Raw genomic sequence first — 57,274 nt, 5'->3', positions numbered from 1 at the left:
GGCACTCCCGGCTGACGATGGAGATCAGGTTCTCCGCGATGGCCTTGGGCGTCAGCGGAGCGTCGCCGGGGACGTAGGCGATGCCCAGGCCGCCGCCGAGGTCCAGCTCGGACAGGGTGACGCCGAGTTCGCCGTGGATCCGGGCGAGGAACTCGGTGACCCGGCGGGCCGCCACCTCGAAGCCGGCGGTGTCGAAGATCTGCGAGCCGATGTGCGAGTGCAGCCCGACCAGTTCGATGTGCGGGGAGTCGATGAGCCGGCGCACCGCGCGGTCGGCGGCGCCGGTGCTCAGCGCCAGGCCGAACTTCTGGTCGTCGTGCGCGGTGGCGACGAACTCGTGGGTGTGCGCCTCCACGCCGGTGGTGACCCGCACCAGCACCGACGGCTTCAGGCCGCGCTCGGCGGCCAGCCGCTCCAGCCGGTCGATCTCGTCGAAGGAGTCCACCACGATCCGGCCCACCCCGGCCTCCAGGGCGCGGACCAGTTCGGCCTCGGACTTGTTGTTGCCGTGCATGCCGAGGTCGGCGGCGGGGAAGCCGGCGGCCAGCGCGACGGTGAGCTCGCCGCCGCTGCACACGTCGAGCTTGAGGCCCTCCTCGTGCACCCACTTGGCGACGGCCTTGGTGAGCAGCGCCTTGCCGGCGTAGTAGACGTCGGCGCCGATGTCGCCGAAGGCCTCCCTGTAGTCCCGGGCGCGGCGACGGAACTCCGCCTCGTCCAGCACGAACAGCGGGGTGCCGTACTCGGCCGCCAGGGTGTCGGCGCCGACGCCGCCGATGGTGAGCTCGCCGCCGACGCGCTGCGCGCTGCCCGGCCACACCCGGGGGTCGAGCTCGTGGATGTCCTCGGGCGGCGCCGGCGGGTGGTCCTCGGGGAGGACGTCGGCGTGGCGCGGACCTGCGGGGTGGGCGTAACGGCTCATGGGCTGCGGCTCTCGGCTGTTCGTTCGTCGGACGGCGGGTCGGCGGCGGCCGCCGGGCGGGGCCGGTCGCCTACGGCCTTGTGGGCGCGGACGCACCGAGCAGGGCGAGGCCCGCCCCGAGCACCCCGGACGCGGCGGAGCACAGCGCGACCGCGTCGGCCGCGGGGCCTCGCACCGCATCGCGGGACCGCGCCCATCCATGGTAGGAAGCGGCCAGTCCCTCCAGGTATCTGACCAGCATATGCGGTTGCCCACGCCGCTCGGCCGCCGAGACCGCGCCGGGGCCGTCGAACAGGGCCCCGACCAGGTCGGCGGCGGGACCGCCGAGCGGGGCGCGCCAGTCCGGGCCGGGGGCGGGCGGGGTTCCGGTGCGGGCCCGCTCGGCCTGCTCGGCCCAGCCGCGGGCGGCGACCGCGTGGGCGTGCGCGTAGCGGACGGCGAAGGCGGGGTTGTCCCATGTGTACCGGGCCCAGGCGCCGGGGGCCTCGGGTGCGGGCTCGGCCGGCAGGCCCGGGCCGGTGACCTCGCCGGGGCGGGGCCTCTCCGAGGCGGCCCGGCAGAACGCGATCCGCGCCGCGGACTCGCCGACCGCGGCCAGCAGCCGGGCGGCCTCCCCGGCGGCGGGCGGCCGGTCGGCGGCGGGTTCGCGCCAGTCCGCCTCGGCGGGGCGGGGCGGGGCGGGTTCGGGCCGGGGGCCGGGCGCCCCCTCGGTGGCCCGCGCGGCCAGCGCGATGCGGCGCCGGGCGTCCTCGCGCGCGAGCGCGCGGGCGCGCCCGAGGGAAGGGGCGGCGGCCAGGTCGGAGCGGGCCCAGCCGTCCTCGTCCTCGGCGGGCAGCGCGTGCCGGGCGCCGCCGGTGAGGTAGGCGGCGCCGTTCCAGGCGGCGGGGACCAGGGCGGCGAGGGCGTCGGGGCGGGGTTCGAGGGCGACCATGCCGCGGCCCGGCGCCTCGGCCGCGGCGACCTCGGGGAGGGCGCGCAGGGCGGCGGCGATCCGGGCGGCGGCCGCGTCGGCGCCGCCGGGGGCCCCGGCCCGCAGCGCGACGGCGGAGGCGAACCTTCCGGGGCGGCCGGGGAGGCGGCGCGGGTCGGTCCAGGGCAGTGCGGCGGGGTCGGCGCCCAGCGCCTCGGCGGCGGCCGCCCGGAGCAGCGCGTCGATCCCCCAGGGCGTGGCGGCCCGGGGCGCGGCGGCGGAGAGGGGCATCAGGCCAGCCCGGCCAGCTCGCGCACGGTCCCGATGAGCTCGGTCGGGTCGAAGGGCTTGGTCAGGTAGGCGTCCGCGCCGACCTCCTCGCCGCGGCGCAGGTCCTCGCTCTGCGCCCGGGCGGTGATGAGCACGACCTTGGCGCCCCGGGTCTCCTCGCTCTCCCGGAGCCGCGTCGCGGTCACCCACCCGTCCAGCCGGGGCATCATCACGTCCAGCGTGATCACGTCGGGCCGCACCTCGGCGGCCCGCTCCAGGCAGTCCCGCCCGTCCACGGCCGTATGCACCTCGAACCCCTCGAGCTGCAGGTTCACCGCGATGAGCTGCCTGATCACCTCGTTGTCGTCGACCACCAGCACCCGCGCCAATGCTTCACCCACGGCCGTGAGACTAACGCGGCGCCCCGCCTCCCCGCCGGGGTTCCCCCGATCCGGCCCGGGAAAGACGGACGATCCACCCTCCGGACCCTGTTAGAGTAGTGATCACAGCGAGCCCCCTTAGCTCAGGGGATAGAGCAACGGCCTCCGGAGCCGTGTGCGCAGGTTCGAATCCTGCAGGGGGCACATTCGCGACCTTCCCGGGTCGCACAATGACCAGCGGTGATGCTTCGGCACCCGCTGGTTTTCCTTTTCCCGCGCTCCCCCGTACCGGCCTCCGCCGGCGCGAAGGCGGACGCGCCGGAAGAGTCCTCGGAATCCCCCCGCGCCCGGGCTCCCCGGCCGCCGTCCCGCACCGGAGACCCCTGCGCCGGGGGCGGTTCCGCCGAGTCGGCACCCCGGGACGAAAAGGCTCACCCCCGGGGATCACGGAGAACGGCCGCGCGGATTCACCGCTTCCCCGGATTTCCCGGAAAACCACCTGCGACCTGCATGTTCAAACCGAGGTCGAAGTCGTTACCCACCGCCGGACACCTCGGCTAGCATCACCGGCGCCCCTTAAATCAGAGGAGAACCGGAAATGCCGTCCAAAGGGAAATTCGCTTCCGCCCTCATCGGAGCGGCGGCGACGCTCGCCCTCTTCGTCCCCGCCCCCGCAGCCGCCGACGAGGCGGCGGCCGACAGCGTGGCCGCGGCCGGAGCCACCTGCAAGGGCGGCTTCAGGAAGTCGATCGCAGGGGAGGGGTACCTGAAGTACGGCGTCTGCACGAAGACCATCAACGGAACCAAGCACCAGATGGTGGAGGGTGTCGTCGTCGACACCAGGTCCAACAACATCTATCTCCGTGCCACCGTGGGATTCAGCAGGTCCACGGCGGAATACTATTACTACGCGGGCTCCAAGAACGGGCAGTCGAGCTTCGAGACCCCGTGGAAGCCGGGATCGGCCGAGGTCAGCCTGAGGTCCTTCAAGGACTAGTGAGACGCCCGGGGCCCTGACCACGGCCCGGCTCCGACCCGGCCGCCGGCCCCAGCCCCTCCCCGCCGGCCCATGACCGGATCCGACACCTGGGTCGCAGGCCCCAGGGAGCACGCTCCCGGTGGAAAATACATCGGGTATGCACGACGGAGGCCCCCAGCCCGCACACTGGGGGCCTCCCGCTGTCCAGGAGTCCCTAGATGCCGTCCTTCTTCAGGGCTTCCAGGAAAGCGCACCGCTCACGGTCCGGGACGGACGAGTACCCGGCGCTGCGGTTCCGGGTGTCGCGGACGAAGGTCGTGGCCCCCTCGGCGCAGTTCTCCTGCTTGCCGGAGCTGTAGCTACTCTTATGGAACTTGCGATGGGGAATATCAGGCATCTCGCATCTTCTACGTGACCGCGTTCAGCCGTTCCTGAAAGAACACGCGAGAGTCGTCCACGCTGAGGGCCGACGACTGCCCGTGCTCTCCATCCCCCTTATGCGGGATGGAAACATTCTTTCTCTGAGAACCGGCCCCACCGCGACCAACGGGTCACCTTCAAAACGGTCGACAGAAGGAGGCCCCGGTGAACAGGCACGGCAACGAAGACATCCCCCACGACGACGGCCAGGACCCCGGCAAGTGACCGCCCCCGGCGCGGCCGGCGCTCCCGGGCAAGGGCCGTTCGACCACGTGCTCTCCACCGTCGCCGCGCGCCGCATCCCACCCGCTTGGATGGCGCAGACCCGGCCGGGCGGTCCAGCGCGGCGCCCCACGGAGCAAAGGCTCAAACCGGCGGCGACGGCAAAGGAATGGGCGGGGCCGGGCTCCTCACCCGGGCGCGGCGCCCCACGGGGCCGGGGTTCAAGCAGGCAGCGACGGCAGGCAGGGGGACCGGCCGGTCGGTCCGGCGCGGCGCCCCGCAGAGCGAAGGCCAAGACGGGCAGCGAAGGCGGGAATGGGCGGGGCGGCGCCGGCGGCGGGGCGGCCCGCCCGCGCCCGCCAGGGGCCTTATCCCCTATGCCGGGTTCGCGGCGGGGGCGGGCGAGCCCTGCACACCGCGGGAGCACCCCGATTACATCTACCAGCGAGTAGTAAGCCCCGAAGCCCCCATTACCCCCTCGGTGGTTACCCAGAGTGGCCAAAGCGAGGCCTCCCGGGGAGTAAAAGCGACATCTCGCCCCCCGCGCCGCCCCTACCCTGGTTCCGGCCCCCTGCTTCCCGGCCTTCCGGGCGGCTCGAACCCCCGATCACCGGCCCGATCAGGGCCATCCGGGCCTCTCGGGGGCTGATCCGGCCCGGGATGCGCGCCCAGGAATCACCGGAGTGCTCTCGCGGTGCGCAGGGCACCCCACCCAACCATCACCCTGCGTATTTACCCAGGTCAGAGAGGGGCAGTGGTTTCCGGAGCGGCCGGCCACGCCGCCCGGGCGACGCGGGCGCGGCGAACCCGCCGCCCCCTGCCCTCCCCGACCACCCCACCTGCTCTGCCGCACCCGACCGACCGGCCGGTGCCCCTCCCCGCCGTCGCCGCCTGCTTGAACCTCCGCCCCGTGGGGCGCCGCGCCCGGGCGACCACCCTCGCCCCGCCCCTACCGGCGCCGTCGCCGCCCGTCTGAACCTTCGCTCTGTGGGGCGCCGCACCCGACCGACCGGCCGGTGCCCCTCCCCGCCGTCGCCGCCCGCTTGAACCTTCACTCCGCGAGGCGCCGCGCCCGGCCGGAGCGCCCGGTTCCGCCCCTACCTCCGCCGTCGCCGCCTGCTCGCCGGTCGGCCTGGCGACATGCGAGCCCTCGCCGGGAAGTCGCCGGGAGAGGAGAAACGCCTCGCGGAGACCGCGTGAGACTTCGCTCTTCGGAGCCGGCGACGGTCGGTGAAGCAGGAAGAGGGTCGGCGAGAGGAACGCTGAGATTCGATCAACGGCAATGAACCGGAGAGGCCGGCCATGGGGCCGTCGCCCTCTCCGCCCGCCGCATACCGTCAGTGCGGCGAAGATCACACCGGGTCCGCGGCCCCCCGCAGAGCCTCGGGGGCCGGAACGCCGGACACCGCGGCCCGGCGGGGGCGGGTGGGCCGGGGCACCTCCTCTGCCTCGAGGAACGGACGGTGGGAATGGGGAGGAACCACTGTTCTTCCCGGCCTCCTGAAGGGGTGGCGGACGCCCGCCGCCCCCTCGGATCCGTCCTCTTTCTTCCAGGGGGCGGGAAATGCCCCGGTATCCCGTTCCCCCTTCCTCCGGGTCGGGTGGTATTCGTCCCGGGATCGCCCCGCTCGCGTTCCGAAAACCCCTGCCGCACAGGAGATGACGAAACGTGAGCGCATGCCGTAAGGTGCGCACGAACGGTGACGAACGGGCCATGTGGCGCCCGACCGCCGCCGTCCCGGTCTGCGGTCGTTCATCGACCTGCGGTTTTCGGCGGGCCGGGGTGCGCTTCGCGGCGCACCCGGCCGCGGAGCCAGCCTGTTCTCCCGCTTCCAGGGCTCCACTGTGCCTTCAACGCCTCCAAAGCCGGACGCTAGGAACGTGAATCTATGTCGGAAGCAGTACCCGCGGCGGAACGCGGCGGACGGTGGGCCGGTCTCTGGGCGGTTCTCGCCGCGGCGGCCGCGGTGGTCGTCGTCGGCGGACTGTGGAGCTGGGCGGTGCTCGCCCTCCCCCAGGCCGGCCGGGTGCCGGTGGCGGTGGCCGCCGGGCTGACCACCGCCCTGCTCGGCGCCGCCGTCTACATCGCGGTCCGGCGCACCGGCGAGGCGCTCCTCGCCGAGGACGAGGCGCACCGCGCCTGGGAGCGGCTGCACGAGGCCGCATCCCGGCTGGACGCCGCCCGCGCCGAGCTCGCCTCGCTCGCCGACGAGGTGCTTCCGGCCGCGGTGGCCCGGCTCCGCGAGGGGGCGACCGCCGACACGGTGCTCGCCGAGGCCCCGCGGCCGGCCGAGGAGGCGCACGGGCGGCTGCTCCGGCTCCTCGTCCAGGAGATCTCCCAGGGCGAGCGGCAGCGCGCCGCGGCCACCGCGGCCTGCGCGAACGCGGCGGGCCGGGTGCAGGCGCTGGCCACCCTCACCCTGGCCGAGCTGCGCGAGATCGAGAACGCCTGCCCCGAGGACATGCTCGGCGACGTGATGCAGGTGGACCACAACACCGCGCAGATCGGCCGGCTCGCGGACAGCATCGCGGTGCTCACCGGCGCGCGCACCGGCCGGCGCTGGACCAAGCCGATCCGGATGGAGAGCATCCTGCGCGGCGCGATGGGCCGGATCAGCTCCTACAAGCGGATCCGGGTGCACTCCGCCAGCCGCTCGGCGATCGCCGGGTACGCCGCCGAGGACGTGATGCACGCGCTCGCCGAGCTGATGGACAACGGGACGCGCTTCTCCGCCCCCTCCGAAGAGGTGCACGTCTACGTCGAGGACCTGAACAACGGCGCGGTGATCACCGTGGAGGACAGCGGCCTGGGCATGAAGCCGCAGGCGCTGGCCCGCGCCGAGCGCGCGGTGTCGCGCACCGAGCCGTTCGACCTGACCCGGCTGCCCGGCACCCGGCTGGGCCTGGCCGTGGTCGGCCGGCTGGCCCGCAAGCACCGGCTGGACGTGTACTTCCGGCCGTCCTCGCGCGGCGGGATCGGCGTGGTGCTGCGCATCCCCAACCACCTGATCGGCCCGGCCGAGGTCGACCCGCTGCCGGCGCCCACCGCCCGGCCGCTCGGCACCGCCCCCGGCGGTACGCCCGGCACCGCGCTCGCGGACCGGCCCGCCGCCCGGACCGCCTCCGCTCCCCCGCCCGCCGCCAGGCACGCGAAGCCCGCCACCCCGCAGGCCCCTCCGGCGCCCGCCGCCACGGGGCCGGTGCCACAGGCCCCCGCCGCGGAGCCGCCCGCGCCCAAGCCCGCCGTGCCGCAGGCGCCCCCGGAGCCCGCGCCGGAGGCCGCCGAGCCGGCGCCCCTGCGCCGCCCGCTGCCGAAGCGGCCGCGCGGCGGCACCCTCCGGTCCGCTCCCGCGCCCCAGCCCGCCCGGGAGCCGGAGGCCGGCCGCCCCCGCCCCGGCATGGGGCAGCGGTTCAGCGCCTTCCGCCAGGGGCGGACCGACCCCTCCGGCGACTGAGCCCGCCGATCCCCCCGCCGTACCGGACGACCAGATTGGAGCGGGGGGCCGCCCCGGCCCCCGAACCCCGATGGACACCACTGATTCGAACCTCGAATGGCTCCTCCAGGGCCTGGTGGACGACACCCCGGGCGCACGGCACGCGCTAGTGCTCTCCCGGGACGGCCTCAAGCTCTGCCACACCTCCGCCCTCGCCGTCGACCAGGCCGACCAGCTGGCCGCGATCGCCGCCGGGGTCCAGGCGCTCGCCCACGGCGCGTCGGTGGAGTTCGGCGACGGCTCCGGCGGGGTGCGCAACTCGATGACCGAGTTCCACGGCGGCATCCTGTTCATCGTGGACGCGGGCGAGGGCGCGCACCTGGCGCTGATCGCCGCGGAGGACTCCGACGTGGGCCTGATCGGGCACAACATGGAGGGGCTGATCGAGCAGATCGGCGCCTTCCTGACCGCCGCCCCGCGCAGCTCCGCCCCGACGGCATGAGGCGGATCATCGACGGCGAGGACCCGGACCGGCTCTACACCGTCACCGGCGGGCGCAGCCGCGCCGGCGAGGCGGGGCTGGACCTGGTCACTCTGCTCGTGAGCGAGTCCGACCCGGTCCCCGGCATGCAGTCCGAGCACGTGCGGATCCTGCGCATCTGCCACCGCCCGACGTCGGTGGTGGAGCTCTCCGCCGAGCTGGAGCTGCCGGTGAGCGTGGTGCGGATCCTGCTGACCGACCTGCTCGACACCGGCCGGGTCTCCGCCCGGCACCCGTCCTCCGCCGGCGCCGCGGTGCACACCCCCGACTCCGAATTCCTGAAGAAGGTGCTCGTTGGACTCGCCAAGCTCTGAGCGCACACCGCTGGCGGCCACCGCGGCGGACGGCGCCAAGATCGTCATCGTCGGCGGCTTCGGAGTGGGCAAGACGACCATGGTCCGCTCCGTCAGCGAGATCCGGCCGCTGAGCACCGAGGAGGTGATGACCCAGGCCGGCGTCGGCATCGACAGCACCGGCGGGGTGCAGGACAAGAGCACCACCACGGTCGCCTTCGACTTCGGCCGGATCAGCTTGGACGAGCGGCTGGTGCTCTACCTGTTCGGTGCGCCCGGCCAGGAGCGGTTCTGGTTCCTGTGGGACCGGTTGTTCGCCGGGACGCTCGGCGCGGTGGTGCTGGTGGACGCCCGGCGCATCGAGGACTCCTGGTACGCCATCGACCGGCTGGAGCACAACCGCGTCCCGTTCATCGTGGCGCTCAACCGGTTCGAGGCGCCCGCGCACACCCACGACGAGGTCCGCGAGGCGCTCTCGCTCGGCCCGGACGTCCCGGTGGTCGACTGCGACGTCCGCGAGCGGCCCTCCGCCAAGGAGGTCCTGATCTCGCTCGTGGACCACCTCTACACGCTGACCGCCGCCCGGGAGGCCGCATCGTGACCGCTGACGCCCCCTCCGCCGAGGAGCGGGTCCCGTTCCACGGGGCCCTGTTCGAGCAGGACCCCTCCGCGCTCTACGCCGAGATGCGCCGGCTGCACGGCCCGGTGGTCCCGGTGCTGCTCGACGGCGACCTGCCGGCCTGGCTGGTCACCGGGTACCGGGAGGTGCACCAGGTCACCGGGGACGACGAGCTGTTCGCCCGGGACACCCGGCGGTGGAACCAGTGGGAGCACGTGCCCGAGGACTGGCCGCTGCTGCCCTACGTGATGCACAACCCGTCGGTGATGTTCACCGAGGGCGACGAGCACCGGCGGCGCGCCGGGGCGATCGGCGACGCGCTCTCCTCGGTCGACCAGTTCGACCTGCGGCTGCACTGCGAGCGGATCGCCGACCGGCTGGTCGACGGGTTCGCCGGCAGCGGCGAGGCCGAGCTGATGGCCCAGTTCGCCCAGCAGATCCCGCTGCTGGCGGTGGCCAAGATGTTCGGCATGTCCGAGGCGGAGGCGCCGCAGCTGGTCCGGGACGTGGCGATCTCGCTGGACGTGGGCCCGGACGCGATCCCGGCCTACATGCGGGTGCAGGAGTCGATGGGCCGGCTGGTCGCCGAGAAGCACCGCAACCCCGGCTCCGACGTCCCCTCCCACCTGCTCTCCCACCCGTCGGGGCTGGCCGACGAGGAGGTGGTGCAGGACCTGCTGGTGGTCACCGCGGCGGCGCAGCAGCCCACCGCCAACTGGATCGGCAACTCGATCCGGCTGATGCTCACCGACGACCGGTTCTCGATGACGCTGACCGGCGGCCGGGGCAGCGTCGGCCAGGCGCTCAACGAGGTGCTCTGGCACGACACCCCGACGCAGAACTTCATCGGCCGGTTCGCGGTGCGCGACACGCTGCTCGCCGGGCGGCGGATCCGCGCCGGCGACATGCTGGTGCTGGGGCTGGCCGCGGCCAACGCCGACCCGCACGGCAGCCTCTCGCTCGACTCGGACCTGATGGGCAACCGGGCCCACATGTCGTTCGGGCACGGCGAGCACGGCTGCCCGTTCCCCGCCCCGGAGGTCGCCGAGATCATCGCCGGCGCCACCATCGAGGTGCTGCTGGACCGGCTGCCGGACCTGGCCCTGTCGGTGCCGGCCGAGTCGCTGGTCTGGCGCCCGTCGCTGTGGATGCGGGGCCTGGAGGCGCTGCCGGTGGCGTTCACCCCGGCCTACGTCTCCGGCGTCTGAGCCGGACCGATCCCTACCCCCGTTGATCTTGGACTTATCGACCGGTCCGGGACCGCTCACCGGCACAGGCCTGCAGACCGGGACCGGTCGATAAGTCCAAGATCAACGGGGAGTGGGGACCTCAGTCCGCCGGGGTGAACCGGACCGGGAGCGACTCCGGGCCGCGGGTGAACACGCCCTGCTCGGCCGGGGCCGCGCCGTCGGCGATCCGCACCTCCGGCATGGCGTCCAGGAGCCGGTCCACGCCGATCTCGACCTCGGCCTTGGCCAGCAGCGCGCCCACGCAGAAGTGCCGGCCCAGCGCGAACGACAGGTGGTCGGCGGCGGCGGAGAACGCGGTGCGGGTCGGCAGGTCCTCGCGCAGGACGTTGAAGGAGTCCGGGTCGGAGAACCGGCGCGGGTCCCGGTTGGCCGCCCCGATCAGGCAGGTCAGCGTGGACCCGGCGGGCACGGTGCCGGTGCTGAGCTCGACGTCCTCCGAGGGCTGGCGCATGATCATGTGCACCGGCGGGCTGTACCGCAGCGTCTCGGCGAAGGCCTGCGGGATGAGGCTCCGGTCGGCGCGGACCGCCTCCAGCTGCTCGGGGTGCTCCAGCAGGTTCTTGAAGATGCTCGCGATGGCCTTGTCGGTGGTCTCCCCGCCGGCGGCGAGCAGCAGGCTGCAGAAGGCCTTGATGTCCTCGTCGCTCATCGCGGTGCCGTCGACCTCCGCCGTGCACAGCGCGGAGAGCAGGTCGTCGCCGGGGGCGGCGCGGCGCTCCCGGATGATCGGCAGCATGTAGGCGGCCAGTTCCTCCCGGGTGCGCAGTCCGGCCTCGGCGACCTCCGGGTCCTGGGAGAGGTTGCCCAGGAAGGCGATGATCGCGGTGTACCAGGTCTGGAACCGGCCCTGGTCGGCCCTGTCCAGGCCGAGCATGTCCACGATGACGTTGATCGGGAAGTGCCGGGCGAAGTCGTGCACCAGGTCGGCCGAGCCCTTGTCGCGGAACCCGTCGATGAGCTCGCGCGCGTTCCGCTCGATCACCGGCAGGAACTTCTCCTCCAGCTCCTTGCCGCGGAAGGCGGGGGCGACCAGGGCCCGGCGCACCGCGTGCTCGCGCCCGCTCATCTGCAGGATGGTGCGCCCGTGCACCGGCTCCAGCTGCCAGACGTAGTTCTCCGTGGTGAAGACGGGGTCCTTGAAGGCGCGGGCGACGTCTTCGTACCTGGAGACGATGTGGCTCCGGGTGGCCTCGTGCCAGAAGAGCGGGGCCTCCTCCAGCATGATCCGGTAGGCGGAGTAGGGGTCCGCCGCGAACTCGGGGGAGAGGATGTCCGGGACGTTTCGGACGGTTGCCATCGAACTCCTTCAATCGCTGACAATTCGCAACGCTAACGACTGGGCCCCCGGCAAGGAAGAGGCCGGACGTCCCCGCCTGCGGAGGCCCTGGCATGCGGGTTCCGGGCCGTCCGATCCGGGGGTTCCAGACCGGTTTCCGGACGGCCGACCCGCCGATCCCGGCCGCCACCGGAAGCCCTGGGGCCCCGCCGGCACCGGGCGTATGTTGTGCACGGCACACGGCGGGGGCGCCCCCGCCGTCCCCCGAGCGGAAGGGACCCCCGTCCAGATGGCCGAGTTCAGCACCAGACCCGAACTGCGCGGCACCTTCGGGATGGCCGCCTCCACGCACTGGATCGCCAGTGCCGTGGGCATGGGCGTACTGGAGCGCGGCGGCAACGCGTTCGACGCCGCGGTGGCGATGGGCTTCACCCTCCAGGTGGTGGAGCCGCACCTGAACGGCCCCGGCGGCGAGGTGCCGATCATCCTCAAACCCGCGGGCGGGGAGCCGGTGGTGCTGTGCGGCCAGGGCCCGGCGCCGGCCGCCGCCTCCCCGGAGGCGTTCGCCGGGATGGACCGGATCCCCGGCAGCGGGGTGCTGCCGGCCACGGTCCCCGGCGCCTTCGACGCCTGGCTGCTGCTCGCCCGCGACCACGGCACGCTGCCGCTGCGCGACCTGCTGGAGCCGGCGATCGGCTACGCCGGCGGCGGCTACCCGGTGCTGCCGCAGATCGCCGCCAAGGTCGCCGAGGTGCGGGAGGTCTTCACCGGGCCGTGGCCCTCCTCCGCCGCGCTCTGGCTGCCCGGCGGCCGGGTGCCGGAGGCCGGGAGCATGCACCGCAACCCGGCGCTGGCCGGCACCTACCGGCGGCTGGTCGAGGAGGCCGAGGCGGCCGGCGGCGGCCGGGAGGCGGTCATCGACGCGGCGCGCCGGGTGTGGCGCGAGGGGTTCGTCGCCGAGGCGATCGCCGCGTTCTGCTCCCGCCCGGTCCCCTCCGGCACCGGCGAGCCGCAGCGGGCCCTGCTCACCGCCGACGACCTGGCCGGCTGGTCCGCCGGGTACGAGGAGACGGTGCGGGCCGACTACGCCGGGCTGACCGTGCACAAGACCGGGCCGTGGGGGCAGGGGCCGGTCTTCCTGCAGCAGCTGCGGCTGGCCGAGGCGCTGGGCACCGGCGACGCCGACGTGCTCTCCGCGGACTTCGCGCACCTGGTGACCGAGGCGGCGAAGCTGGCCTTCGCCGACCGGGACGCGCACTACGCCGACCCGCGCTTCGCCGACGTGCCGCTGGAGGCCCTGCTCTCGCCCGGCTACGCCGCCGAGCGCGCCGCGCTGGTCGGCGCCGAGGCCTCGCTGGAGCTGCGCCCCGGCGCCCCGGGCGGCCGTGCCCCGTTCATCCCCGAGGCCGCCGAGGCCGGCACCTCGCCCGGCGCCGACCGGACCGGCGGCGAGCCGACCGTGGACCGCACCGGGACGCAGCGCGGCGACACCTGCCACCTGGACGTGGTGGACGCCGCGGGCAACATGGTCGCGGCGACCCCCAGCGGCGGCTGGCTGGCCAGCTCGCCGGTGATCCCCGAGCTCGGCTTCCCGCTGGGCACCCGCGGGCAGATGTTCTGGCTGGACCCGCGCTCGCCGGGGGTGGTCGCCCCGGGCAAGCGGCCGCGCACCACGCTCACCCCCACCCTGGTCACCCGGGGCGGGGAGGGCGTGATGGCGCTCGGCACCCCCGGCGGCGACCAGCAGGACCAGTGGTCGCTCACCTTCTTCCTCCGCCTGGTGCACGGCGGGATGGACCTGCAGCGGGCGATCGACGCGCCGATGTTCCACACCAACGCGCTGGTCGGGTCGTTCTTCCCGCGCGAGATCTCCCCCGGCGAGCTGGTCGTGGAGGAGCGGATCGGCGAGCGGGCCATCGCCGAGCTGCGCCGGCGCGGGCACCGGGTGGTGGTCTCCGACCCGTGGTCGCTGGGCCGGCTCTCCGCGGTGGCCCGCGACCCGGAGACCGGGGTGCTGCGGGCCGGCGCCAACCCGCGCGGCATGCAGGGGTACGCGGTCGGCCGCTGACCGCCCTTCCCGCAGGCGTTGATCTTGACGTTGCGGGGGTGACAGAGCGCCCTGATACCCCGCAACGTCAAGATCATCGGGAGGAGAGGGCGGGGCGCCGAGGCAAAGCCGCGGGAAAACCTCGGCGGGGCGCGGCGGTCCGGCTCCCCCGAGCCGGGCCGCCGCTCCTAACGTGGCGCCATGGCGCGGGAACGGATCGCAGACCAGCTGGTTCAGGTGCTCCGCGAGGCCGGGGCGCGGCGGATCTACGGGGTGGTGGGCGACAGCCTCAACCCGGTGGTCGACGCCGTGCGGCGCAGCGGCGACCTGGAGTGGGTGTACGTCCGCAACGAGGAGGCCGGGGCGTTCGCCGCGGCGGCCGAGGCCCAGCTCACCGGGGGGCTCGCGGTGTGCGCGGGCTCCTGCGGGCCGGGCAACACCCACCTGGTGCAGGGGCTCTACGACGCGCGGCGAAGCGGCGCCCCGGTCCTGGCGCTGGCCTCGCAGATCCCCTCCCGGCAGCTCGGCACCGGGTACTTCCAGGAGACCCGCCCGGAGGCGCTGTTCGCCGAGGCCGCGGACTTCACCGCGGAGATCGGGCAGGCCGCCCGGATGCCGCGGCTGGCCCGGATCGCGGTGCAGCACGCGCTGGGCGGGCCCGGGGTGTCGGTGCTGGTGCTCCCGGGCGACGTGGCGGCCGCCTCGGCGGAGGAACCGACCGGGCACGCCGTGCCGTGCGTCGGCCCGGCCACCGTCCACCCCGACCCGGCGGCAGTGCACGACCTGGCCCGGCTGCTCAACGGGGCGGAGAAGGTCGCGCTGTTCTGCGGCGCGGGCGTGCGCGGGGCCCGGGACCAGGTGCTGTCGCTGGCCGACGCGCTGAACGCCCCGGTCGGCCACAGCCTGCGCGGCAAGGAGTGGATCCAGTACGGCAACCCGTTCGACGTGGGCATGATCGGGCTGCTCGGCTACGGGGCCTGCCACGACGCGCTGCACCAGGCCGACCTGGTGCTGATGCTCGGCTGCGACTTCCCCTACGACGAGTTCCTGCCGGGCAGGTCGACCGTGCAGGTGGACCGGGAGGCCCGCCGGCTGGGCCGGCGCACCCCGCTGGAACTGGCGGTGCACGGCGACGTCGGCGCCACCCTGGAGGCGGTGCTGCCGCTGCTGGACCGGCCGCACCCGGAGGACTTCCTCTTCGACATGCTGCGCCGGCACGAGCGCGCGCTGTCCCGGGTGGTGGAGGCCTACACCCACGACATCGAGCACCACCGGCCGATCCACCCGGAGTACGCGGCCCGGCTGCTGGACGAGGAGGCCCCCGAGGACGCGGTGTTCACCGTGGACACCGGGATGAACAACGTGTGGGCGGCGCGGTACCTGACGCCGAACGGGCGGCGCCGCATCATCGGCTCGTTCACCCACGGCAGCATGGCCAACGCGCTGCCGCACGCGATCGGCGCGGCGTTCGCCGGCGGCGGCCGCCGGGTGATCTCGCTCTCCGGCGACGGCGGGCTGAGCATGCTGCTCGGCGAGCTGATCACGGTGCGCCAGAACGACCTGCCGGTGACCGTCGTGGTCTTCAACAACTCCTCGCTCGGCATGGTCAAGCTGGAGATGATGGTGGACGGGCTGCCCGCCTTCGGCACCGACCACCCGCCGGTGGACTACGCGGCGGTGGCCCGCGCGGTGGGGCTGCCCGCGGTGCGGGTGGAGGACCCGGGGGCGGTGCGCGGCGCGCTCGCCGACGCGCTCGCCGCGGACGGGCCCGCCCTGGTCGAGCTGGTCACCGACTCCAACGCGCTGTCCATCCCGGCGCGGATCAAGGCCGACCAGGTCAAGGGGTTCGCGCTGTCGGCCGGCCGGAGCGTGCTGGAGGGCGGCGTGGGCTCCATGATCGAGCTGGCCCGGTCCAACCTGCGCAACATCCCCCGGCCCTGACGGGCCCGCCCCCTTGTCCCGGCGGGGTGCGACAGGGCAGCGTGGCCCCATGAACCTCGACATGGTGGTGGAGATCCCGCAGGGGTCGCGGAACAAGTACGAGATGGACCACCGGACCGGGCGGATCCGGCTCGACCGCACCCTGTTCACCTCGACGCAGTACCCGGCCGACTACGGGTTCTTCCCCGGCACGATGGCCGAGGACGGCGACCCGCTGGACGCCATGGTCGCGCTGGAGCAGCCGTCCTTCCCCGGCTGCGTGGTCCGGGTCCGCCCGGTGGCGGTGTTCTGGATGCGCGACGAGAAGGGCCCGGACGCCAAGGTGCTGTGCATGCCGGCCGGCGACCCGCGCGTGGAGCACATCCGTGACCTGCGCGACCTGCCGGAGTTCCAGCGCCAGGAGATCAACCACTTCTTCGAGATCTACAAGCGGCTGGAGCCCGGGAAGAGCTCGGAGGTCCGCGGCTGGCAGGACCGCGCGGCGGCCCTGGAGGCCATCGAGGACGCCCGCCGCCGCGCCTCCGCCGGAGCCGCCCACCGCTCCTGACCCGGACCGGCCCCGCCCCCGATGACCTCGACGCTGCGGTCCTGTCAGAGCGGGCGCTCTCCGGTTTCCGTTGCGGCACCACTGCGACACCGCTGCAACACCGCACACCAGAGGGCAGGAAGGGACCGGCTGGTCGGTCAGGCGCGGCGCCCCACGGAGTGCAGGTTCAAGCGGGCGGCGACGGCAGCGGCGGGGACGGGGCGCAGGCCTCACCCGGGTACGGCACCCCACGGTGCCAGGGCTCGAACCGGCGGCGAGAGCAGGAGGGGCGGGGACAGGAGGGGCGGGGACAGGAGGGGCGGGGGCATCGGGAGTCGCCCGGGTGCGGCGCCCCACGGAGCGAAGGTTCAAGCCGGCGGCGACGGCAGCGGCGGGGACGGGGCGCAGGCCTCACCCGGGTACGGCACCCCACGGAGCCAGGGCTCGAACCGGCGGCGAGAGCAGGAGGGGCGGGCGCGCCCTGCGCACCTCCGCGGCACCCCGATGCCATCTACCAGCGAGTAGTAAGCCCCCAGAGCCCCGACTATCCCCTGTCGATTACACAGAGTGGCCAAGTGAGGCCTCCCGGGAGAACAAAAGCGACATCTCGCCCCCACTCCTGCTCTTCCCGGGCTCCGGTCGCCTGCCTTCCGGCCTTGCGGGCGGCTCGAACCCCCGATCACCGACCCGATCAGCCCCGTTCGGGCTCTTGGAGGGCCCATCAGGGCCGGGATGCGCGCCCAGGAATCACCGGGGTGCTCTCGCGGTGTGCAGGGCGCCCCAGCCCGCCATCACCCTGCGTATTCACTCAGGTCAGAGAGGTGCGGCGGTTTCAGAGGCGGTCGGCCCCGGCGCCCGGGCGACGCGGGAACGGCGAACCCGCCGCCCCGGCCGGCCCCACCCGCTCTGCCGCGCCCGACCGACCAGCCGGTCCCCCTCCCAGCCGTCGCCGCCCGCTTGAACCTGCACTCCGCGAGACGCCGCACCCGACCGACCAGCCGGTCCCCCACCGCCGCCGTCGCCGCCCGCTTGAACCCTCACCCCGTGGGGCACCTCCCGTTCTTCGCCCCTCCCCGAGTTCCTCGTTTTCCTCGTTTTGCTCTTTTTCCTCGTTCTCCTCGTTGCAACGACCACTTGACGACAAGCGCTCTGGCGGGGCCGCGACGTCAAGGTCATCGGATCACCGGGGGCGGGGCGGGGAGCCGGTCAGAGGCGGCGGCCCTCCCAGAGCCGGCGGGTCTCCGCGCCGGGGTCCTCCACCAGGGCGGACTCCGGGGAGTCGAACCGCCAGACCGGGCGGCGCTCCTGGTTCCACGGCTCCCAGCCCGGTTCGCCGGTGCGGGCGAAGCGGAGCCAGGCCGAGCGGAGCCGCTCGCCCAGCTCCTCCGGCGGGTCCTCGCCGACCAGGGCGGGGGCGGTGTCCAGGGTGCCGAAGAGGAACGGCACCTCCACCGCGTGGCAGGCGCCCAGCCGCCCGCCGGCGACCGGGGAGCGCCAGCCGAACTCGTAGGCGAACACCCGGACGCCCACCCTGGCCCGCGCCTCCAGCACCCGGTAGGCCGGGATCCGGAAGACCGCGTCGCCGTAGAGCGCGGTCAGCGCGTCCCCGGCCCGGCCGCCGTGCTCCGCCGCGTACACCGCGGCCGCCTTGGCGTCCAGCCCGAACCCGGCCGCGCCCGCGGCGACGTGCCGGTCGGAGGTCGCGCCGTTCCCGCCGCCGGGCACCGGCAGGACCCGGAACTCCTCGGCGGTGGTCCCGACCATGAGGTCGGCGCCGGCCCCCTCGCCCGCGCGCAGCCCGTCGATGGGGCGCCGGGTGACCAGACCGCCGTCGACCACGGGGGCGAACGGCAGCGTCCCGGGCACGGCCAGCCGCTCGCCCCAGACCGCCGGGTCGGCGCCGGCCGCGAACTCGGCGCTGATGGAGGACTGCGCGGCCAGCACCCGGTCCGGGGCGGCCTCGGCGAGCGCCTCGGGGGTGGGCGCGGCCGCGCCGGCGCGGCGGGCCAGCTCCGCGGCGACGGCGCGGGCGTCCTCCACCGGGTGCACGTGGTGCCCGGCCCCGGACTGGGCGACGGCCCGGACGAACAGGCCCCGGGCTCGCGGCAGCGAGAGCAGGGTGATCACGCTCATCGCCCCCGCGGACTGCCCGAAGACGGTCACCCGGTGCGGGTTGCCGCCGAACCGGGCGATGTTGTCCCGGACCCATTCCAGGGCGTGGATCTGGTCGAGCAGGCCGAGGTTGGCGGTGCCCCCGTCGAGCAGGGCGAAGCCCTCGGCGCCGAGCCGGTAGTTGGCGGTGACCAGCACGGCGCCGGAGCGGGCCAGGGCGGAGCCGTCGTAGAGCGGGTGCGAGCCGGATCCGGTGGCGAAGCCGCCGCCGTGCAGCCAGACCAGGACCGGGAGCCCGGCCGGGCCGGGGTCGGGCGTCCACACGTTGAGGTTGAGGCAGTCGTCGCCGGGGACCCGGTGGTCGGGGAGGATGCGGGGGCCGGGCTCCGGCGGGGGTACCGGGGCGGTGGGGCCGGGGCGGGTGGCGTCCCGGGGCTCGTCCCAGGGGGCGGGGTGCCGGGGCGGCCGGAAGCGGAGCGCTCCCACAGGGGGCGCGGCATAGGGCACGCCCTTGAAGGCGGCCACCCCGTCCCGCAGGGAGCCGCGCACGGGCCCGGCATCGGTGTCCACCACGGGCTGCATGGCCGCTCCCTCTTCGTCCCCGGCTACCGGTCCTCCCCGTCCTACGGAGCCGCGGAACCGGTGTCAATAGGGCGGTCGGCCCCCCGCTGACCGGCTCCGGACAAGACCGCTCGGTATGCTCCGGGGAGCGGAGCCGGGGGCCGCCCGGTTCCCGATCCCGCCCTGAGCGAACGGAGCCCCCCATGCCGGAGAAGAGCGGCGGAGCCGTCTCCGCGGAACTGGCCCGCACCGCCTGGTCCGTCCTGGAACCACTGCACGCCCTGGTCTACTTCACCCCCGAGGCGGAGCCCGGATACGCCGAGATCGGCCTGGAGACCGGGAACGGTGCCGCCTACTTCGCCTCCCGCTCGGCGCCGATGGGCGCGGTGGGGCCGGGCCCGGTCGCCGCCGCGTTCTACAACTTCAACCCGGAGCTGGTCGCCTCGGTGCTGCCGGAGGTGTGGGGCACCGCGCCGCCGGAGAAGGTGGTCCGGGCCCGGTTCGGGATCGCCGACCGGGCGCTGGCCGCGGCGCTCGGCCCGGACCTGCTCGGCTCCCCCGGCCTGGCGGAGGCCGCGGAGCTGGCCCGCACCGCCGTGCTCGGCGCCGCGGGGCACCGGCACGGCCGCCCGCTCTACGCCGGCCACGCGGACCTGGACTGGCCGGAGGGCGGCGCGCACCTGGCGCTGTGGCACGCCGCGACGCTGATCCGCGAGTTCCGCGGGGACGGCCACGTCGCGCTGCTGGCGCAGGCCGGGATCGGCCCGGTGGAGGCCCTGGTGACGCATGTGGCGGCCGGCCCGTACAAGGCGCCCGTGCTGCGGAAGACGCGGTGGTGGAGCGAGCGGGACTGGGCCGGCGCGGTGGACCGGCTGGCCGACCGCGGCCTGGTGGCGCCCGGCGGCGACCCCGAGTCCCCGGTCTTCACCGACGCGGGCCGGGAGCTCCGCGAGGAGCTGGAGCGGCGGACCGACGAGCTCTCGGTCCCCGCCTTCACCGCCCTCGGCGCCGAGGCCACCGCCCGCCTGGCCGAACTCGCCGCCCCGCTCCGCGACGCCGTCCTGGCCGCCGGAGTACTCCCGGGCACCCGCAAACGCTGACCCGGCCCGGAGATCCCCGGCGATCCGCGCCCGGCCCCGGCCGGGGGCCGGAACGGGCACTGCGAAGCGCTCCGGACCTGCTCTCCCCGGCGGAGTACGGCGGCCGGTGGGCGGCGCGCTGGACCGCGCCGGTCGCCGTCGGGCAGGCCGGCGGGCCGGACGCGGATGGCGCGCCTGTTCCGGCCGGGCTCCGCCGCGGGCTCCCCGCGCCGGGAGCGAAGACCGTCGCCGTCGCCACCGGCCGGAAGAGCACCGGACCGACCAGGGCTCCGCCCTCCCGCCGGCCCCGCCCCCGGGGCCGCCTTCCGGCCGTCGGGACCGCCGGACCACCGGCGGAGTCCGCCCCGGAGGCGGACCGGCCGCGCCCGCGGTTCCCGTTTCCCGCCGTGGGCACCGGCGCCCCGGGAAGGCCGCGCGGCCGCGCCCCGGGGACCCGGCAGAGGCCGGGCAGCGGGCTCACGGCTCCCATTTCCAGCCGTAGAAGTCGGCGCCGCCGGGGAGGGAGAGCATCCCCGCGGCCGCCGCCGCGGCTCCGCCGGCCAGGAGGACGATCAGGCCCGCGCCGATGCAGAGCACCACCGGGCTGCCCAGGTTGAGCGTCCAGCCGACGCCCATGGCGCGCTCCGGGACCAGCACCGCCGGGTCCTCCCGGTTGGCGTAGACCAGCCCGCCCAGCCGCCAGAACCGGTCGTCGTCCCGCTGCACCAGGCCGGTCTCGGCCTCCGGGACCTCGGCCCGCAGCCGGCGTCCGCCCTGGCCGAGCAGCATCGGGACGGCCGAGCAGAGCGCCACCGCGACCAGGCCGGGGGCCAGGGCCGCCACCACCAGCGGGCCGTCGGTCATCCGCCCGGTCCAGGTCAGCGCGGCCACCCCGGCCAGGCAGAGCACCGCGCCGAAGACCGCGCCGGCCGTGCACCGGCCGGCGATCACCAGGAACCGCCGGTAACGCTCGGCGTCCCGCTTCGGCGAGGCCGCGTCGATGTCCGGCCGGGAGCGCAGCGCCGCCGCGAACGCGGCGGGGACCAGGACCGCCGCGGCGATCTGGCCGAACACCGCGGCGAACGCGCTGAACGGGGTGGTCTCGACGGTGCGCACCAGCCGCTCGCCGCCCTGGTGCTCCACCGCGACGGTCAGCTCGGCGGGGAGGTCCGGGTAGAGCAGCAGCCCGGCGGTGAGGGTCGCCGCGACCAGCGCCCAGGAGGGGAGCAGCAGCGCCCACGGCGACCGGACCGGGTCGGTGCGCAGCCCGGTGTCGACGGCGACGGCCTGGGTCAGTCCGCGGTACCAGTCGCCCTCCCGCTTCGCGGCGGCCACCGCGCGGTGCCCGCGCACCCGGAGCGCGAGGTGGCCGGCGACCCCGGCGGCGGCGACCGCTCCCATCGCGGCGGTCGGGCCGGCGGCCGGGAGGGCCGCCGCGCCGAGCGCGAGCAGCACCGCTCCGAGCAGCAGCGTCGCGGTCCGGTAGCCGCGCCGGGCCGCCAGTACCGCGGGGTCGCCGACCCGGTCCGGCGGGATGCGCACCCCGAACGGCAGCGTCGCACGCCCCATGCCGGGCGCGGCGAGCATCAGCGCGGTGGCCGCGACCGCCACCGCGGCGATCAGCGGCGTCCAGGTCCAGATCACCACGTCACCTCTTTCGGAACGTCGGCGGGGCGGCACCCGGGGCGCGCCGAAGGCCGCGCCCCGGAGGCCGGCCCCCGCCCCGGTTCAACCGCATCGAAGGCCCGGAGCCGGGCGCGGTCCTCTCTCCGAGGCCGGGCGTGCGGCGGAGGCCGCCGCCCGGCCCCACCGGAAGCCGGCCCCGGGGCCCCCGGAGCGCCGCCGGGCGCTCCGGGCAGAGGCCCGGCACCCCCTCCGGGGCCGGGGCGGGGCGGAATCCGCCGTCCGGAACCTCCGGAGAGCGTCCGCGGGGTCCCCGGGGCGCCGCCGCCGGGCGCTCCTCCGGGCGGGCGTCCTGGCGCCTCATCCTCCACTGCGGGCCTCTTCCTCCGTACCGGCCGTGAATCCGGTCAGCCGGCCCCGGCAGCGCTCCAGTACCTCCTCTGCCGGGACGCCGTGCGCGACGGCCTCGGCCAGCAGGGTGCCCAGCCGGGTCTCCCAGTCCGGTGCGAAGCCGGGGCCGGGCGGCCCGGAGCCGGGGTCGCGCTGGATCACCGCGCCGGTCTTCCGGTTGACCCGCAGCAGCCCTTCCCGGCGCAGCAGGTCGTAGGCCTTGTTCACGGTGTGGAAGTTGATCCCCAGGTCCGCGCCGAGCTGCCGGACCGCCGGGAGCCGGCTGCCCTCCCGCAGCTCGCCCGAGGCGATGGCCTCGACCACCCGGTCGCGGAGCTGCTGGTAGATCGGAACCTCGCTGCCGAGGTCGATGCTGAGGATCACGGATCTCCCCTCCGTCGGGGCCGGTCGGACGCTGGGTCGGGCCTTCAGCATCGCATCCGCGCGGCACCGGTGCGCTCCTCATCAGACCACGTCCCTGCGGACCGGCAGGGCGACCGCGGCGGCGGCCGCGAGCAGCGCGTAGCCGAGCAGGACCAGGGCCGCGGGGCCCGGCGCGAGCAGGTCGGGGGCGGCGATCCCGGATTCGGCGGCGACCCGCTCGGCCAGCGCGCCGAAGCCGGTGAGGCCGTCGGTGGCGCCGCGCGGCAGGAAGGGCTGGAGCGGGCCGAGGACCGGGAAGAAGGAGAGCATCGGGTCGATGAAGTAGAGGTACCCGCCGAGGACCGCCAGCCCGGCGAGCTGGTTGCGGACCAGCGCGCCGAAGCCGACCCCGATCAGGGTGTAGACGGTGATCGCCAGCGCCGCCCGGGCCAGGCCCGCGGCGATCGCTGCGGTGCCGGCGGCCGGCTGGACGCCGAGCACCGCGCAGGCCAGGGCGATCCCGGCGCCGCCGGCCGCGGCGGCGACCGCCCCGTAGCCGGCGCCGATCGCGGTGAACGCGGCCAGCTTCGCGGCGACCACGCGCCACCGGCGCGGGGCGGCGAGGAAGGTGGGGACGGCGGTCCCGTGCCGGTATTCGCCGGTCATCGCGGTCAGGCCGACCAGCGCCGGGACGATGACGAGCATGCCGGACATCCCGATCGCGACGGCCAGCCCGTCCTCGGTGTCCGGGCCGGGCAGCGGCGGGGTGCCGGTCGGCCCGGCGATCCCGACGACCGCGGTCATCCCGAAGGCGGCCGCGGCGAGCAGCGCCCCGGTCCACATCCAGGTGCGGGTGGCGAAGAACTTGGCGAACTCGACGCCGATGAGCCTGGTCACTGCGGCACCTCCATTGCTCCGGCCCCGGTCAGCGCAAGGAAGGCCGCTTCCAGGCCGTGCTCTCCGGCCACTTCGGCCAGGGTCCCCTCCGCGAGGGCCCGGCCGCGGTCCATGACCACCACCCGGTCCGCCGTCTGCCCGATCTCGGCGAGCAGGTGGCTGGAGACCAGGACGGTGCCGCCGGCGGCGGCGCGGGCCCGCAGGAAGCCGCGGAGCCAGGCCGCCCCGGCGGGGTCGAGTCCGTTGCCGGGCTCGTCCAGGACGAGCACCCCGGGGTCGCCGAGCAGGGCGGTGGCCAGGGCGAGCCGGCGGCGCATCCCGGTGGAGTAGCCGCCGATCCGGCGGTCCGCGGCGGCGGTGAGGCCGACCTCCTCCAGCACCTCGGCGGCCCGCCGGGCCGGGGCGCCCGCCGCGCGCCGGTAGATCTCCAGGTGGCGGCGGCCGGTCCAGGCCGGGTGCGCCGCCGCGGCGTCCAGTGACGCGCCGACGGCCGCCGGCGGGTCCGGCAGGGCGGCGTAGCGGCGGCCGCCGATCTCGGCCTGCCCGGAATCGGGTCTGACCAGGCCGAGCAGGCAGCGCAGCGCGGTGGTCTTGCCCGCCCCGTTCGGCCCGAGCAGCCCGGTGACGGACCCCGGCGGCGCCGAGAAGGAGAGTCCGCGGAGAGCGCGGACGTCCCCGAAGGACTTGGTGAGGGATCGAACGGCGACGGTGTGCGCGGTCCGGGCCATGGAGCCTCCTCTATTCGCTCTCTCCTATTTGTTATAGCCAACATAGAACAAAAGGGCAACGGGTTCCCGGAGCACTCGGAGCGGGCGGCGGCCGCTCGGGCGGTCCAGCCAGGCCCGCCGGGACCGCCGGGATCCGCGGGGCGGACACGCGGGCCCGGGCGGAAAGCGCGCGCCCGCCGGAGGGGCTCCGGCGGGCGCGGGTGTCGTCAAGGGAGATCGGTCGGTCAGCCGCCTGCGCGGCGGAGGGCCTCCTCCGCCCAGGGGAGCGCGGTCCTGCGGTCGGCCGGAACCAGGCCGATCCGGGTGCGGCGGTCCAGCAGGTCCCCGGCGTCCAGGGCGCCCTCCCGGGCGACCGCGAAGAGCAGTTCGGCGGGGGTGATCCCGGCCGCGACCGGGCGCAGCAGCTCCGGGTCCCCGCCGGCCAGGGCGACGACGTCGGGCGCCTCGGTGCCGTACCGGGCGACCAGCCGGCGCGGCGCGTCGACCGCGTCCAGCACCCCCCTCGGGGCCGCGCCGACCAGCGGCAGCGCCCGGGTGGTGCACGGCCCGGCGCGCAGCCCGGCGGAGCGCACCGCCGCGTCCACCGCGTCGGCGGCCATCCTCCGGTAGGTGGTGAGCTTGCCGCCGACCGCGGTGAGCACCCCGTCGGCCGAGCGGATCACCGCGTGCCGCCGGGACAGGTCGGCGCTGTCCTCCTCGCCGGCGTCCAGCAGCGGGCGGAGCCCCGCGAAGGAGCCGACCACGTCGGACCGGTCCAGCGCGGTGCCGAGCACCTCGTTGACCGTGCCGAGCAGGAACTCCACGTCGGACTCGGGCACCTCGGGCACGTCCGGCAGCGGCCCGTCGACCGGTTCGTCGGTCAGCCCGACCAGCACCCGGCCGTCCCCCTGCGGCAGCACCAGGGCGAACCGGTTCAGGGTGCCCGGGATCGGCACGGTCATCGCCGCCCGGGGCCGCCCCACCGCCTCCTCGCGGAGCACGATGTGCGTGCCCCGGCTGGGCCGCAGCCGCACCTCGGGCACCAGCTCCCCGGCGTAGACCCCGGTCGCGTTGAGCACCGCGCGAGCGCTCACCTCGAAGCGGCGGCCGGTGCGCCGGTCGCGCAGCAGGGCCCCGTCGCCGCCGATCCGCTCGGCCTCGCACCGGGTGGCGACCCGGGCCCCCCGGCCGGCCGCGGTGCGCGCCAGGGCGACCACCAGCCGGGCGTCGTCGGTGAGCCGCCCGTCGAAGGAGAGGATGCCGCCGCGCAGCCCCGCGGTGCGCACGCCGGGCAGCAGCCGGGCGGTCTGCGCCGCGCTCAGCCGGCGCGACCGGGGCAGGGTGCGCGGGTCGGTGCCGGCCGCGGTGCGCAGCAGGTCGCCCATGCCCATGCCGGCCCGGACCGCGGCCGCCTGGACGCCGCCCACCGCCGGGTGCAGCGGCAGCACCATCGGCATGGTGTGCACCAGGTGCGGGGCGGTGGTGCCGATCAGCACGTCGCGCTCGCGGGCGCTCTCGTAGGCCACCCCGAACTGCCCCCGGGCCAGGTAGCGCAGCCCGCCGTGGACCAGTTTGGAGCTCCACCGGCTGGTGCCGTGCGCCAGGTCGCCCCGCTCCACCAGGGCCACCGACAGGCCGCGCGCGGCCGCGTCCAGGGCGGCGCCGGCGCCGGTCACCCCGGCCCCGACGACCAGCAGGTCCACCGGTGCGCCGTCGGCCAGCGCGGCGATGTCGGCCTCGCGCCGCTCCGCGGTGAGCGCGGTGCGCGGTCCTCCGTCCGCCCCGGTCATCGCCCCTCCCCCGCGGCCTGCTCGGCGGCCCCGCCCGGGGCGAGGTAGCCGTGCAGCAGGGCGCGGACCTCGGCGGCCAGCGCGTCGGTGTCCATCAGGTCCTCGGCCAGGCGGCGGGAGGTCGCCAGGTTCTGCACGGTGAGCAGCACGATGCGGGAGAGCACCTCCGGGGAGCCGTCCCGGACCGACCCGTCGGCCTGGCCCGCCTCGATCTGCGGGCGGAGCAGGTCGAGCACCGCGAACTGGCTGGTGCCGAGCCGCTGGAAGGCGTAGGTGGCCAGCGTCTCCGGCTCGTTGTCGACGATCTTGGCGAACAGCGGGTGCGCCAGGGAGGCGCGCAGCACGCTCTCGACCTGCTCCACCAGGTGCTCGCGGGCGCTCCGGCCGCCCTGGTCCCGGGCGGCGCCGCCCAGCAGCGCGACCATCTCCCGGGTGAGCAGGTCGGCGACGAGCGAGTCGGCGTCGGGCCAGCGGCGGTAGACGGTGGGGCGGCTGACCCCGGCCCGGCGCGCCACGTCGGTGAGGGTGGTGCGGCGGACGCCGAATGCCTCGACGCAGGCGCGCGCCGCGTCGAGGATCTCGTCTTCAACGTTACGTCTTGACGTCATGTGTAAAACTGTACGGCATGAGCAACCGCCGGGCCGCGTCCCGTGTCCCTGAAATGTCCTGGTTCGCCTGGGGCGACCCGTCCCGCGCCGAGCCGCTCTCCGAACCGGTGCGCGCGCTGATCGCCGAGGCGCTCGGCGCCGAGCTGCGCGACCTGCCCCCGGTGGCCGAGTCCGAGGTGCGGCTGCCGCCCTCCGCGCTGACCGGGGAGGCGCGCGCGGCGCTCACCGCGGCGCTGGGCGGCGACGGCGCCCGGCTGCGCACCGACGACGCCGCCCGGCTCCGGCGCAGCGCCGGCAAGAGCACCCCCGACCTGCTGCGGATGCGCTCCGGCGCGGTTCCCGACGCGCCCGACGCGGTACTCTTCCCGGCCGGCCACGACGAGGTCGAGGCGGTGCTGCGGGCCTGCTCCGAGCAGGGCGTCGCGGTGGTCCCGTTCGGCGGCGGGACGAGCGTGGTGGGCGGGGTCGCGCCGCTGCGCGGCCGGTTCTCCGCCGTCGTCGCGCTGGACCTGCGCGAGCTGGACGCACTGGTCTCGCTGGACGAGGAGTCGCGGACCGCGGTGCTCCAGGCCGGGCTGCGCGCCCCGGAGGCCGAGGAGCTGCTGGCCGCGCACGGCTACACCATGGGCCACCTGCCGCAGAGCTACGAGTACGCGACCATCGGCGGGTTCGCCGCGACCCGCTCCAGCGGCCAGGCCTCCTCCGGCTACGGCCGGTTCGACGACATGGTGGTGGCGCTGAAGGCGGCCACCCCGCGGGGGACCCTGGAGGCGGGCCGCGCCCCGGCCTCGGCGGCCGGCCCCGACCTGCGCCAGCTGCTGCTCGGCTCGGAGGGCGTGTTCGGGGTGATCACCGAGGTCACCGTGCGCGTCCGGCCGGTCCCGCAGGCCCGGCACGACGAGGCGTGGGCGTTCCCGTCCTTCGCCGAGGGGGCCGCGGCGCTGCGCACCCTGGCCAGGTCCGCGCTCCGCCCCACCACCGCGCGGCTCTCCGACGAGACCGAGACCTTCGTCAACGCCGCCCTCTCCGGCAAGCAGGCCGCCCCCGGCTGCCTGGTGGTGGTCGGCTTCGACGGGGAGGCCGGCGAGGTCGAGGCGCGCCGCGCCGCCACGGCGGCGGCGCTGGCCGCGGCGGGGGGCACCGCGCTCGGCTCCGAGCCGGTCGCCGACTGGCGGCACAGCCGGTTCCACGCCCCCTACCTGCGGGACACCCTGCTCTCCGCGGGCATCCTCGCCGAGACCCTGGAGACCGCGGCCTCCTGGTCCGGGCTGCTCCCGCTGTACCGCGCGGTGGGCTCGGCGGTCTCCGAGGCGCTGGAGGGGCCGGAGGGCAAGGCGGTGGTGCTCTGCCACGTGTCGCACACCTACCCCGAGGGCGCCTCGCTCTACTTCACCGTGGTCACCGCGGCCGGGGCCGACCCGGCGGCCCGCTGGGACCGGGCCAAGCGCGCGGCGGGCGACGCCATCGCGGCGTCCGGCGGCACCATCACCCACCACCACGCGGTCGGCGCCGACCACCGGCCGTGGATGCCCGCGGAGATCGGCCCGCTCGGCGCGGAGGCGCTGCGCGCGGTCAAGTCCGCCCTGGACCCCGCGGGGATCCTCAACCCGGGCAAGCTCATCCCCGACGCGGAGTGAGCCCGCGCTCCGGGCCCCGGCCCGCACCGCCCGGCCGGCCCCTCCCCGGCCCGGAGCGCTCCTCCGCCGCCCTCCCCGTTCTCCCGCCCTCCCCGGCCCGGAGGACGGGGAGGGCGGCCTTCTACCCTTCCTGCGTGGACATCCGATTCGCGACGCGCAAGGGCGTCGGCGCAGAGAACGAGGACGCCGCCGCCGCGGGGCCCGGGTGGGCCTTCGTGGTGGACGGGGCGACCGAGCCGCCGGACGCCGACACCGGCTGCCGGCACGGGGTGCGCTGGCTGGTGGGCCGCCTCTCCGCCGCACTCGCCGCCGAGCTGGACGCGGCGGAGGGGAGCGCGGGCTCCAGGGCCCCGGCCGAGGGCGGCGGTGGGCGACGGGGAGGAGAGCCTCCGGCCCGGAGGGCCTCGATTGAGGGTGGTGGCGGGGGACGGGCGGGACTGCCCGAGCTGCTGGCCGCCGCGATCGGGCGGGTCCGCCGGGAGCACGGCCCCGGCTGCGACCTGTCCCGGCCGGACTCCCCCTCGGCCGCGCTCGCCGCGGTGCGCGCGGTCCCCGGCGGGCTGGAGTACCTGGTGCTGGCCGACTGCGCGGTGCTGCTCCCGGTGCAGGGCGGGCCGCCCCGGATGGTCACCGACGACCGGCTCGACCGACTGCCCGGCGGGCGCCCCTACTCCCGGGAGCTGGTCCGCTCGATGCGGAACCGGCCCGGCGGGTTCTGGGTCGCCGGGGCCGACCCGCGGGCGGCGCACGAGGCGGTGACCGGGGTGCACCCCGCCCCCGGCGGCGGCCGGTTCGGGCTGCTCACCGACGGCTGCACCCGGCTCGCCGAGTACTTCGGGTACGGCTGGGCGGAGGTCTGGGGCCTCCTGGACGGGGCCGGGCCGGCGGCGCTCATCGACCGGGTCCGCGCCGAGGAGCGGGACCGGCCCGGTGCCGTCCGGGGCAAGCCGCACGACGACGCCACCGCGCTGGTCGGCGCGTTCGCCCCGCCCTCCCCGCCCTCTCCGGAGCGGCGCTCCGCCCGGGGGTGATGCCGGTCTCCCCGGCCGCGTAGGATCGGCGCATACCAAGCGGTCTGTAGCGGCATCGAGGAGGCGGCGTGGCCGACGCGGAGTGGGAGCGCGACCCGGAGCAGCAGGTGCTGCGCGAGCTCGACGGCGGGGTGCTGGTGCTCACCCTGAACCGGCCGGAGCGGCTCAACGCCTGGACCCCGGCGATGGAGGAGCGCCTCTTCGACCTGCTGGAGGAGGCCGACTCCGACCCCGAGGTGCGCGCGATCGTGCTCACCGGGGCCGGCCGGGGCTTCTGCGCCGGGGCCGACCTGGACGCGCTGTCCTCCATCGGCGACGGCGTGCAGAACGGATCGGGCGGGCGGATCGAGCAGCCCGACCGCCCCAAGCACCTGCCGATGCTGCTGCGCAAGCCGGTGGTCGCCGCGGTCAACGGCGCCGCCGCCGGGCTGGGGCTGGTCGTCGCGCTCTTCGCCGACGTCCGGTTCTGCGCCGAGGACGCCAAGCTCACCACCTCGTTCAGCCGGCGCGGCCTGGTCGCCGAGTACGGCGTCGCCTGGCGGCTGCCCCGCCTGGTCGGCCAGGGGCGGGCGATGGACCTGCTGCTCTCCTCCCGGGTGCTGACCGGCGCCGAGGCCGAGCGGATCGGCCTGGTCGAGCACGTCCGCCCGCGCGAGGAGGTGCTGCCCGCCGCCCTGGACTACGCCCGCGCCCTGGCGTCCGAGTGCTCCCCCGCCTCGCTGGCCGAGATCAAGGCCCAGGTGCTGCGCTCCGCGGAGAGCGGGCTGGACGACTCGGTCGCCGAGGCGGTGCGGCTGATGCCGGGCGCCTTCGCCCACCCCGACTTCGCCGAGGGCGTCGGCGCCTACCTGGAGCGCCGCCCGCCCCGCTTCGCCCCGCTGCCGCCCCGGCGGCACTGACCCCGGCGCGGCCGCCCACCGGCCGGGCGGCGGCCGCCGGCGTGTTCCGGGAGGGGCGCGACGGGCCGCTCGGCGGCTCCGGGATCGGCGGGGCGATCACCGACAATGGAGGCGTGACACGGGGACGACTGCGGATCTACCTCGGGGCGGCCCCCGGGGTGGGCAAGACCTACGCCGCGCTGTGCGAGGCCCGGCGGCGGCGCGACCGGGGGACCGACGTGGTCCTCGGGCTGGTCGACGAGCACGGCCGGGAGCGGACCGCCGCGGCCGCCGAAGGGCTGGAGCGGGTCCCCCCGCTCCGCACCGAGCACCAGGGCGCCGCCGCCGAGGAGGTCGACGTCGAGGCGCTGCTGCGGCGCGCCCCGGAGGTCGCGGTGGTGGACGAGCTCGCCCGGGCCAACGCCCCCGGTTCGCGCAACGCCAAGCGCTGGCAGGACGTCGACGAGCTGCTGGAGGCGGGGATCGACGTCGTCTCCACGCTGAACATCCAGCACCTGGAGTCGCTCAACGACGTGATCATGCAGATCACCGGGACCCGGCAGAGCGAGACCATCCCCGACGAGATCGTCCGCCGCGCCGACCAGATCGAGCTGTGCGACATGTCGCCCTACGCGCTGCGCCGCCGCATGTCGCACGGGAACATCTACCCGGCGGAGAAGATCGACGCCGCGCTCTCCAACTACTTCCGCGAGGGCAACCTCACCGCGCTGCGCGAGCTGGCCCTGCTCTGGGTGGCCGACCGGGTCGACGAGGGGCTCTCCCGGTACCGCGGCCAGCACCAGATCCGGCACACCTGGGAGGCCCGGGAGCGGATCGTGGTGGCGCTCACCGGCGGCCCGGAGGGCGAGACGCTGATCCGCAGGGCCGCGCGGATCGCCGCCCGCGCCCGCGGCGGCCAGCCGCAGCCCAGCCACCTGATGGCGGTGCACGTGGTGGCCGCCTCCGGGCTCGCGCACGGCCCCACCCGCGACCTGGCCCGGCAGAAGCGGCTCCTGGCCGAGCTGGGCGGCACCTACCACCAGGTCATCGGGGAGGACGTGGCGGTCTCGCTGCTGGAGTTCGCGCGCGGGGTGAACGCCACCCAGATCGTGCTCGGCTCCTCCCGGCGGCGCGGCTGGCAGTACGTGTTCGGCCCCGGGGTGGGCGCCACGGTGGCGCGCGAGTCCGGCGACATCGACGTGCACATCGTCACGCACGAGGAGGTGGGGCGCGGCCGCGGGCTGCTGCCGCCGCTCCGCGGCACCCTGGGCCGGGCCCGGGTCGCCTGGGGCTGGGTGCTGGCCCTGGCGCTGCCGCCGCTGCTGTCCGGGCTGCTCCGGGTGCCCCCGCTGGACGCCCTCGGCCTCACCACCGACATGCTCTTCTTCCTCACCGGGACGGTGGCGGTGGCGCTGGTCGGCGGGCTGTGGCCGGCGCTGGCCTCGGCGCTCTGGGGCAGCCTGCTGCTCAACCTGCTGTTCACCCCGCCGTGGCGCGGCCTCACCGTGAACGAGGCCGACAACGCCATCGCGCTCGCGGTGTTCGTGCTGGTGGCGCTGCTGGTCTCGTTCGTGGTGGACCTGTCCAACCGCAACTCCATCCAGGCCGCGCGGGCCCGCTCCGAGGCCGGCACCCTGGCGCTGCTGGCGAGCAGCGTGCTCGCCTCCCAGGAGCCGCTGCGCGCGCTGATGGTGCGGATCCGGGAGGCGTTCGCGCAGCGCTCGGTCACCCTGCTGGAGCAGCGCGACGACGGCGCCTGGCAGGTGGTGGAGAACTACGGCGAGGCACCGTGCACCGACCCCGAGCAGGCCGACGCCCTGGTGTCGGTGAGCGACTCGCTGGTGCTGGCGCTGCGCGGGCACATGATCACCGCCTCGGACCGCAAGTTCCTCAACGCCTTCGCCAGCCACATCGGCATCGCGCTGGAGCGGCAGCGGCTGGCCCGGGACGCCGCGCTGGCCCGCCGGCAGGCCGCGGGGAACAAGATCCGCACCGCGCTGCTCGCCGCGGTCTCGCACGACCTGCGCACCCCGCTCACCTCGATCAAGGCCAGCGTGTCCAGCCTGCGCTCCACCGAGTTGGAGCTGGACGAGACCGACCGGGCCGAGCTGCTGGAGAACATCGAGGAGGCCACCGACCGGCTGGACGGGCTGGTGGGCAACCTGCTGGACATGAGCCGGCTGCAGACCGACACCGTGCAGCCGAAGATGCGCGAGGTGGGCCTGGAGGAGGTGGTTCCGGCCACCCTCATCGGGATCCCGCCGGACACCGTCGCGGTCGACGTCCCCGACTCGCTGCCGCGGGTCTGGGCCGACCGGGGGCTGCTGGAGCGGGCGGTGGCCAACGTGGTGCAGAACGCGGTGCGGTACAACCGGGCGGGCGGCCCGCCGGTGCGGGTCGCCGCCAGCGCGCACGGGGACTCGGTCGAGCTGCGCGTGGTGGACCACGGGCCCGGGGTGGCCGACCCGCACAAGGAGCGCATCTTCGAGGCGTTCCAGCGGCTCGGCGACGCGCCGCGGGGCACCGGGATCGGGCTGGGGCTGGCCGTGGCGCGCGGGTTCAGCGAGGCGATGGACGCCGCGCTCACCCCGGAGGACACCCCGGGCGGCGGCCTCACCATGGTCTTCACCCTGCCGCGCTGCGCACCCCTGGACGCACCCGCGCCGCAGGCGCGCCATGATGGGGGCGGCGGTTCCGGTGCCGAGGAGGAGCACCCCGCCGGAAGGACCGAGGACGGCTGATGCGGATTCTCGTCGTCGACGACGACACCCAGATCATCCGGGCCATGCGGATCAACCTGCGGGCCCGCGGCTACGAGGTGGACACCGCGGCCGACGGTGCGGCGGCGCTGCGCGCGGTGGCCGAGCGCCACCCCGACGTCGTCCTGCTCGACCTGGGGCTGCCGGACATGGAGGGCGGCGAGGTGATCGAGGCGCTGCGCGGCTGGACGTCGGTGCCGATCATCGTGCTCTCCGCGCGCCACTCGGCGAGCGAGAAGGTGCGCTCGCTGGACCAGGGCGCGGACGACTACGTCACCAAGCCGTTCGGCATGGACGAGCTGCTGGCCCGGATCCGGGCGGCGCAGCGCCGCTCGGTGCCGGTGGAGGAGGCGCCGGTGGTGGCCACCGAGTCCTTCACCGTGGACCTGGGCGCCAAGCGGGTGGTCCGGGACGGCGAGGAGGTGCGGCTCACCCCGACCGAGTGGCACATCCTGGAGATCCTGGCGCGCAACGCGGGCCGGCTGGTCAGCCAGCGCCGGCTGCTGCACGACGTGTGGGGGCCGGTCTACCAGAGCGAGACCAACTACCTGCGGGTCTACATGGCGCAGCTGCGCCGCAAGCTGGAGCCGGACCCGGCCCACCCGGTGCACCTCATCACCGAGGCCGGCATGGGCTACCGGTTCGAGAAGGGCCCGCCCGCGAAGGGCTGAACCCGATGGTCTCGACGTTCCGGGCCTGTCAACGTGCATTGACAGACCCGGAACGTCGAGACCATCGGGGACGGAGCGGGGAACGCCCGGCAGGAGGTCCCGCCGGGCGTTCCGCGCGTGCGGCCCCGGGGCGCACCGCCCCCGGGGTCAGCCCTGGTTCTCCAGGTACCGGTCGCGGGCCTCGCGGAGGTGGTCGGGGCTGTCCGAGAACACCCCGTCCACCCCGGTCTCCAGGACATCGGTGTAGTAGGAGAGGTGGTCGCCGTAGGCGGAGGGGTCGTCGCCCTTCCGGTACCCCTCGGGCAGGAAGGCGTTCTCGCTGCGCAGCGTGTAGGGGGTGACCAGCAGGTCGCGGTCGTGCGCGTCGCCGACCAGCGGGGTCGGCTCGGCGGGCAGCCCGTCCTCGCCGATCGGCAGCACCAGGCGCATGTCCGGGCCGATCGCGTCGGCGTACTCGGCCACCCCGTCCAGGCCCTCGGGGGTGGTGAGCTCGGGCTGGGAGGGGCTGATCAGCTGCACCACCGGGACGTCCACCAGGGAGTCGACCTCGCGGGCGCTGTCCGGCTCGAAGGACTGGACGATGACCGGGGAGTCCTCGCCGTCCAGGCCGTGCTCGGCCAGCGACTCGGCGAGGATCCGCTCGGTGTCCAGGCCGATCGAGTCGAAGTAGGCGCCGTGCTTGAGCTCGGGGATCAGCTTCACGCCGGCGTACTTGGGGTGGCGGTCCGCCTTCTTCCAGAAGGAGACGACCTCCTCCCAGGTGGGCACCTTGTACTTGCCGTCGTAGCGGGTGTTGCGGGGGCGGATGTCGGGGATCCGCTCGACCGCGCGCAGCGTGCGCAGCTCCTTGAGGGTGAAGTCCTCGGAGAACCAGCCGGTGACCTCCTTGCCGTCGATGACCTTGGTGGTCTTCCGGTCGGCGAACTCGGGGCGCTCGGCGACGTCGGTGGTTCCGCTCAGCTCGTTCTCGTGCCGGGCGACGAGGTGGCCGTCGGAGGTGGGCACCAGGTCCGGCTCGATGACGTCGGCGCCCTGCCGCAGCGCCAGCCGGTAGGCGGCCATGGTGTGCTCGGGCCGGTAGGCCGAGGCGCCCCGGTGCGCGATCACCCACGGGGCGTCGGTGGCCCGCTCCCCGTCTCCGGGGCGGACCGGCTCGGCCGCGGCCGGGGCGGGGGCGATCAGCGCCGCGGCGCTGATCAGTCCGGTGGTGAGGGCGATCCACTTCGGTGCGGTGGCGCTGCGCCGCATGTGTCTCCTTGAGTGCGCGGGTGCGTGCAGGGGCGATCGGAACGCTGCCCGGCCCGTGCGTCGCACGGTTTCACCTTGGCTGAACGACAACCCACCGGAGGCGTAAATGTAAACGGAGCGGCCGGTTCCGGACTCCCAGGGTGGCACAGAGGACACACTCTGTGATAAGAGGCGGCGTCCGTGTCCCCGGGTCCGTTCTTCGAGGGGGCGCTCCTCACGGGGGCGGCGCGCTCAGGGCGAGGGGCACCGGGCGGGGGCACCGGACGGGGCCGGGGCGTCAGAGGCCGGAGGAGGCCGCCTCGATCATCATCCGGAACTCCGGGGTGTCGCCGCGGCCGCGGTCGGCGAAGGCCACCGCGAACAGCGGGGCGAACGCGCTGCACCACTCCAGCAGCCGCTTCTCCGCGACGCCCATGGCCGGGGCCAGCTCCCCGGCGCGGCGGCGCGCCGCGTCGGCGCTCTGCGTGCGCCACATCACCCAGTCGACGCCGTCGGCCGCCGGGTCGCCGAGGCAGGCCCGCGGGTCGACCGCGACCAGCCCGCGCTCCGGGCCGCCGTCCAGCACGTTGCCCGGGTGCAGGTCGCCGTGGAGCGGGACGGCGTCGTCCCCGTCGGAGCCGTTGGCCAGAGCCCGCGCCCAGGCGTGCCCGTGGTGCAGCAGCGACGCCGGGACCAGTTCGGCCGCCGGCCCCTCGGAGCGCCGCCGCTCCCACATGTCGAAGAGGAAGCCGACCCGGCTGACCAGGGGGTTGAGCTCCATCCGCTCCCGGCGGGACATCGGCACCGAGTGCAGGTCGGCGATGAGGGCGCCGATCTCGGCCATCGGCGGGACGGTGCCGCACATCGCCACGGTGCTGCCGTCGCCGATGGCCTCCAGCAGGAGCGCGCCGCGCTCCTCGTCGACCGCCCACACCTCGGGAACGCGGCGGGTGTCGGCCCACAGCCGCAGCACCCGCGCCTCGGAGACGCCCAGGCCGGCGTCGGGGGAGATCTTCATGATCGCGGGGGAGCCGTCGAGGCGGCGGCAGTGCAGCACCACCGAGGTGCGGCCGTGCGGGGCGGGGCCCTCCACGGTCAGCTTCCACTGCTCGGCGAGCGACTCCACCAGGGCGGGCAGCCCCGCCAGCCACCCGGCCGCGCCGGTACCGAACCTGCGTAGCAGGCGCTGTCGCTGCCTGTCGTCGACGAACTGCGCTGTGAGGTCGCTCATGGGTCCACCTTAGAAGTCCGATCGGCCCGCGCCCCGGGAACGCCGCCGTTCCTCGGCAGGGGGTTCCGGCGGAGGCCGCCCGCGCCCCTCGGGGGGGGGAAGGGCGCCGGGTCTAGACCTACCCACGGGGGCGTGCGCTCTATACCCCCCGACCCCATTACGATGGCGCCATGGGACGCGGACCGGTCGCAGGCCGCGGGGCCCCGGCGTGGCTCCGCGCCCTCGTGCTGCTCTGCGTCCTGTTCGGCGTCGGCGCCATGCACACGCTGGGCCATCTGGAGTCCCACGGGCAGCACGGCGCACCGCCCGCCGCGGCCGCGGCCCAGGCCCACCCGGACGCGCCTGCGGCCCACCCGGACGCGGCGGCCGGGCGGGCGTCCCCGTCCGGCCACCACTCCCCCGACGGGGACGGCGCACCGCTGCCCCCGCTGGATCCGACCTCGGTCTGCCTGGCCCTGGCCGGCGCGGTGCTCACCGCGCTGCTGGCCACCGCCGCCGCGCACACCCGCTCCCCCCTGCCGCCCGCCCTGTTCCGGGCGGCCCAGGCCCCGCCGGCGCCGGCCGTGCGGCGGCCGCCCGCCCCTCCGTCCCTCTCCGCCCTGCAGGTGCTGCGGATCTAGATGCCCGGCGGGGGCGCGCCCCCGCCCGCTTCCGCGTTCCCGAGATCCACCCGCGCACCGGCGGGCGCTCCGCCGTGCGCTCTTCGCACTTCGCCAAGGACGGAAACCTTCATGACACCGAACAAGCGCCTCTTCCTGCTGCCCGCCGCCCTGGCCTCGGCCCTGCTGCTGAGCGCCTGCGGCGGCTCCCCCGACGAGGGCGGCGAGCAGGCCGGGGAGAAGGAGGCGGACTCCGCCGGGTTCAACTCCGCCGACGTCATGTTCGCCCGGATGATGATCCCCCACCACGAGCAGGCGCTGGAGATGGCCGAGCTGGCCGAGGACCGGTCCGGTCCCGAGGTCGGCGACCTGGCCGAGCGGATCGAGAAGGCCCAGGGGCCGGAGATCGAGCAGCTCACCTCGATGCTGGAGGAGTGGGGCGAGGACCCCGAGGCCGAGATGGACCACGAGATGGACGGCATGCTCACCGAAGAGCAGCTGGCCGAGCTGGAGGCCGCCGAGGGCGACGCCTTCGACGAGCTCTTCCTGGAGCAGATGATCGAGCACCACGAGGGTGCGGTGGACATGGCCCAGGCCCAGCTCGACGAGGGGGTCAGCGCCGAGGCGACCGAGCTGGCCACCGCCGTGGTCGAGGCGCAGGAGGCGGAGATCTCCGAGATGCGCGGCCTGCTCGGCGAGCCCTCCGAGGCCCCCGCCTCCGAGGACGGGGGCGGGGAGAGCGGCGGGGAGCACTCCGGCCACTGATCCCGGCCCCGCCTCCGGACCCCTGCCCCCGGTCCGGCCGGCGCCCCGGTGCGATGCGCGTCTCACCGGGGCGTCCCCTTGACATCCATATACCCCCTAGGGGTATAAAGGCAGCGTCGGAAACGCGGAAACGCTTCGAAGGAGGGAACCGGCCATGGTCTCCGAACACGACGGGCACGCCGGACACGGCGGGGCGCACGGGTCCGCGCCCGACCGCCCGCACGCCGGGCACGCGGAGCAGGCCGAGCACACCGGCCACCAGGGCCACGCGGAGCACGAAGGCCATCCGGGGCACGGAGGGCACGAGGGCCACGGCGGGCACGCGGGGCACGGGGACCACGCCGCGATGTTCCGCACCCGGTTCTGGTGGAGCCTGCTGCTCGCCGCCCCGGTCGTGGTGACCAGCCACATGATCGCCGGCTGGTTCGGCTACCAGGTTCCGGGCGCGCTGGCCTGGGTCCCGCCGGTGCTGGGCACCGTGGTCTTCGGCTACGGCGGCTGGCCGTTCCTCTCCGGGGCCGTCTCCGAGCTGCGGTCCCGCCGGCCGGGGATGATGACCCTGGTCGCGATGGCGATCTCCGTCGCCTTCGGCGCCAGCCTGCTCGCCTCGCTCGGCGTGGTCGGCATGGAGCTGGACTTCTGGTGGGAGCTGGTGCTCCTGGTCGCCATCATGCTGCTCGGCCACTGGCTGGAGATGCGCGCCCTCGGGCAGGCCTCGGGCGCCCTGGAGGCGCTGGCCGCGCTGCTCCCGGACACCGCCGAGCGGATCGGCCCGGACGGCGGAGCCGTCCCGGTGCCCGTCTCCGAGCTGCGCGCCGGCGACACCGTGCTGGTCCGCTCCGGCGGGCGGGTGCCCGCCGACGGCACCGTCTCCGAGGGCCGCGCCGCCATGGACGAGTCGATGATCACCGGCGAGTCGCGGACCGTCTCCCGCGGGTCCGGCGCCCGGGTGGTCGCGGGCACCGTGGCCACCGACTCCTCGATCCGGGTGCTGGTGGACGCGGTCGGCGAGGACACCGCGCTGGCCGGCATCCGGCGGCTGGTCTCCGAGGCGCAGGAGTCCCGGTCCCGCGCGCAGGCCCTGGCCGACCGGGCCGCGGCGCTGCTGTTCTGGTTCGCGCTCGCCGCGGGCGTGCTGACCGCCGCCGCCTGGGCCGCCCTGGGCAGCCCGACCGACGCGGTCACCCGGACGGTGACGGTGCTGGTCATCGCCTGCCCGCACGCCCTGGGCCTGGCCATCCCGCTGGTCGTGTCGATCTCCACCGCCAAGTCGGCGCGGGCCGGCATCCTGGTCAAGGACCGCCTCGCCCTGGAGCGGACCCGGCTGGTCGACACCGTGCTGTTCGACAAGACCGGCACCCTGACCAAGGGCCGCCCCGCGGTCTCCTCCGCGGCCGCCGCGGACGGCTGGACCACCGACCGGGTGCTGGCCCTGGCCGGCGCCGCCGAGTCCGACTCCGAGCACCCGCTGGCCCGGGCGATCGTCCGCGCCGCCCGCGAGCGCGGCCCGGTCCCGCAGGCCGAGGACTTCCGCTCGGAGACCGGCCGCGGCGTGCGGGCCGCGGTGGACGGCGCCGAGATCGCGGTGGGCGGCCCGGGGCTCCTGTCCGACCTGGGCCTGGACGAGCCGGCCGAGCTGTCCGGGCCCACCGCCGCCTGGCGGGAGGCCGGGTCGACGGTGCTGCACGTGGTCGCGGACGGCGCGATCGCCGGGGCCCTGGCACTGGCCGACGAGGTCCGCCCGGAGTCGGCCGAGGCCGTCCGCGGCCTGCACGAGCGCGGCGTCCGGGTCGCCATGGTGACCGGCGACGCGCGCAGCGTGGCCGACGCGGTCGCCGCCGAGCTGGGCGTGGACGAGGTGTTCGCCGAGGTCCGGCCGGAGCAGAAGGACGAGGTGGTGCGCACCCTGCAGGAGCGGGGGCGGACCGTGGCGATGGTCGGCGACGGGGTGAACGACGCCCCGGCCCTGGCCCGCGCCGACGTGGGGATGGCGATCGGCGCCGGCACCGACGTGGCCATCGAGTCGGCCGGGGTGGTGCTCGCCTCCGACGACCCGCGAGGCGTGCTGTCGGTACGGATCCTGTCCGCCGCGAGCTACACCAAGATGGTGCAGAACCTGGTCTGGGCCGCCGGGTACAACCTGGTCTCGGTGCCGCTGGCGGCCGGGGTGCTGGCCCCGGTGGGGTTCGTGCTCCCGCCGGCCGTGGGGGCGGTGCTGATGAGCCTGTCCACCATCGTGGTGGCGCTCAACGCCCAGCTGCTGCGCCGGGTGGACCTGCGCCCCTGGAGGTGAGCGGGGCGGCCCGGCGGGGCCGCGGACCCGGCGGAGGGGCGGCGCGATCGGCGCCGCCCCTCCGCCGTCCGCCGGTTCAGGCGGCCAGCCGCGCCTTGGCCGCCCGGTGCCGGGCGAGCAGGGTGTCCACCACGATGTCGGCGGGCCACAGCGGGGCGGTGACCGCGGCGCCGAGCTCCCGGAGCCGCTCGTGGTCGCCGTCCTCGACCAGCCGCCAGGTGCCGATGGCGACCCGGCGGCCGCCGCGGCGCACCCGGTCGACCGCGTCGGCCACGGTCGGCGCCCACGAGTTCAGGTAGCCCACCTGCACCGGGGAGTCGAGCCGGCGGCTGAGCATCCGGGCCACGTCCGCGACGGCCTGGCGCTCCGCCTGCCCGGTGCCGCCGTCGGCGGCCAGCACCACGCCGTCGCCGGGGGCCCACCCCTTGTCGGCGAGGCGGCCGGCCAGGTCGGCGACGATCGAGGGGACCGCGCCCAGCGGGTCGGTGGCGCACACGCCGGCCCGGTCGTCCGACCGGAGGCCGGAGAAGAGCTCGGCGCTGGCGACGTCGCCCCCGGCGACGTAGGCCGGGGTGAGCACCTTGGGGCCGTCGACCAGGTCCAGCACCGCCTGCACCTCGGCGGCGGAGCCGAAGGCGGAGACGACCGGGGCCTCGCGCCGCGCCGCGACCGCGTCCGCCAGTTCCCGCAGGGATTCCCCGCGCCGGGCGTCCTGCTTATCGTCGGCAACGAGCACCATCGTGGGGACCATATCCGCCTCCTCGGCAATCGCCTTCAGACATCGGCCCGGACATGCGGCTGACCCTAGGGGCCGATGGTTTCACTTCAATGACCTGGTGTTACACGCGGGGAAACTCGCGGCGCAGGCGCGACTCACCGGCGCTGCGGAACCTTTCCGGAAATCCGATCGGCTTTACCGGGCGATTCCGCGCGGCCGGCGCGGCCGCACCGCCCGCCGGAGGGCCCGGCGGGATCAGCCCGGAACCCCCCGCCCCGACCAGGGTCCGCGGGAGGTAAAGGGAGGCCAAGGCAATGGTAAGCACATCGCGGGCGATTTTCCGCTTTCCTCGGGGGTCGTCTTCGCCACTCTTCCTCCAATGGACTTCCGGGGGGCCGGAGGAACGCCGGCGGCGCATTCGCACCGGAGCCCGGGGAAGGGCTCCGGCGGACGGGGGCGAGTTCTCTGCAGAACTCCGGCTCCCCCGCGCCCCGGGACGCTCCGGCAACGCATCAGAGGCAGCAAGAATACCCGGTTCCGCAGTTTTCATAACGCTCCGAATCACCACCGGCCGCGTGTCGCGGAAAACCCGCGATACGGAAAACCGCGCCGATCGTGCATTCGCCGGTGCCGTTTTTTGCGCATTTCCCTTCATGCAATCCCGCGGGTGACCCATTCCAGGTCGGGGACGTACCATGCACCGGAGCCTCGGACCCGCCGGCGCCCTTAGCAGAGCGGCGAGTCCGGCGTCAAGGGAGCCCGCACCACCCCGCGCCCACCCCCGCACACCCCCTGACGTGGGGAGACAGAACGCCGATGGGCTCTGATCACTTGCGATCCCGGGTCGAGCCGCACAGACTTGGTGCCGACGACGAGGGGTCGGCGCGGCGCCGATCCCGGTCCGGCACCGCGCGCCCGCGGGGCCGGCCGAAGGCCCCGCGCCTCCCCCCGCCCCGCAACGCAGAGTGGAGTAGTACCTGATGGCGATCGACCCGCGCGTCCGAGAGGTCGCGGACACCTTCCTGCGGAACGCGGACGTCGAAGCGCCGGGCCTGGTCGACGGGCTCTACCTGACCGGTTCCGTCGCCCTCCGGGACTTCCGCCCGCACGCCAGCGACGTGGACTTCGTCGTGGTGGCCTCCCGCCCGCTGTCCGGCACCGACCGGGCCGCCCTGCGCCGCGCGCACGCCGCCACCCGCGCCCGCGTCCCCCGCCCCCAGTTCAACGGGATCCACCTCACCTGGGAGGACCTGGTGCGCAGCCCGGACGAGTGCGCCCCGGTGGCCGCGGTCGTCGGCGGGCGCTACCGCTCCTCCTCCCGCGCCGAGCTCAACCCGATCACCTGGCACGTGCTGGCCGAGCGGGGCGTGGCCGTGCGCGGCCCGCACCCCTCCGAGCTGGCCGTCTGGGACCGCCCGGAGAGCCTGCGCACCTGGTCGCTGGGGAACCTGGAGGAGCAGTGGCGCCGCTGGCGGGCCAAGGCCGGCCGGCTGCTCACCCCGCGCGGCCTGGCGGCGCTGGGGTCGCTGGCCCCCTCGTGGAGCGTGCTGAGCGTCAGCCGGCTCCACTTCACCCTGCGCACCTGCGAGATCACCTCGAAGTCCGGGGCCGGGGTCTACGCGCTGCACACCTTCCCGGAGCGCTGGCACCGGATCGTCAACGAGTGCCTCCGGGTGCGCCGCGGCAGCGAGGCGCCGTCGCTGTTCGACAGCACGCTGGAGCGGCGCCGCGCGGCCCTGGACTACATCGAGATGGTCATCGACGACGCCCTGGAGCCGCAGGCCGCCTGAGCCCCGCGGGACCGCACCGGCCGGGGTCCGGCCCGCATTAGGCTGTGGGCCATGAGCAAGCGCCCCATCGTCCGCTTCGGCGATCCCGTCCTCACCGCCCCCACCACGCCGATCACCCGCTTCGACGCGCATACCGACCGGCTCGTGCGGGACCTGCTGGACACCGTGGACGCCCCCGGCCACGCGGGGGTCGCCGCCACCCAGATCGGGGTGGGGCTGCGCGCCTTCAGCTACAACGTGGACGGCCGGATCGGCTACGTGATCAACCCCGAGATCACCGAGCTCTCCGAGGAGAAGCAGGACGGCGAGGAGGGCTGCCTGTCGGTGCCGGGCCTGTGGTACCCGACCGAGCGCGCCATGCACGCCGTGGTGACCGGGGTGGACAAGCGGAACGAGCCGGTGGTGCTGCGCGGCTCCGGCCTGATGGCGCGCGCGCTGCAGCATGAGACCGATCACCTCGACGGGATGCTCTACCTGGACCGGCTGGACCGGGAGACGCGCCGCGACGCCCTGCGCGCGGTGCGGGAATCCTCCTGGTTCCTGGGCGCGGAGGCGCCGGCGCCGGCCCCCTCCCGGCTGCCCAGCGCCTTCGGCGGTTTGTCGTGACTTGTCCCGTTTCTGGATAAAAGATGATGAGTCGCTAGGCGGATAACGAGCGGATCACGTATGGTGTGGCGGGGTATCGCGTGGCCCCCCAGGCATCACGCGCCCCTCCCTCCTCGATCCTTCCGGGCGAGGCCCTCTGGTCCCGTTCCACGGAGAAACCCCACGTGACTCGATACAGCAGACCCTCCTCCCGCCGGGCGCGCCCGGCGGCCTCCGCCGTGATCGGCTCCGCCGCCGCGGCCCTCCTCCTGTTCGCCGCCCCGGCCTCCTACGCCGACGAGGACGAACCCTCGCTCGACGAGCTCAACTCCAAGGCGGAGAAGCTCGCCGAGGAGCTGGACGGCGAGCTCGTCGTCTACGAGGAGGCCAAGGCCGCGGCGGACAAGGCCGACGAACGCCTCGAGAAGGTCGAGAAGGCCTACGAGAGCGCCCGCGGCGACGTCTCCGAGCTCGCCGCGGCCCAGTACAAGGGCAGCGGGATCGATCCCGCCCTCGAAGTGGTGATGAGCTCCTCCCCCGAGGACACCCTGGACAGCGCCGCCCTGGCCGGCCAGATCTCGCACAACAACGGCGAGCGGCTGCTCTCCCTCACCGAGAGCCGCGCCGACCTGAAGAAGGCCGCCAAGGAGGCCGACTCCAAACTCGACGACGCCAAGGAGATCGTCGACGAGCTGGAGGACAAGCAGGACGAGATCAAGGAGCGCATCGAGCGCTACGAGGCCGAGCAGGTGCCCGAGCCCGCGGACGACTCCTCGTCCGGCGGCGGCGGCGGTGGCGGCACCGGCGGCGGCCCGGTCCCGGACCGGCTCAAGGGCTGGGGCTTCGACGGCGCCACCCCGCGGATGGCCGCCATCCGCGACGAGATCATCGCCAACTTCTCACTGCCCTACGAGGTCGGCTGCGTGCGCTCCAGCGCCGACGACCACGGCACCGGCCAGGCCTGCGACTTCATGATGAGCGCCGGCGGCGCCATGCCCAGCGGCGGCAACCAGCAGATCGGCTGGGACGTCGCCGAGTACGCCAAGGCCAACGCCGACCGGCTGGGCGTCAAGTACGTCATCTGGGAGCAGAAGATCTGGGACAGCCGCAACCCCGGCGCGGGCTGGAAGCCCATGGAGGACCGCGGCAGCGTCACCCAGAACCACTACGACCACGTGCACATCTCGTCCTTCTGACGGTGTGCGGCCCGCCCCGGCGGGCCCGTGCGTCCTCTCGGGCGCGGCGGCCGGAGCGGCCGCCGCGCCCGACCCGTATCGGCTCCGGCGACCGGCTCCGGTGCTCGCCGCAGCCGCTCCGAGCGCCGCTCCTCGGCCCCGGTGTGCGCGGCGCAGCCGACCGCGGGCTCCTCCTGCGGCCCGGTCCTCCGGCGCGCCGGAGGACCGGGCCGCAGGAGCGGCAGGCCGGATTCCGGCGGTCCGGCGGCAGGTGCACTCCGCGGCCCTCGGCCGGGCGTCAGCCCTCCGCCGGAGCCTCGGGGGCGGCCCGGTTGGCCTCCAGCCAGGCCGCGATCCGGTCGGCCCGCTCCGGGGTCATGCTCCGCTCGGCGTGGCCCATGCCCGGTTCGATCCACAGCTCCTTGGGCTCGGAGGCGGCCTCGTAGATCCGCCTCGGGTGCTCCAGCGGGAAGTAGGAGTCGGCGTCGCCGTGCACCACCAGCAGCGGGGCCGGCGCGATCCAGGCGGCCAGCTCGGTGGGGTCCGGCGGGACCGGGTCCCAGGCCCGGTCGGTCACCCGGACGTTGCGGGCGGTGCGCAGGAACCAGCGGCCGACCGGGCGCTCCACCCCGTAGTGCAGCATCCGCATCCGCCGGGTGCCCCGGTAGTACCAGCGGCTCGGCCCGCTCACCGCGACCACCGCGCTCACCCCGCCGAACGCGCCGGCGTGCCGCAGGGTGACCGCCGCCCCCATGGAGAAGCCGAGGGTGGACACGTCGCCGTAGCCCAGCCCGCGCAGGTGCCGGACGGCCGCGTCGAGGTCGTACACCTCGTCGTTGCCGACCGTGCTGGCCCCGCCCGAGTCGTAGTGCCCGCGGAAGTCGAAGAGGAGGACGTCCGCGACGGGGAGCAGCCGCCGGGCGATCATCCGGGTGTCCTTGCTCCGCCAGGAACCGGTGAAGCCGTTGGCGACCGCCACGGCCGAGCGCCGCTCCCCGCCTCTCCCTCGGATCAGGACCGAGTCGATCCCGACCCCGTCGATCGTGGTGAGCCGCCGGCGCTCGGGGCGCTCCCGGACGCTGATTCCGGACGATGTATCAGTCACCCCACCATCCTGCCCGATCCCGCCCTCCGGCTGCCGGGGGGCGGGCAGGTGTCCGGAGGTAGGGGCAGTACCTCTCCGCGCCGGTCTCGGCGTTGCCGCCACCTCGATGCCGGTCGAGACGGCGGCGCGGAGAGCGGCGCGGGGCGGGCGCGGCGGGTCAGTAGGGCGGGCCGTCCAGCGGGCCGGGGCGGCCGCCCCGCTCCGGTCCGGGCGGGGGCGGGAAGCCCCCGGGAGGCGGCCCGGGCGGGCCCTGCGGGGGGCGGCCCTGCGGGAGCCGGTACCCCGGGGGCGGCGCCTGCGGCGGCCGGTGGTGCGCCGGCGGGCCCTGCTGCGGCCGGTGCCCGGGCGGCGGAGGCGGCGGCCCCTGCGGCCCCGGGGGCGGCGGGAAGGCCTGGGTCGGGGCGCCTCCGGGGACCGGGATGCCCTCGGGGGCGGTGTCGGAGGGGCGCCGCCCGCCGTGCTCCTCCGGCCCGGGGTACCGGTCCGGCTCCGCGGGGCCGCCGTACCCGTCGGGGCCCCGGCGGCCGGCGTCCCCGCCGTGCTCGGGGAGGTCCCGATCGGCGCCGCGGGCGGCGTCCTCGTACCCGTCGTATTCGTCGTATTCGTCGTGCCCGCCGTCCTCGCGGTCGGCGTCCCGCGGGTCGGGGTCCGGTCCGCCGTCCCGCCGGCCCCCGCGTCCGCGCCGGCCGCGCCCGGCGTGCCTCCGCCCCCGCCCGGTGAGCAGCAGCGACCGCGCCTCGATCGCGATGTGCAGCAGGACCGGGAAGAGCAGGCTGCCGGTGCCCAGGTAGAGGACCATGAGCAGGGCGCCCAGCAGGCCGGGGCCGACCAGGCCCCACCAGCCCTGGTAGAGGTGGGCCAGCGCGAACAGCAGGCAGGACAGCACCGCCGCGGCCCACAGCGGCAGGCCCAGGCCCACGCCCAGCGCGGTGAACAGGCCCCGGTAGACCAGCTCCTCGCAGACGCCGGCGGTGACCGCCAGGCCGAGGGCGGTGCGGCGCTCGGTCCGGCTGCGCGGCGCCAGCCGGGAGATGGTCGCCCCGCCCGGCTCGTAGGAGGGGGACAGGGTGGGCACCCGGCGCGCCGAGGAGCGCTTTCCGTCCCGGGTGAGCAGCCAGATCACCAGCAGCGCCAGGGCGAAGCCGAGCACCGCGGCGATCAGCGGCCCGAACGCCGAGGGGGCGCGCAGGCCCAGGTCGGCGGCGGTCAGATCGGGGGAGAGCAGCAGGATCGCGACGACGGCGACGGCCCATCCCCACTGCACGCCCATGGTCAGCAGGTAGAACCGGACCAGGGCGCGGGGGTCCTCGTCGCGGCGCCGGTCCACCCGCCGGTAGGCGGTGCGGCCGAGCAGCGGCTCGCCGATCGCGGCGTACAGCAGCAGCACGACCCCGAGGATCGTCGCGACGAGACTGAACTGAGGAATGCTCTCGGACCACGGCACGGCCACAGCCTAGGAGATGCGGACGGCCGCGACGCACATTCCGGTCGAACCGCCCGGGAGGCCGCGGGGCGCGGCCCGCGCGGACCGGACACGCCCGGGGCCGGCGCGGCCCGCCCGGATCCCCGCGCTCCCGCCGCCGCACCGGATCACCGCAGCCGCAGGGGCGGACCGGGCCGCCCCTGCGGGCGGTCCCGCGCGCGCGGCCGATCACCCCTTGTGATATGCGCCGCGGCGGGCGACGGTGGAGAGTGCCGCAGATCACAACGGCGCTCGAAGGAAGGTTGGGAAGCATGGCGGACAAATCCGGTCAAGCGACCACCGGCAGGGCTCCCGAGGCCGCCCGGCCCGCGGACATCCGCAACGTGGTGCTGGTCGGCCCCACCGGTGCCGGCAAGACGACCCTTCTGGAGGCCCTGCTGCACGCCTCCGGCGCCACCACCCGCGCCGGATCCGTGGAGGAGGGCACCACCGTCGGCGACTACGACGAGGCGGAGGTCCGGCAGAAGCGCTCGGTCAACCTGAGCGTCGCGCCGATCGACGCCGCCGGGCTCAAGCTCAACGTGGTGGACACCCCCGGCTACGCCGACTTCATCGGCGACCTGCGCGCCGGGCTGCGCGCGGCCGACGCGGCGCTGTTCGTGGTCTCCGCGCTGGACGGGGTGGACGCGCGCACCCGGATGCTGTGGGAGGAGTGCGCCGCCGCGGGCACGCCGCGCGCCGTCGCCGTCTCCCGGATCGACCACCCGCGGGCGGACTTCGAGGAGACGGTGGCCCGGTGCCGCGAGGTGTTCGGCGCCGGCGTGGTCCCCGCCTACCTGCCGGTCTTCCGCGGCGAGGGCGACGACCGCGTCCTGGAGGGCCTGGCCGGCCTGCTCTCCCGGCGGTTCTACGACTACACCCGGCCCGCGGCCGGGGGCGCGCCCGGCCCGGTCTCCACCGACGGGCCGGTGCCGGAGGGGGCCGCCGAGCGGGTCGCGGAGCTGCGCGACGCGCTGATCGAGGAGGTGATCCAGGAGAGCGAGGACGAGGCCCTGATGGAGGCCTACATGGAGGGGCGGGAGCTCTCCCCGGAGACGCTCGTCTCCTCCCTGGAGACCGCGGTCGCCCGCGGCGGGCTCCACCCGGTGCTGGCCGTCTCGCCCGCGCACGGGGTCGGCGTCGCCGAGCTCCTGGACGAGCTGCCGCGCGCCACCCCCTCCCCGCTGGAGCGCCCGCTGCCGGAGGTGGAGGACCTGCGCGGCCGCCCGGTCACCGGGCTGGAGTGCGACCCGGACGGGCCGCTGCTGGCCGAGGTGGTGCAGACCATCAGCGACCCCTACGTGGGCCGGGTGAGCCTGGTCCGGGTCTTCTCCGGGACGCTCCGGCCCGACCTGCCGGTGCACATCGCCGGGCGGGGCGACGCCGACCGGGGCCGCGCCGAGCGCGACGCCGACGAGCGGCTGGGCTCCCCCTCGGTCCCGGTGGGGCGGCGGATGCTCCCGGTCCCGAAGGTCATCGCGGGCGACATCGGGGCGGTGGCGCGTCTCGGCCCGGCCGAGACCGGGGACACGCTCTCCGACCGGGACCGGCCGCTGCTGATCCGGCCCTGGCCGTTCCCGGAGCCGCTGCTGCCGATCGCGGTGCGCGCCGCCTCCGCCGCCGACGACGACAAGCTCTCCCAGGCGGTCGCCCGGCTGGCCGCCGAGGACACCGCGCTGCGGGTGGAGGTGAACGGCGAGACCGGGCAGATGGTGCTCTGGTGCACCGGGGAGGCGCACCAGGACGTGGCGCTGGACCGGCTGTCCGGTCGGTACGGGGTGCCGGTGGAGACCGAGGAGGTGCGCATCCCGCTGCGGGAGACGTTCTCCGTCCCGGCCCAGGGGTTCGGCCGCAACGTGAAGCAGAGCGGCGGCCACGGCGAGTACGGCATCTGCCGGATCAAGGTGGAGCCGCTGCCCTCCGGATCCGGGCTGGAGTTCGTGGACAAGGTGGTCGGCGGGGTGGTGCCGCGCCAGTTCATCCCGTCGGTGGAGAAGGGGGTGCGCGCCCAGATGGAGTCCGGCGGCGACTCCGGCTTCCCCATCGTGGACATCCGGGTGACGCTCTACGACGGCAAGTCCCACTCGGTGGACTCCTCCGACATGGCGTTCCAGAAGGCGGGCCGGCTGGCGCTGCGGGACGCCGCCGAGCAGGGCTCCATGTCCATGCTGGAGCCGTTCGACGAGCTGTCCGTGCTGGTCGCCGACGACTACATGGGCGCGGTGATGAACGACCTGTCGTCCCGCCGCGGCCGGGTGGTGGGCAGCGAGCCGGTGGAGGGCGGCCGCACCCTGATCCGCGCGGAGGCGCCCCGGCTGGAGACCGTCCGCTACGCGATCGACCTGCGCTCGATCGCGCACGGCACCGGCACGTTCAGCCGCCGCTACCTGCGGCACGAGCCGCTGCCGCCGCAGCTGGCCGCGAAGTACGCCCGGGCCGAGGCGAGGAGCGGCTGAGCGCCCGCCGCCCCGGTCACAGCACCCGGCCGGGGCGGGTCCGGTCGGCCAGCGCCTGGAACCGCCAGGTGTTGATCGGGTGGCTGGAGAGCAGGTTGACCAGCATCACGAAAAGCCCGCTGTCGGTGGCCGCGCGGGCCGCGATCGCGTCGAAGTCCACTTCGGGGTAGAGGTACTTGCCGGCCGCGAGCACCCGCAGCCCCTGCACGCCGGCCGGGTGGTAGGCGAAGGCGTGGTTGTCCGCGGTGTACTCCTGCGCCCGGCTCAGCGAGGTCCCCACGCCGGGGATGACGTTGGCGATGGAGACCCCGAACTGGCGCCAGAAGGAGGTGTGCCCGGCCGCGATGTGCCCCACCTCGTGGCCGATGATGAAGCGGAGCGCGTCGGGGTCGGAGAGCCGCCCGCCCACCTCGAACAGGTCGCTGTGCACCGCGACGTAGCGGCGGAGCCCGTGCCCGGAGGCGAACGCGTTGAGCACCCCGTTCCCCGCCACCACGTAGGCGTCGGGCGGCTCGGCCATGCCGAACGCGCGCGCGGCCTCCACCACCATCCGGTGCGCCTCGGGGAACTGGCGCTCGGTGATCTGCACCCCGTTCACCCGCTGCCTGGCGTAGAGCTGCCCGCGCAGGAAGAACACCGCCCCGGGGATGGCCAGCAGCATCAGCGGCCGCCCGGGGTCGCCGTCCAGCGTGCGGGCGGCCGCCCCGATCACGGCCAGGGCGGTGACCGCCACGCAGACCGCGAGCAGTCGGTTCTCCCAGGGGTGCCGGAGCCCTCGGGTGCGCCGCCGCTCCCCCGCCCACCACAGCTTCGCCATGCCCCCATTCTCCGGAGCGGCCCCGGGGAAAAGGGAGAGGAACCGGGCGGGTCACCGGATCCGGCCACCCCCGGACCCGCCCCGCCCCGGGCGATGATCTTGACGTTGCGGGGGTATCAGAGCGCTCTGATACCCCCGCAACGTCAAGATCATCGGGAGGCGGGGGCCGCGCCTAGTAGCGGTGCGGCGGGTCCTCCGGCGGGTCGGCCCGGTAGGGGTCGCCGGACGGCGGGTCGGCGGGCGGCGGGGCGCTCACCGGGGGCCCCTGCGGGGGCGGGGCGGCGACCGGCGGGCCCTGCGGCGGCGGGGGCGGCGGTGCGCCCTCCGGGAAGGCCGGGCCCTGCGGCGGGTGGGCGAACGGGTCGGAGTGCGGCGGCGGCGCGTCCCAGCGCCGCTGCTCCGGCTCGGGCTCGGGGCCGTCGCCGAGCAGGGAGTCCATGTCCGCCTGCTGGGTGGAGGCCGGGTCCGGCCGGCCCGGCTCCGGGTAGGGGTCGGCGTCCGGGTAGGGCGAGGCGTAGGCGGGCTCCGGCGTGCCGGGGACGCCCTCGGTCGGCGGGACCTGCCCCCGGTCCAGCGGGACCTGGGCGCCGGTCGGCGGCATCGGGACCTGGTCCAGCGGGACCTGCGCCCCGGTCGGCGGCATCGGCACCTGGTCCAGCGGGACCTGGGCGCCGGTCGGCGCGGCCTCCACCGGGGCCTGGTCGCCGATCGGGGTGATCACCGCCGCGGCGCCCTCCTCCCGGGCCAGGTAGGCCAGGGCGCCGACGGTCAGCGCGGCCAGGCCGGAGCGGAGCGTCGCCTCCCGCTCGGGGGCGAAGAACGGCGAGTGGTTGCCGGGCACCCCGGCGAGCTTCTCGTAGGGGGTCTCGCCCGGCGCGGCCTGCCAGACGTCGTAGGGGGTCCCGCCCACGAACCAGTAGACGTAGGGCACCGGGTCCGGGTCGCCGGGCAGGCCGAAGACGCCGATGTCCTCGCTGCCGGTGAACGGCTCGGGCAGCTCGATCACGTAGTCGTCGCCGAAGTAGGCGCGGTGCGCCTGGGCCACGCCGGCGGTCTGCTCGGGGTCGTTGTCGGTGACGCCGACCTGCTGGACCACCTCGATCTCGGGCTCCCGGGGGGCGCCGGAGGCCTCGGCCTCGGCCCGGACCACCCGGCTGATCGAGGCGATCAGCCGGTCGGCGACGGCCGGGTTGAGCGAGCGGGTGTTGATCTCCAGGTAGGCGTCGTCCGGGATGATGTTGGCCTTGGTCCCGGCGCGCAGCACGCCGACCGTGGCGACCGCCATCTCGCCGGGGCTGACCTCGCGGGAGATCACGCCCTGCACCCGGGAGACGATGTTGGCGGCGATCAGCACCGGGTCGACGGTGGTGTGCGGCTGGGAGGCGTGCCCGCCGGTGCCGAACACCCGGATCCGCAGGGTGGCGGTGGCCGCCAGGATGATGCCGGCCCGGTGCGAGACCATGCCGGCCGGCTGCGGCCCGACGTGCTGGGCGAGCACCACGTCCGGGCGGCCGAACCGGGTGTAGAGGCCGTCCTGGAGCATCGCCGCGGCTCCGTCGATGGTCTCCTCGGCCGGCTGGGCGACCACCATCAGGGTGCCGCTCCAGTAGCCGCGCGAGGAGGCCAGCAGGTCGGCGGTGCCGACCAGGCAGGCGGTGTGCACGTCGTGCCCGCAGGCGTGCATCACCGGGACCTCGTTGCCGTCGTCGTCGGTGCCCCGGGCGGTGCTGGCGTAGGGCAGCCCGGTCTTCTCCTCCACCGGGAGCGCGTCCATGTCGGCGCGGAGCATCACCGTGGGCCCCTCGCCGTTGCGCAGCACCCCGACCACGCCCGTTCCGCCGACGCCGGTGGTCACCTCGAACCCGGCGTTGCGCAGCCACTCCGCCACGGCGCTGGCCGTGCGGAACTCCCGGTGCGACAGCTCGGGGTTCTTGTGCAGGTCGACGTAGAACCCCTCGACCAGAGGGAAGATCTCGTCGACGAGGCGCAGTACCGCACCGCCGTGCTGGGCTGCTCGGGAGGGATCGACCGCGTGCGGCACCGCATCCACCGCCTTACTCAGGATTCTTCGTGCGCTTCTTCCGCACCCGTACGTCCGGGCCGGCGCGCCGACCGGGCCCGATTCTCTCGTCCGGTCCGGGGAATCTCAAACGCGGGGTGCCCGGCGGCCCCGGATCGCCGCTGTGAAGCCTGTGAGAAATCCCAGGTTTCTCTGCGCCGCGGCGCGGCGGGTGTTATCGTCGCGTGACCGCTCCGGAGATCTGCCCGGACACCCGGCGATACCGCCCCATCTGCCGTTGTGCCCCCCGGCGCACACGCCGATACCGTCGGGTATGGCCGATCCCGGGCGGTACGGGTAGTGTTCCCGTTCGGAGTTCTCTCAGGATTCTCAGCCGGCCTGCTCATGGCCGGCCCCTCCGCGGCGCGGAGCGGCCGAACCGCCGCGCGGCCCCGAGCGGCCTGCGCGCCCGATCCCGCGCCCGCACCTCCCCAACCCCGAGAAGGTGAGTTCGGAGACCCCGTGGCCTCAACAATCAGTGTCCAGGAAGAGCGAGGGCCCGCCCCGAGCGGCCCGGCCGGCGCCGCGAAGCCCCAGAAGCGCGACGCCCTCCTGGACAACGCCAAGTTCCTGCTGATCGTGCTGGTCGTCGTCGGCCACGCCATCGAGCCCAGCACGGAGTCGCGCATCTCCGAGGCGGTCTACTTCTGGATCTACCTCTTCCACATGCCGGCCTTCGTCCTGATCAGCGGATACCTCTCGAAGTCCCAGGACGGTTCGGGACGGCGGATCGACAAGCTGCTGACCACCATCGCCGGCCCCTATCTGATCTTCTGGGGGATCTACGCGCTGCAGTCGCTGTCCGCGGGCCGCGCGCTGCCGGACGGCCCACTGGAGCCGCTCTGGCTCACCTGGTTCCTGGCCGCGCTGTTCGTGTGGCGGCTGAGCGTGCCGCTGTGGAAGCGGGTGCGCTGGCCGCTCGCCGTGGCGGTCGCGGTCTCGCTGGCCGGCGGCCTGGTCGCCACCGGCGACGCGCTGGGCATGTCCCGCATCCTCAGCCTGCTGCCGTTCTTCGTGGCCGGGCTGCTGATGGAGCAGCGCCACCTCGACTTCCTCAAGTCGGGCTGGGTGCGCGCCTGGTCGGCCGGCGTCGTGCTGATCACCGCCGCGATGTCCTACCTCTACCTGGAGCAGCTCAGCCGGGAGTGGATCTACTGGCGGGAGAGCCTGGTCGACCGGGACATGGACCTGCTGCCGGTGGGCCTGCCCGGCCGGGTGCTCTTCCTGCTGCTGGCGTTCGCGCTGACCGCGGCGGTCCTCTCGCTCACCCCGCGGCGCACCACCTGGTTCACCCGCTACGGCGCGCTGACCATGTACGCCTTCCTCCTGCACGGCCTGGTCGTCCGGATCGCCGAGCAGCTCGGCTGGTACGACTGGTCGCACGCGGTCCTCGGCGACCACGGCGCCTTCGTGCTCAACGGGGCGCTCGCCGTGGTCCTCGCCCTGGTGCTGATGTCGGCCCCGGTGCGCCGGGCCACCGGGTGGATCGTGGAGCCCCGGCTGGAGTGGCTGCTCCGCCGGAACCGGGAGGAGAAGCCGGCGCCCTCGCTGACCGGGCCCCGGTTCCCCTGACCGCGGCCCCGCCGCCGCGGGCCCGGGCGGGCGCGCGGCGGGGGCCGGCCCGCCGGTGATGGGGAAGAGAAGGACCTGAAGAGAGAAGGAGGGCGGGGCCGCGCGGCCCCGCCCTCCTTCTCTGCTCCTCTGCCCTGCTCCTCCGCGCCCCGCGCATCCCGCCGCCGGGGCGCGGGGGTCAGCCCTGCGCCAGCCGGTCCAGCTCCCGGGTGAAGTCCCGGGTGGCCAGCCAGAGCTTGAAGACGATGGCCACCTCGAAGGCGAGCAGCGCCGCGCAGGACAGCACCGTCACCCCGACGATGAGCGCGCCGGCCACCGGCGCGACCGGGGTGACCAGCGCGGTCAGCGGCGCCACCACGCACACGAACATCTCGAACTCGATCCCGCTGAACAGGTGCGGGCGGACCCGGCTGCGCAGCAGCGACCGGCGCAGCCGCTCGTACCAGCCCATCTTCTCGCTGAACCCGGCGTGCACGTCCACCACCCGGACGCCCTCCGCCTTCGCCCGCGCGTAGACCTGCTCGCGGTCGAGGGAGGGGTCCTCGCGCAGCGCCTCCTCCATGAAGACCACCCGGGGCCCGTCCTCCGCGTCCTGCGCGGCGGCGGCGTCCGCGGCGGGCTCGGCCTCGGTGCTCTCCGGGTCGGCCACGGCGGCGTCCACCCCGCGGCCCTCCGCGGCGTCCCGCAGCTTCTCCCGCATGCTCTGCCGGGTCTTGGCGACCTGCGCGCCGTTGAGGTAGCGGAGCAGGTCCAGGAAGGTGACCACCGGCATCAGCAGCAGGAAGACGACCTCTCCGGTGGCCGCCCACTGGCCGATGAACAGCGCCATCATGCAGCCGAAGAACCGGATCCGGTCGAAGACGAAGTCGACCCAGGCGCCGAAGACCGACCCGTTCCCCTTGAGCCGGGCGATCTTGCCGTCCATGCAGTCCAGCACGAAGCTCAGGTGGAACAGGACCGCGCCGAGGACCAGCCACGGCCAGTCGGCCATGGCGAAGGCGACGGCCGATCCCAGGCCGAGCACGCCCGCCCCGAAGGTGATCTGGTTGGGGGTGATGTTCGTGCGGTTGGCCGTCCACACCACCAGCCGGGCCGCGAGCGGGTCCACCAGGAACACCGTCCACCAGGCGTCCCTGCTCTTATAGGTGCGCTCCCGGACGTCGGCCAGGGTATAGGTCGTCATGTGTCGTCATCTCCTGCGGGACTCCCCCGGCGCCGCGCGCTCCGGGCGCGGTCGTCTCCGACGATCCGCCGGAGGGAGGAATGGCGGGCGGGTGTCGGCCGGTTGATCATGCCAGACGTGTGTGCCGACTCCCAATCGGCACGGTCATAATTGACAAGTAAGACGGGTTCGGAAGAACAGGATCCCCGAGCGGGGTCCCGCGCGGCCGGTCCCGGACAGCATCGACCGAGGTAGAGGCGTGCGCTTTCTCAACGACCAGGTCCCCGTCCACGACCTGACCTACAGTGACGTGTTCATGGTCCCCCGGCGCTCGGCCGTCGGGTCCCGGCTGGACGTGGACCTCTCGACGGCCGACGGGACCGGGACGACCATTCCCATCGTAGTCGCGAACATGACGGCGGTCGCCGGGCGCCGGATGGCCGAAACCGTGGCCCGCCGCGGCGGCATCGCGGTGATCCCGCAGGACATCCCGATCGACGTGGTGACCGAGGTGATCTCCTGGACCAAGGAGCGCGACCTGGTCCACGACACCCCGCTCACCCTCGGCCCGACCGACACCATCGGCGACGCCCTCAACCTGCTGCCCAAGCGCGCGCACAACGCGGTCGTCGTGGTCGACGCCGACCGCCGCCCGCTGGGCGTGGTGACCGACGCCGACTGCGAGGGCGTGGACCGCTTCTCCCAGCTGCGCGACGTGATGTCGACCGAGGTGGTCACGGTCGCGGCCGGCACCGACCCCAAGGAGGCGTTCCAGACGCTGCACGACGCCCGGCACCGCCTGGCGCCGGTGGTCGGCGCCGACGGCGCGCTGGTCGGCGTGCTGACCCGGACCGGGGCGCTGCGCGCCACGCTGTACTCCCCCGCGGTGGACGGGAGGAACCGGCTGCGCATCGCGGCCGCCGTCGGGATCAACGGCGACGTGGCCGGCAAGGCCGCCGAGCTGCTCGAGGCCGGGGTGGACACCCTGGTCATCGACACCGCCCACGGCCACCAGGAGAAGATGGTCTCCGCGCTGCGCAAGGTCCGCGCGCTGGACCCGCGGGTGCCGATCGTCGCGGGCAACATCGTCACCGCCGAGGGCACCCGGGACCTGATCGAGGCCGGCGCCGACATCGTGAAGGTCGGCGTGGGGCCGGGCGCCATGTGCACCACCCGGATGATGACCGCGGTGGGCCGCCCGCAGTTCTCCGCGGTGCTGGAGTGCGCCGAGGCCGCCCGCGAGCTGGGCCGGCACGTGTGGGCCGACGGCGGCGTGCGGCACCCGCGCGACGTCGCGCTGGCGCTGGCCGCCGGGGCGTCCAACGTGATGATCGGCTCCTGGTTCGCCGGCACCTACGAGTCCCCCGGGGACATCGTCCGCGACGCCCAGGGCCGGATGTACAAGGAGAGCTTCGGCATGGCCTCGGCCCGCGCGGTCCGGCTGCGCACCGCCGACGACTCCGCGTTCGACCGGGCCCGCAAGGCCGTGTTCGAGGAGGGCATCTCCAGCGGCCGGATGTACCTGGACCCGGAGCGCCCCAGCGTGGAGGACCTGATCGACGAGATCGTGGCCGGCGTGCGCAGCTCGCTGACCTACGCCGGGGCGACTTCCCTGGAGGAGTTCGCCGAGCGGGCCACCGTCGGCCTGCAGAGCACCGCCGGGTTCACCGAGGGCAAGCCGGTGCCGACCGGCTGGTAGCCCACAGGGGCCTCCGGCGGGACCGAGGGGCGGCGCGGACCTCCGCGCCGCCCCTTCCGCGTCTCCGCGGCCGGAACGGCGGCCTAGTGCCGCTCGGCCTCCCCGCCGGCCGGCTCCAGCAGCACCACCGGGATCTCCCGGTCGGTCCAGGACTGGTAGGCCGCGTAGTCCGGGTAGAACCCGGTCAGCAGCGGCCAGAGCTCGGCGCGCTCCCCCGGGTCGGCGGTGCGGGCCCGGACCAGGCGCAGGGCGGAGCCGATCTGCAGCACCGCGCGCGGCTCGTCCAGCAGGTTCCGGTACCACATCGGGTGCCGGGCGCTCCCGCCCTGGGAGGCGACCACCGCGACCGCCTCCCGGTCCGGCCAGGGGCGCAGGTGGAGCAGGGGCGCGGTGCGCAGCCGGCCGGTCTTGCGGCCGCGCGTGGTGAGCAGGCAGACCGGCAGGCCCCGGGGGAACCCCGAGTGCAGCCGCCACCTCCCGCCGATGCGCCCGCCGGTGGCCCGGTACAGGGCTGCGTTGGCCCGGGCGGCGAGCGCCACGGCGCGCCGGGCCGCCGGGGCGTCGAGTCTGACTGGGGGCGTCGAGGGCAAGGGGACCTCCATCCGGGACTCGGGCTCCGACGCTATTGCGTCCACCCCCGGCGGGGTCAAGATGTCGCACATGGCCCGATACGGCCGATTTTTCGGGCCGCCGCTGTGGCGCAGCCCACCGCTCCACCGAGCCGGATGCGGGCACCTCGTGGGTTATTTTTGAACTGACCAGTCAGTGCAAAAACGGGATGCGGGGGCGAGCGCATGCGGCGTGCGACGGGCGCGCGGATCGATGCCGAAGGGCTCGGGGTGCGGACCAAGGAGGGCCCGGTCTTCTCCGGGGTCGACCTCGCGGCGGCCCCCGGGTCGCTCACCGTCTTCCACGCCGACTCCGGCGGCGGCCGGACCTCGCTGCTGCTCACCCTCGCCGGGCGGATGCGCCCCACCGAGGGCACGCTCGCCGTGGACGGCTACGAGCTGCCGAAGAAGGCCCGCAAGGTGCGCGGCGTCGCCGCCCTCGCGCTCTGCGACGGCGTCAACGACCTGGAGGACCGGCTCCGCGTCGCCGAGCACCTGAACGAGCGGCTGCTGCTCCGGTTCCGCCCGGCGCCGCGCTCGGTCACCGGCCCCGCGCTCGCCGCGGCCGGCCTGGGCGACCTGGACACCTCCCGGATGGTCGGCGACCTGTCCATGGCCGAGAAGCGGCGGCTGGGCGTCGCGCTGGCGCTGCTGGACGAGCCGCGCCTGATCGTCGTCGACGACGCCGACCGCGGCCTCGGCCCCGACCAGCAGCGGGAGTTCTTCAAGCAGCTGCGCGACGTCGCCGACACCGGCCCCACCGTCGTGGCGGCCTGCGCCGACCCGGATGCGGCCGAGGGAGTGGCCGACGTGGT

At 75.3% G+C, this 57,274-nt stretch carries 47 protein-coding genes and 1 tRNA gene (2 of these 48 only partly in view); 27 read left to right on the top strand and 21 right to left on the bottom strand.

Features of this window, described 5'->3' with window-relative positions:
• From lysA to D459_RS0113590, 3 genes are all read right to left on the bottom strand, one after another.
• Positions 1–922, bottom strand: partial view of a diaminopimelate decarboxylase gene (lysA, locus tag D459_RS0113600; protein ID WP_017593561.1) — the 5' portion only. Its footprint begins 470 nt before the window's first position; 922 of the gene's 1,392 nt are visible here — the first part of the coding sequence; the start codon lies at positions 920–922; its stop codon lies beyond the left edge, outside the window.
• 70 nt (positions 923–992) lie between these two features.
• The gene (locus D459_RS0113595; RefSeq protein WP_017593560.1) at positions 993–2,123 is read right to left on the bottom strand and encodes a DALR anticodon-binding domain-containing protein; all 1,131 of its coding nucleotides are present in this window, start codon (positions 2,121–2,123) and stop codon (positions 993–995) included.
• Entirely contained in the window at positions 2,123–2,482 is a 360-nt protein-coding gene (locus D459_RS0113590; RefSeq protein WP_017593559.1) for a response regulator transcription factor, read from the bottom strand. The genes D459_RS0113595 and D459_RS0113590 overlap by 1 nt, the downstream gene beginning before the upstream one ends.
• A gap of 132 nt (positions 2,483–2,614) precedes the next feature.
• Here D459_RS0113590 and D459_RS0113585 point away from each other — a divergent pair.
• Together D459_RS0113585 and D459_RS0113580 are read left to right on the top strand one after the other, a co-directional pair.
• A tRNA-Arg gene (locus D459_RS0113585) sits at positions 2,615–2,686 on the top strand.
• 394 nt (positions 2,687–3,080) lie between these two features.
• Positions 3,081–3,479, top strand: coding sequence for a hypothetical protein (locus D459_RS0113580; protein WP_017593558.1), 399 nt, complete (start codon positions 3,081–3,083; stop codon positions 3,477–3,479).
• A 196-nt stretch (positions 3,480–3,675) separates the two neighbouring features.
• Here D459_RS0113580 and D459_RS0113575 read toward each other — a convergent pair whose 3' ends face one another.
• Positions 3,676–3,858: a DUF397 domain-containing protein gene (locus D459_RS0113575; protein ID WP_017593557.1), complete on the bottom strand. Its 183-nt coding sequence runs from the start codon at positions 3,856–3,858 to the stop codon at positions 3,676–3,678.
• A 100-nt stretch (positions 3,859–3,958) separates the two neighbouring features.
• Between D459_RS0113575 and D459_RS35425 the strand changes: the two genes are divergently transcribed.
• The 6 genes from D459_RS35425 (at position 3,959) to D459_RS0113550 (ending at position 10,198) form a co-directional block, all read left to right on the top strand.
• The gene (locus tag D459_RS35425; protein WP_152522967.1) at positions 3,959–4,555 is read left to right on the top strand and encodes a hypothetical protein; all 597 of its coding nucleotides are present in this window, start codon (positions 3,959–3,961) and stop codon (positions 4,553–4,555) included.
• Between the two features lie 1,437 nt (positions 4,556–5,992).
• Positions 5,993–7,558, top strand: coding sequence for a sensor histidine kinase (locus tag D459_RS0113570; protein WP_020380170.1), 1,566 nt, complete (start codon positions 5,993–5,995; stop codon positions 7,556–7,558).
• Positions 7,559–7,628: 70 nt separating this feature from the next.
• Positions 7,629–8,039: a roadblock/LC7 domain-containing protein gene (locus D459_RS0113565; RefSeq protein ID WP_020380169.1), complete on the top strand. Its 411-nt coding sequence runs from the start codon at positions 7,629–7,631 to the stop codon at positions 8,037–8,039.
• Positions 8,036–8,392, top strand: a complete 357-nt coding sequence (locus tag D459_RS0113560) for a DUF742 domain-containing protein (RefSeq protein WP_017593554.1) — start codon at positions 8,036–8,038, stop codon at positions 8,390–8,392. The genes D459_RS0113565 and D459_RS0113560 overlap by 4 nt, the downstream gene beginning before the upstream one ends.
• Complete coding sequence (locus tag D459_RS0113555) at positions 8,373–8,972, top strand: GTP-binding protein (RefSeq protein WP_017593553.1); 600 nt, start codon at positions 8,373–8,375, stop codon at positions 8,970–8,972. The genes D459_RS0113560 and D459_RS0113555 overlap by 20 nt, the downstream gene beginning before the upstream one ends.
• Entirely contained in the window at positions 8,969–10,198 is a 1,230-nt protein-coding gene (locus tag D459_RS0113550; RefSeq protein ID WP_017593552.1) for a cytochrome P450, read from the top strand. Before D459_RS0113555 ends, D459_RS0113550 begins: the two co-directional genes overlap by 4 nt.
• A 121-nt stretch (positions 10,199–10,319) precedes the next feature.
• Here D459_RS0113550 and D459_RS0113545 read toward each other — a convergent pair whose 3' ends face one another.
• Complete coding sequence (locus D459_RS0113545) at positions 10,320–11,537, bottom strand: cytochrome P450 (RefSeq protein WP_017593551.1); 1,218 nt, start codon at positions 11,535–11,537, stop codon at positions 10,320–10,322.
• A gap of 268 nt (positions 11,538–11,805) precedes the next feature.
• On the opposite strand from D459_RS0113545, the gene D459_RS0113540 reads away from it, so the two are divergent.
• The 3 genes from D459_RS0113540 (at position 11,806) to D459_RS0113530 (ending at position 16,051) form a co-directional block, all read left to right on the top strand.
• Positions 11,806–13,584 carry a gamma-glutamyltransferase family protein gene (locus D459_RS0113540; protein WP_017593550.1) on the top strand — a complete coding sequence of 593 codons (1,779 nt, stop codon included), beginning with the start codon at positions 11,806–11,808 and terminating at the stop codon, positions 13,582–13,584.
• A 180-nt stretch (positions 13,585–13,764) separates the two neighbouring features.
• Positions 13,765–15,504 carry a pyruvate dehydrogenase gene (locus tag D459_RS0113535; RefSeq protein ID WP_017593549.1) on the top strand — a complete coding sequence of 580 codons (1,740 nt, stop codon included), beginning with the start codon at positions 13,765–13,767 and terminating at the stop codon, positions 15,502–15,504.
• A gap of 49 nt (positions 15,505–15,553) precedes the next feature.
• Positions 15,554–16,051 (top strand): inorganic diphosphatase, encoded by a 498-nt coding sequence (locus D459_RS0113530; protein WP_017593548.1) that lies wholly within the window; start codon positions 15,554–15,556, stop codon positions 16,049–16,051.
• Between the two features lie 1,185 nt (positions 16,052–17,236).
• On the opposite strand, the gene D459_RS33625 is transcribed toward D459_RS0113530, so the two are convergent.
• Positions 17,237–18,724 carry a carboxylesterase/lipase family protein gene (locus D459_RS33625; protein ID WP_017593547.1) on the bottom strand — a complete coding sequence of 496 codons (1,488 nt, stop codon included), beginning with the start codon at positions 18,722–18,724 and terminating at the stop codon, positions 17,237–17,239.
• Between the two features lie 182 nt (positions 18,725–18,906).
• Between D459_RS33625 and D459_RS0113520 the strand changes: the two genes are divergently transcribed.
• Positions 18,907–19,803, top strand: a complete 897-nt coding sequence (locus D459_RS0113520) for an SCO6745 family protein (protein ID WP_017593546.1) — start codon at positions 18,907–18,909, stop codon at positions 19,801–19,803.
• Between the two features lie 456 nt (positions 19,804–20,259).
• Here the strand turns inward: D459_RS0113520 and D459_RS31570 are convergent, their stop codons facing one another.
• The 6 genes from D459_RS31570 to D459_RS0113490 all read right to left on the bottom strand — a co-directional run bounded on the left by D459_RS31570 (position 20,260) and on the right by D459_RS0113490 (position 26,160).
• Positions 20,260–21,429, bottom strand: a complete 1,170-nt coding sequence (locus tag D459_RS31570; protein WP_017593545.1) for a DUF1648 domain-containing protein — start codon at positions 21,427–21,429, stop codon at positions 20,260–20,262.
• A 336-nt stretch (positions 21,430–21,765) separates the two neighbouring features.
• Positions 21,766–22,179: a GntR family transcriptional regulator gene (locus D459_RS0113510; protein WP_017593544.1), complete on the bottom strand. Its 414-nt coding sequence runs from the start codon at positions 22,177–22,179 to the stop codon at positions 21,766–21,768.
• An 81-nt stretch (positions 22,180–22,260) separates the two neighbouring features.
• A complete protein-coding gene (locus D459_RS0113505; RefSeq protein WP_017593543.1) occupies positions 22,261–23,055 on the bottom strand; it encodes a hypothetical protein in 795 nt (264 codons plus the stop codon).
• Positions 23,052–23,783, bottom strand: a complete 732-nt coding sequence (locus D459_RS0113500; RefSeq protein WP_017593542.1) for an ABC transporter ATP-binding protein — start codon at positions 23,781–23,783, stop codon at positions 23,052–23,054. The genes D459_RS0113505 and D459_RS0113500 overlap by 4 nt, the downstream gene beginning before the upstream one ends.
• A gap of 224 nt (positions 23,784–24,007) precedes the next feature.
• Positions 24,008–25,552, bottom strand: a complete 1,545-nt coding sequence (locus D459_RS0113495) for a glycerol-3-phosphate dehydrogenase/oxidase (RefSeq protein WP_017593541.1) — start codon at positions 25,550–25,552, stop codon at positions 24,008–24,010.
• Positions 25,549–26,160 (bottom strand): TetR/AcrR family transcriptional regulator, encoded by a 612-nt coding sequence (locus D459_RS0113490; RefSeq protein WP_026120363.1) that lies wholly within the window; start codon positions 26,158–26,160, stop codon positions 25,549–25,551. Before D459_RS0113490 ends, D459_RS0113495 begins: the two co-directional genes overlap by 4 nt.
• 17 nt (positions 26,161–26,177) lie before the next feature.
• Here D459_RS0113490 and D459_RS0113485 point away from each other — a divergent pair, with 17 nt between their 5' ends.
• The 5 genes from D459_RS0113485 (at position 26,178) to D459_RS0113465 (ending at position 33,136) form a co-directional block, all read left to right on the top strand.
• A complete protein-coding gene (locus tag D459_RS0113485; protein WP_026120362.1) occupies positions 26,178–27,797 on the top strand; it encodes an FAD-binding oxidoreductase in 1,620 nt (539 codons plus the stop codon).
• Positions 27,798–27,931: 134 nt separating this feature from the next.
• Complete coding sequence (locus D459_RS0113480) at positions 27,932–28,828, top strand: protein phosphatase 2C domain-containing protein (RefSeq protein WP_017593538.1); 897 nt, start codon at positions 27,932–27,934, stop codon at positions 28,826–28,828.
• Positions 28,829–28,896: 68 nt separating this feature from the next.
• Positions 28,897–29,727 carry an enoyl-CoA hydratase-related protein gene (locus D459_RS0113475; protein ID WP_017593537.1) on the top strand — a complete coding sequence of 277 codons (831 nt, stop codon included), beginning with the start codon at positions 28,897–28,899 and terminating at the stop codon, positions 29,725–29,727.
• A gap of 113 nt (positions 29,728–29,840) precedes the next feature.
• Positions 29,841–32,447 carry an ATP-binding protein gene (locus D459_RS31565; protein ID WP_051065424.1) on the top strand — a complete coding sequence of 869 codons (2,607 nt, stop codon included), beginning with the start codon at positions 29,841–29,843 and terminating at the stop codon, positions 32,445–32,447.
• A complete protein-coding gene (locus tag D459_RS0113465; RefSeq protein WP_017593535.1) occupies positions 32,447–33,136 on the top strand; it encodes a response regulator in 690 nt (229 codons plus the stop codon). Before D459_RS31565 ends, D459_RS0113465 begins: the two co-directional genes overlap by 1 nt.
• A 147-nt stretch (positions 33,137–33,283) precedes the next feature.
• Here the strand turns inward: D459_RS0113465 and D459_RS0113460 are convergent, their stop codons facing one another.
• Positions 33,284–34,384, bottom strand: a complete 1,101-nt coding sequence (locus D459_RS0113460) for a glycerophosphodiester phosphodiesterase family protein (protein WP_017593534.1) — start codon at positions 34,382–34,384, stop codon at positions 33,284–33,286.
• Positions 34,385–34,661: 277 nt separating this feature from the next.
• The gene (locus tag D459_RS0113455) at positions 34,662–35,594 is read right to left on the bottom strand and encodes an aminoglycoside phosphotransferase family protein (RefSeq protein WP_017593533.1); all 933 of its coding nucleotides are present in this window, start codon (positions 35,592–35,594) and stop codon (positions 34,662–34,664) included.
• A gap of 170 nt (positions 35,595–35,764) precedes the next feature.
• On the opposite strand from D459_RS0113455, the gene D459_RS35000 reads away from it, so the two are divergent.
• The 3 genes from D459_RS35000 to D459_RS0113440 all read left to right on the top strand — a co-directional run bounded on the left by D459_RS35000 (position 35,765) and on the right by D459_RS0113440 (position 39,251).
• Positions 35,765–36,214, top strand: a complete 450-nt coding sequence (locus D459_RS35000) for a DUF6153 family protein (RefSeq protein WP_017593532.1) — start codon at positions 35,765–35,767, stop codon at positions 36,212–36,214.
• 111 nt (positions 36,215–36,325) lie between these two features.
• Entirely contained in the window at positions 36,326–36,958 is a 633-nt protein-coding gene (locus tag D459_RS0113445; RefSeq protein ID WP_017593531.1) for a DUF305 domain-containing protein, read from the top strand.
• A gap of 346 nt (positions 36,959–37,304) precedes the next feature.
• Entirely contained in the window at positions 37,305–39,251 is a 1,947-nt protein-coding gene (locus D459_RS0113440; protein ID WP_026120360.1) for a heavy metal translocating P-type ATPase, read from the top strand.
• A gap of 76 nt (positions 39,252–39,327) precedes the next feature.
• Here the strand turns inward: D459_RS0113440 and D459_RS0113435 are convergent, their stop codons facing one another.
• Complete coding sequence (locus D459_RS0113435) at positions 39,328–40,002, bottom strand: sirohydrochlorin chelatase (protein ID WP_017593529.1); 675 nt, start codon at positions 40,000–40,002, stop codon at positions 39,328–39,330.
• Positions 40,003–40,949: 947 nt separating this feature from the next.
• Here D459_RS0113435 and D459_RS0113430 point away from each other — a divergent pair.
• From D459_RS0113430 to D459_RS0113420, 3 genes are all read left to right on the top strand, one after another.
• Positions 40,950–41,759, top strand: a complete 810-nt coding sequence (locus D459_RS0113430; RefSeq protein ID WP_017593528.1) for an aminoglycoside adenylyltransferase domain-containing protein — start codon at positions 40,950–40,952, stop codon at positions 41,757–41,759.
• A gap of 51 nt (positions 41,760–41,810) precedes the next feature.
• Entirely contained in the window at positions 41,811–42,365 is a 555-nt protein-coding gene (gene def / locus D459_RS0113425; RefSeq protein WP_017593527.1) for a peptide deformylase, read from the top strand.
• A gap of 164 nt (positions 42,366–42,529) precedes the next feature.
• Entirely contained in the window at positions 42,530–43,540 is a 1,011-nt protein-coding gene (locus D459_RS0113420; protein ID WP_020380166.1) for a coiled-coil domain-containing protein, read from the top strand.
• A gap of 277 nt (positions 43,541–43,817) precedes the next feature.
• Here the strand turns inward: D459_RS0113420 and D459_RS0113415 are convergent, their stop codons facing one another.
• Together D459_RS0113415 and D459_RS31560 are read right to left on the bottom strand one after the other, a co-directional pair.
• Positions 43,818–44,624, bottom strand: coding sequence for an alpha/beta hydrolase (locus D459_RS0113415; protein WP_020380165.1), 807 nt, complete (start codon positions 44,622–44,624; stop codon positions 43,818–43,820).
• A 157-nt stretch (positions 44,625–44,781) separates the two neighbouring features.
• Positions 44,782–46,068: a CPBP family intramembrane glutamic endopeptidase gene (locus D459_RS31560; protein ID WP_241485024.1), complete on the bottom strand. Its 1,287-nt coding sequence runs from the start codon at positions 46,066–46,068 to the stop codon at positions 44,782–44,784.
• A 290-nt stretch (positions 46,069–46,358) separates the two neighbouring features.
• On the opposite strand from D459_RS31560, the gene D459_RS0113405 reads away from it, so the two are divergent.
• Positions 46,359–48,542: an elongation factor G-like protein EF-G2 gene (locus tag D459_RS0113405; protein ID WP_017593523.1), complete on the top strand. Its 2,184-nt coding sequence runs from the start codon at positions 46,359–46,361 to the stop codon at positions 48,540–48,542.
• A 16-nt stretch (positions 48,543–48,558) separates the two neighbouring features.
• On the opposite strand, the gene D459_RS0113400 is transcribed toward D459_RS0113405, so the two are convergent.
• On the bottom strand, positions 48,559–49,359 hold the full coding sequence (locus D459_RS0113400; RefSeq protein ID WP_017593522.1) for a M48 family metallopeptidase: 801 nt from the start codon (positions 49,357–49,359) through the stop codon (positions 48,559–48,561).
• A gap of 172 nt (positions 49,360–49,531) precedes the next feature.
• Entirely contained in the window at positions 49,532–51,409 is a 1,878-nt protein-coding gene (locus tag D459_RS0113395; protein WP_017593521.1) for an amidohydrolase, read from the bottom strand.
• A gap of 471 nt (positions 51,410–51,880) precedes the next feature.
• Here D459_RS0113395 and D459_RS0113390 point away from each other — a divergent pair, with 471 nt between their 5' ends.
• The gene (locus tag D459_RS0113390; RefSeq protein ID WP_017593520.1) at positions 51,881–52,990 is read left to right on the top strand and encodes an acyltransferase family protein; all 1,110 of its coding nucleotides are present in this window, start codon (positions 51,881–51,883) and stop codon (positions 52,988–52,990) included.
• Between the two features lie 178 nt (positions 52,991–53,168).
• On the opposite strand, the gene D459_RS0113385 is transcribed toward D459_RS0113390, so the two are convergent.
• Positions 53,169–54,173 carry a CDP-alcohol phosphatidyltransferase family protein gene (locus D459_RS0113385; RefSeq protein ID WP_017593519.1) on the bottom strand — a complete coding sequence of 335 codons (1,005 nt, stop codon included), beginning with the start codon at positions 54,171–54,173 and terminating at the stop codon, positions 53,169–53,171.
• A gap of 238 nt (positions 54,174–54,411) precedes the next feature.
• On the opposite strand from D459_RS0113385, the gene D459_RS0113380 reads away from it, so the two are divergent.
• The gene (locus tag D459_RS0113380; RefSeq protein WP_017593518.1) at positions 54,412–55,851 is read left to right on the top strand and encodes a GuaB1 family IMP dehydrogenase-related protein; all 1,440 of its coding nucleotides are present in this window, start codon (positions 54,412–54,414) and stop codon (positions 55,849–55,851) included.
• Positions 55,852–55,934: 83 nt separating this feature from the next.
• Here D459_RS0113380 and D459_RS0113375 read toward each other — a convergent pair whose 3' ends face one another.
• Complete coding sequence (locus D459_RS0113375) at positions 55,935–56,513, bottom strand: nitroreductase family deazaflavin-dependent oxidoreductase (RefSeq protein WP_241485023.1); 579 nt, start codon at positions 56,511–56,513, stop codon at positions 55,935–55,937.
• Positions 56,514–56,645: 132 nt separating this feature from the next.
• Here D459_RS0113375 and D459_RS0113370 point away from each other — a divergent pair, with 132 nt between their 5' ends.
• Positions 56,646–57,274: the 5' portion of an ABC transporter ATP-binding protein gene (locus D459_RS0113370; RefSeq protein ID WP_026120357.1), read on the top strand. Its footprint extends 94 nt past the window's final position; only the first 629 of its 723 coding nucleotides appear in the window; its start codon is at positions 56,646–56,648; its stop codon lies beyond the right edge, outside the window.

Origin of the sequence: Nocardiopsis potens DSM 45234 (assembly GCF_000341105.1) — a bacterium.
Classification (GTDB): domain Bacteria; phylum Actinomycetota; class Actinomycetes; order Streptosporangiales; family Streptosporangiaceae; genus Nocardiopsis_A; species Nocardiopsis_A potens.
Note: the sequence above shows the minus strand (reverse complement) of the source record. Positions and strands in the feature narration are given on the sequence as shown.

Bases quoted from the DNA above. Each gene is read 5' to 3' on its own strand.
- D459_RS0113595 (WP_017593560.1), bottom strand. From the start codon at position 2,123: ATGCCCCTCTCCGCCGCCGCGCCCCGGGCCGCCACGCCCTGGGGGATC.
- D459_RS0113580 (WP_017593558.1), top strand. From the start codon at position 3,081: ATGCCGTCCAAAGGGAAATTCGCTTCCGCCCTCATCGGAGCGGCGGCG.
- D459_RS0113575 (WP_017593557.1), bottom strand. From the start codon at position 3,858: ATGCCTGATATTCCCCATCGCAAGTTCCATAAGAGTAGCTACAGCTCC.
- D459_RS35425 (WP_152522967.1), top strand. From the start codon at position 3,959: ATGCGGGATGGAAACATTCTTTCTCTGAGAACCGGCCCCACCGCGACC.
- D459_RS0113570 (WP_020380170.1), top strand. From the start codon at position 5,993: ATGTCGGAAGCAGTACCCGCGGCGGAACGCGGCGGACGGTGGGCCGGT.
- D459_RS0113565 (WP_020380169.1), top strand. From the start codon at position 7,629: ATGGACACCACTGATTCGAACCTCGAATGGCTCCTCCAGGGCCTGGTG.
- D459_RS0113560 (WP_017593554.1), top strand. From the start codon at position 8,036: ATGAGGCGGATCATCGACGGCGAGGACCCGGACCGGCTCTACACCGTC.
- D459_RS0113545 (WP_017593551.1), bottom strand. From the start codon at position 11,537: ATGGCAACCGTCCGAAACGTCCCGGACATCCTCTCCCCCGAGTTCGCG.
- D459_RS0113540 (WP_017593550.1), top strand. From the start codon at position 11,806: ATGGCCGAGTTCAGCACCAGACCCGAACTGCGCGGCACCTTCGGGATG.
- D459_RS0113535 (WP_017593549.1), top strand. From the start codon at position 13,765: ATGGCGCGGGAACGGATCGCAGACCAGCTGGTTCAGGTGCTCCGCGAG.
- D459_RS0113530 (WP_017593548.1), top strand. From the start codon at position 15,554: ATGAACCTCGACATGGTGGTGGAGATCCCGCAGGGGTCGCGGAACAAG.
- D459_RS33625 (WP_017593547.1), bottom strand. From the start codon at position 18,724: ATGCAGCCCGTGGTGGACACCGATGCCGGGCCCGTGCGCGGCTCCCTG.
- D459_RS0113520 (WP_017593546.1), top strand. From the start codon at position 18,907: ATGCCGGAGAAGAGCGGCGGAGCCGTCTCCGCGGAACTGGCCCGCACC.
- D459_RS0113500 (WP_017593542.1), bottom strand. From the start codon at position 23,783: ATGGCCCGGACCGCGCACACCGTCGCCGTTCGATCCCTCACCAAGTCC.
- D459_RS0113495 (WP_017593541.1), bottom strand. From the start codon at position 25,552: ATGACCGGGGCGGACGGAGGACCGCGCACCGCGCTCACCGCGGAGCGG.
- D459_RS0113490 (WP_026120363.1), bottom strand. From the start codon at position 26,160: ATGACGTCAAGACGTAACGTTGAAGACGAGATCCTCGACGCGGCGCGC.
- D459_RS0113485 (WP_026120362.1), top strand. From the start codon at position 26,178: ATGAGCAACCGCCGGGCCGCGTCCCGTGTCCCTGAAATGTCCTGGTTC.
- D459_RS0113465 (WP_017593535.1), top strand. From the start codon at position 32,447: ATGCGGATTCTCGTCGTCGACGACGACACCCAGATCATCCGGGCCATG.
- D459_RS0113460 (WP_017593534.1), bottom strand. From the start codon at position 34,384: ATGCGGCGCAGCGCCACCGCACCGAAGTGGATCGCCCTCACCACCGGA.
- D459_RS0113455 (WP_017593533.1), bottom strand. From the start codon at position 35,594: ATGAGCGACCTCACAGCGCAGTTCGTCGACGACAGGCAGCGACAGCGC.
- D459_RS35000 (WP_017593532.1), top strand. From the start codon at position 35,765: ATGGGACGCGGACCGGTCGCAGGCCGCGGGGCCCCGGCGTGGCTCCGC.
- D459_RS0113445 (WP_017593531.1), top strand. From the start codon at position 36,326: ATGACACCGAACAAGCGCCTCTTCCTGCTGCCCGCCGCCCTGGCCTCG.
- D459_RS0113440 (WP_026120360.1), top strand. From the start codon at position 37,305: ATGTTCCGCACCCGGTTCTGGTGGAGCCTGCTGCTCGCCGCCCCGGTC.
- D459_RS0113435 (WP_017593529.1), bottom strand. From the start codon at position 40,002: ATGGTCCCCACGATGGTGCTCGTTGCCGACGATAAGCAGGACGCCCGG.
- D459_RS0113430 (WP_017593528.1), top strand. From the start codon at position 40,950: ATGGCGATCGACCCGCGCGTCCGAGAGGTCGCGGACACCTTCCTGCGG.
- def (WP_017593527.1), top strand. From the start codon at position 41,811: ATGAGCAAGCGCCCCATCGTCCGCTTCGGCGATCCCGTCCTCACCGCC.
- D459_RS0113405 (WP_017593523.1), top strand. From the start codon at position 46,359: ATGGCGGACAAATCCGGTCAAGCGACCACCGGCAGGGCTCCCGAGGCC.
- D459_RS0113400 (WP_017593522.1), bottom strand. From the start codon at position 49,359: ATGGCGAAGCTGTGGTGGGCGGGGGAGCGGCGGCGCACCCGAGGGCTC.
- D459_RS0113385 (WP_017593519.1), bottom strand. From the start codon at position 54,173: ATGACGACCTATACCCTGGCCGACGTCCGGGAGCGCACCTATAAGAGC.
- D459_RS0113375 (WP_241485023.1), bottom strand. From the start codon at position 56,513: ATGTGCGACATCTTGACCCCGCCGGGGGTGGACGCAATAGCGTCGGAG.